This window comes from Actinospica acidithermotolerans, assembly GCF_018139625.1.
GTDB classification, from domain to species: domain Bacteria; phylum Actinomycetota; class Actinomycetes; order Streptomycetales; family Catenulisporaceae; genus Actinospica; species Actinospica acidithermotolerans.
Genome location: NZ_JAGSOH010000044.1, coordinates 1 through 51,763 on the forward strand (window position 1 = coordinate 1; position 51,763 = coordinate 51,763).

29 protein-coding genes and 2 pseudogenes are annotated in these 51,763 nt (G+C 68.7%); 23 read left to right on the forward strand and 8 right to left on the reverse strand.

The window, feature by feature from the left end; genetic code table 11:
• Together KDK95_RS16275 and KDK95_RS16280 are read left to right on the forward strand one after the other, a co-directional pair.
• On the forward strand, nt 1-268 hold a 268-nt coding region (locus KDK95_RS16275; RefSeq protein WP_212519022.1), incomplete at its 5' end, for a hypothetical protein.
• A 13-nt stretch (nt 269-281) separates the two neighbouring features.
• Nucleotides 282-5,042: an FtsK/SpoIIIE domain-containing protein gene (locus KDK95_RS16280; protein WP_212519023.1), complete on the forward strand. Its 4,761-nt coding sequence runs from the start codon at nt 282-284 to the stop codon at nt 5,040-5,042.
• A gap of 89 nt (nt 5,043-5,131) precedes the next feature.
• Here KDK95_RS16280 and KDK95_RS16285 read toward each other — a convergent pair whose 3' ends face one another.
• The 3 genes from KDK95_RS16285 to KDK95_RS16295 are packed head-to-tail and all read right to left on the reverse strand — an operon-like array spanning nt 5,132 to nt 6,902.
• Nucleotides 5,132-5,497 (reverse strand): hypothetical protein, encoded by a 366-nt coding sequence (locus KDK95_RS16285; RefSeq protein ID WP_212519024.1) that lies wholly within the window; start codon nt 5,495-5,497, stop codon nt 5,132-5,134.
• A 37-nt stretch (nt 5,498-5,534) separates the two neighbouring features.
• The gene (locus tag KDK95_RS16290; protein WP_212519025.1) at nt 5,535-5,852 is read right to left on the reverse strand and encodes a hypothetical protein; all 318 of its coding nucleotides are present in this window, start codon (nt 5,850-5,852) and stop codon (nt 5,535-5,537) included.
• 51 nt (nt 5,853-5,903) lie between these two features.
• A complete protein-coding gene (locus KDK95_RS16295; protein ID WP_212519026.1) occupies nt 5,904-6,902 on the reverse strand; it encodes a RodZ family helix-turn-helix domain-containing protein in 999 nt (332 codons plus the stop codon).
• 159 nt (nt 6,903-7,061) lie between these two features.
• Here KDK95_RS16295 and KDK95_RS16300 point away from each other — a divergent pair, with 159 nt between their 5' ends.
• Nucleotides 7,062-22,598, forward strand: coding sequence for an inositol polyphosphate kinase family protein (locus KDK95_RS16300; RefSeq protein ID WP_212519027.1), 15,537 nt, complete (start codon nt 7,062-7,064; stop codon nt 22,596-22,598).
• 51 nt (nt 22,599-22,649) lie between these two features.
• Here the strand turns inward: KDK95_RS16300 and KDK95_RS16305 are convergent, their stop codons facing one another.
• A complete protein-coding gene (locus tag KDK95_RS16305) occupies nt 22,650-22,805 on the reverse strand; it encodes a hypothetical protein (RefSeq protein ID WP_212519028.1) in 156 nt (51 codons plus the stop codon).
• 205 nt (nt 22,806-23,010) lie between these two features.
• A complete protein-coding gene (locus KDK95_RS16310) occupies nt 23,011-26,904 on the reverse strand; it encodes a fibronectin type III domain-containing protein (protein WP_212519029.1) in 3,894 nt (1,297 codons plus the stop codon).
• A 277-nt stretch (nt 26,905-27,181) separates the two neighbouring features.
• Between KDK95_RS16310 and KDK95_RS35870 the strand changes: the two genes are divergently transcribed.
• The 11 genes and pseudogenes from KDK95_RS35870 to KDK95_RS35875 form a co-directional block, all read left to right on the forward strand.
• A complete protein-coding gene (locus KDK95_RS35870; RefSeq protein WP_212519030.1) occupies nt 27,182-28,153 on the forward strand; it encodes a carbohydrate ABC transporter permease in 972 nt (323 codons plus the stop codon).
• 14 nt (nt 28,154-28,167) lie between these two features.
• Nucleotides 28,168-29,085 (forward strand): carbohydrate ABC transporter permease, encoded by a 918-nt coding sequence (locus KDK95_RS16320; RefSeq protein ID WP_212519031.1) that lies wholly within the window; start codon nt 28,168-28,170, stop codon nt 29,083-29,085.
• Between the two features lie 58 nt (nt 29,086-29,143).
• Nucleotides 29,144-30,496, forward strand: coding sequence for an ABC transporter substrate-binding protein (locus tag KDK95_RS16325; protein WP_212519032.1), 1,353 nt, complete (start codon nt 29,144-29,146; stop codon nt 30,494-30,496).
• Between the two features lie 106 nt (nt 30,497-30,602).
• A complete protein-coding gene (locus KDK95_RS16330) occupies nt 30,603-32,093 on the forward strand; it encodes a glycoside hydrolase family 36 protein (RefSeq protein ID WP_212519033.1) in 1,491 nt (496 codons plus the stop codon).
• A gap of 67 nt (nt 32,094-32,160) precedes the next feature.
• Entirely contained in the window at nt 32,161-33,504 is a 1,344-nt protein-coding gene (locus tag KDK95_RS16335; protein WP_212519034.1) for a family 4 glycosyl hydrolase, read from the forward strand.
• On the forward strand, nt 33,501-34,298 hold the full coding sequence (locus tag KDK95_RS16340) for a DeoR/GlpR family DNA-binding transcription regulator (RefSeq protein WP_212519035.1): 798 nt from the start codon (nt 33,501-33,503) through the stop codon (nt 34,296-34,298). Before KDK95_RS16335 ends, KDK95_RS16340 begins: the two co-directional genes overlap by 4 nt.
• 59 nt (nt 34,299-34,357) lie before the next feature.
• Complete coding sequence (locus tag KDK95_RS16345; RefSeq protein ID WP_212519036.1) at nt 34,358-34,777, forward strand: Gfo/Idh/MocA family protein; 420 nt, start codon at nt 34,358-34,360, stop codon at nt 34,775-34,777.
• A gap of 37 nt (nt 34,778-34,814) precedes the next feature.
• The gene (locus KDK95_RS38235; RefSeq protein WP_372463332.1) at nt 34,815-35,138 is read left to right on the forward strand and encodes a hypothetical protein; all 324 of its coding nucleotides are present in this window, start codon (nt 34,815-34,817) and stop codon (nt 35,136-35,138) included.
• A gap of 305 nt (nt 35,139-35,443) precedes the next feature.
• Nucleotides 35,444-35,980, forward strand: coding sequence for a DUF6000 family protein (locus tag KDK95_RS38240; protein ID WP_372463333.1), 537 nt, complete (start codon nt 35,444-35,446; stop codon nt 35,978-35,980).
• A 523-nt stretch (nt 35,981-36,503) separates the two neighbouring features.
• Entirely contained in the window at nt 36,504-36,974 is a 471-nt protein-coding gene (locus KDK95_RS16360; protein ID WP_212519038.1) for a hypothetical protein, read from the forward strand.
• Nucleotides 36,975-37,130: 156 nt separating this feature from the next.
• Nucleotides 37,131-37,271, forward strand: a pseudogene (locus KDK95_RS35875) (IS256 family transposase); the annotation flags it as partial.
• Nucleotides 37,272-37,726: 455 nt separating this feature from the next.
• On the opposite strand, the gene rpmG reads toward KDK95_RS35875, so the two are convergent.
• Nucleotides 37,727-37,891, reverse strand: coding sequence for a 50S ribosomal protein L33 (rpmG, locus tag KDK95_RS16365; RefSeq protein WP_212519039.1), 165 nt, complete (start codon nt 37,889-37,891; stop codon nt 37,727-37,729).
• A 128-nt stretch (nt 37,892-38,019) separates the two neighbouring features.
• On the opposite strand from rpmG, the gene KDK95_RS16370 reads away from it, so the two are divergent.
• Together KDK95_RS16370 and KDK95_RS16375 are read left to right on the forward strand one after the other, a co-directional pair.
• The gene (locus KDK95_RS16370; RefSeq protein WP_212519040.1) at nt 38,020-38,457 is read left to right on the forward strand and encodes a DUF3052 family protein; all 438 of its coding nucleotides are present in this window, start codon (nt 38,020-38,022) and stop codon (nt 38,455-38,457) included.
• Nucleotides 38,458-38,474: 17 nt separating this feature from the next.
• Nucleotides 38,475-39,032, forward strand: a complete 558-nt coding sequence (locus KDK95_RS16375) for a GNAT family N-acetyltransferase (protein ID WP_212519041.1) — start codon at nt 38,475-38,477, stop codon at nt 39,030-39,032.
• A 56-nt stretch (nt 39,033-39,088) separates the two neighbouring features.
• Here KDK95_RS16375 and KDK95_RS16380 read toward each other — a convergent pair whose 3' ends face one another.
• Both KDK95_RS16380 and KDK95_RS16385 read right to left on the reverse strand, forming a co-directional pair.
• Entirely contained in the window at nt 39,089-39,757 is a 669-nt protein-coding gene (locus tag KDK95_RS16380) for a hypothetical protein (protein WP_212519042.1), read from the reverse strand.
• 157 nt (nt 39,758-39,914) lie between these two features.
• Nucleotides 39,915-40,601, reverse strand: a complete 687-nt coding sequence (locus KDK95_RS16385; RefSeq protein WP_212519043.1) for a histidine phosphatase family protein — start codon at nt 40,599-40,601, stop codon at nt 39,915-39,917.
• A 185-nt stretch (nt 40,602-40,786) separates the two neighbouring features.
• Between KDK95_RS16385 and KDK95_RS16390 the strand changes: the two genes are divergently transcribed.
• The 7 genes and pseudogenes from KDK95_RS16390 (at nt 40,787) to KDK95_RS16420 (ending at nt 51,312) form a co-directional block, all read left to right on the forward strand.
• A complete protein-coding gene (locus tag KDK95_RS16390) occupies nt 40,787-44,086 on the forward strand; it encodes a lectin (protein ID WP_212519044.1) in 3,300 nt (1,099 codons plus the stop codon).
• 150 nt (nt 44,087-44,236) lie between these two features.
• The gene (locus KDK95_RS16395; RefSeq protein WP_212519049.1) at nt 44,237-45,229 is read left to right on the forward strand and encodes a LacI family DNA-binding transcriptional regulator; all 993 of its coding nucleotides are present in this window, start codon (nt 44,237-44,239) and stop codon (nt 45,227-45,229) included.
• 3 nt (nt 45,230-45,232) lie between these two features.
• The gene (locus KDK95_RS16400) at nt 45,233-45,748 is read left to right on the forward strand and encodes a DinB family protein (protein WP_212519045.1); all 516 of its coding nucleotides are present in this window, start codon (nt 45,233-45,235) and stop codon (nt 45,746-45,748) included.
• Nucleotides 45,749-45,875: 127 nt separating this feature from the next.
• The gene (locus tag KDK95_RS16405) at nt 45,876-46,880 is read left to right on the forward strand and encodes a zinc-binding dehydrogenase (protein WP_212519046.1); all 1,005 of its coding nucleotides are present in this window, start codon (nt 45,876-45,878) and stop codon (nt 46,878-46,880) included.
• Nucleotides 46,881-47,028: 148 nt separating this feature from the next.
• Nucleotides 47,029-48,713, forward strand: a pseudogene (argS, locus tag KDK95_RS16410) (arginine--tRNA ligase).
• Between the two features lie 24 nt (nt 48,714-48,737).
• On the forward strand, nt 48,738-49,523 hold the full coding sequence (locus KDK95_RS16415; protein WP_212519047.1) for a tyrosine-protein phosphatase: 786 nt from the start codon (nt 48,738-48,740) through the stop codon (nt 49,521-49,523).
• 577 nt (nt 49,524-50,100) lie between these two features.
• Nucleotides 50,101-51,312: an HNH endonuclease signature motif containing protein gene (locus tag KDK95_RS16420; protein WP_212519048.1), complete on the forward strand. Its 1,212-nt coding sequence runs from the start codon at nt 50,101-50,103 to the stop codon at nt 51,310-51,312.
• Nucleotides 51,313-51,763 lie beyond the last annotated feature (451 nt).

Below are 51,763 nucleotides of genomic sequence, written 5' to 3' on the forward strand. Positions count from 1 at the left end.
GCGCTCGGCTTGGCCCCCCGCCGTGCCGTCACCGCCCTCACCGCACGACCGAACGGCCGAGAGCCACATCGAATCACCGCGGGCGACGACGTCGACGACCGTGCAGGCAGCGGGGGCCTCGCCGTCCCGGTCCGGCCAGGGGGGTGCCGCACAGACCGCGCCCCTGAACCGGGCGCGCCTACATCCCGCGCTGCAGGCGGTGCCGACCCGGGACAGCCGGCTGGACGCCGAATTCACCGACGACCCGGCCCCGGGCGACGAACTCTAGGAGTGAAGTGTCGATGAGGATCCCGCTGACCGCGGTTGACGCGTTCCGTGCGCAGCTTCGCCACCTCGTCGCGGACGTCGATCCGGGTACCCCGGTCGCCGAACTGGCCGCCCGACTGGCCGGCTTCGAAGAGCCGGCTCCCGCGGCCGTGCCCGACGTGTATGTCGGCTCGCGGCGGCTGGACTCGTCAATGCCGCTGCGGGAGACCGGGATATCGGCCGGGGCCGTGCTCGGCTTGGACAGCCCGGTCGGTTGCCCGGCCGACCCGGTGCTGATGAGTCCGCCGAATGAGGGGGCGCTGCTGGAGATCCGCGTGGTCGGCGGGCCCGACTCCGGCCGGATCTGGCCGCTGGGCATGGGTGTTCACGACATCGGCCCGGCCACCGGAAGCACGGTCGAGATCAGCGGCGACGGTGTGCCGGAGCGCGGGGTGCAGGTCACCGTGGGCGCGACCGGGCTGGCCTGGCTCACCGTGCCGGACGAGGCCGACGGAATCGCCCCGCCGACCCGGAACCCGGCGGTCGGGGACAGGCCGGCGCCGGACACCACCAACTTGGACGCGCTCGGCGCGCTGGTCGGCCTGAAATGGACGAGCGACTCCCCGCCAGGCAGCGTGCCGCTCGCCCCCGGCTACGACGGCGTGCGGCTCGCCGTGATCCAGCCGCCCGAAGGTCAGGCGGTGACGCGCTGCGCGACCGGCGAGGTGCCCTGGCCGGTCGGCGGCGACCTCGTTGTCGGCGACAACGTCCTGCGGCTGTGTCGGCCAGAGGAAGCCGATGCCGCGATAACGGTGTCGGAGGACGGCCTGGGCCGGGACGTCAACCGCCCGCCCCGGATCGTGCCGCCGCTGCACGTCGGCAAGTTCACCATGCCCAAGCCGCCGACCGTACCCGCTCGCCGAGCCTTTCCGCTCACGATGATGCTCGCGCCCGCGTTGATGGGCGTCGGCATGGTGTTCTTCCTGCATTCGTACTACTTCCTGATGTTCAGTGCGCTCAGTCCGCTCTTCTTCATCGCCAACATGGTCAGCGGACGTCGCAGCGCCCAACGCGCCTTCTGGACCGACCTGAAAACGTTCTGGGAGCGACGACTGGCCACCAGCGCCGCGGTTCGGCACGCGGTAGCGCACGAGCGCACAGTGCGCTGTGAGACGTCGATGGACCCGGCCTGCGCCGCCCGAACGGCTATCGGTCCGGGCCGGCGACTGTGGGAGAGGCGGCGCAACGACGGCGACTACCTCCTGCTGCGCGTCGGCACGGTGGACCAGGCCTCGATGATCGAGATCGATGATCAGAACCCCGAAGACGGCGGGCGAAGGAAGGTGCACTGGAACCTGCCCGAGGTGCCGATCGCGGTGGACCTCGGCCGGCGCGGCGTGCTCGGGGTGACGGGGGATTCGGCCACCGTCCGCGGGCTGGCCCGCTGGCTCGTCACGCAGACCGCGGTCCTGCACAGCCCGCGCGACGTGCAGGTCTACCTGCTGACCGACGGCGTTTCCGAGCAGGCGTGGGACTGGGTGCGCTGGCTGCCGCACCTGCGGCCGGGGGAGGACGGGCCAGGCCCGGCTGCGCTGATCGGCAACGAGCCGGACAGCGTGGCGAACCGGATCAGTGAGCTGATCTCGCTGATCCACGCGCGGCAACGGGCCCGTAGCAGCACGATGAGCTCGGTGGTCTTCAACGAGCCCGACATCGTCGTCGTGGTGGACGGCGCGCGCCGGTTCCGGGACGTGGCCGGCGTGATCCAGATCCTGACTGACGGCCCGCGACTGCGGATCTTCGCGATCTGTCTGGACGAACAGGAGCAACTGCTGCCCGAAGAGTGTACCGCCGTGGTGCGCTGCACCTCGAAGGGGCTGGTGATCAGTCAGCGGGATCAACCCGTCGTCGAGGACATCCGGCCCGACCTGGTCTCGCCTGCCTGGTGCGAGCGGGTGGCCCGGGCCCTGGCACCGCTACGCGACGTGACCACGGACGACGACGCCGCCCTGCCGACCATGGTGCCGCTGCTCGAGTTGCTCGACCAGGACCCGCCGAGCAGCGAACGGATCATCGCCGAGTGGGAGCGGCGACCGGCGAGCACCGCCGTGGCGTTCGGCGTCGGGTACGACGGCCCGGTGGCCTTCGACCTGGTCCGCGATGGCCCGCACGCGCTGGTCGCGGGAACAACCGGTTCCGGCAAATCGGAACTGCTGCAGTCCATGCTGGCCTCGGCGGCACTGGTGAACAGGCCGGATGAGCTGGTGTTCGTGCTGGTGGACTACAAGGGCGGCAGCGCGTTCCAGGACTGTGTACGGCTCCCGCACGTGCTGGGCATGGTGACCGACCTGGACAGCCACCTGGTGGAGCGGGCGCTGGCCTCGCTCAATGCCGAGCTGCGCCGCCGCGAGCAGGTACTCAACCAGGCGGAAGCCAAGGACCACGCCGCCTACCGGGCGCTACGCTCGCGCGACCCGAACCTGCCCGCGCTGCCCCGCCTCATGCTGATCATCGATGAGTTCGCCACGATGATCCGCGCCCTGCCTGATTTCATCTCCGGCCTGGTCTCGATCGCCCAGCGGGGTCGTTCCCTCGGAATCCACCTGGTCCTGGCCACCCAACGCCCGGGAGGCGCCGTGACCGCCGATATCCGGGCGAACACCAGCCTACGGATCGCGCTCCGGGTGACCGACCCTCTGGAGAGCCAGGATGTGATCGACACCAGCGACGCGGTCGGCATCTCCGCCACGGTGCCCGGCCGCGCGATCGCCCGGCTGGCGCACAAGAAGATCCTGCCGTTCCAGACCGCCTACTCCGGTGCCGTGCGGCGGAGCGACGGCGCCGCGCAAGAGGAGGTCCCGATCCCGCCGATGTGGCTCACCGAGGTGCCTTGGTCCCGGCTGGGCCGGCGGCTCGAGGTTCCCGAGTCGTTCGCCGAGGCGGCCGAGCAGGACGCGCCCACTGACCTGACCGTGCTGGTCGATACCATCATCGAGGCCGCGGGGCGCATCGGGTACGCCGAGCAGCCCAGTCCATGGCTGCCGCCGCTGCCTGACCGGCTGTTGCTGGACCAAGTGCCCGACATGGTCCGGGCTCCCCGAATCAGCTTGGCGGGCCTGGCTCCCGAGGAGGGGGCGCGCGGCGGGTCCGGCGCCGGTGCGGAGCCGGCCTCCGAAGCAGGCGGCGCGATGGCGGATCCCGCCCGCATCGCCGCGGCGGCCGAGGTGATCAGGCGAATGCCCCGTGCGGCCGCCGCTGCCGGCAGTGCGCTGCCGCCGTTGGTCTACGGGCTGAGCGACATCCCCGCACTGCAGGCGAGGCTGCCGCTGATGATCGACCCTGCCACGTTCGGCCACCTGTACGTCCTAGGTGGCGCCCGCAGCGGCCGGACCCAGGTGCTCCGGACGATCGCGGCGGCAGCGGCGCAGACCTATTCGGTGGCTGACATGCACATCTACGGGGTCGACGCGGCAGGCGGCGCGCTCGCGGTGCTCCAGGACCTGCCGCACTGCGGAACGGTGGCCGCGCGCTCCGATCTGGACCGCGTGGATCGCGTGGTCACCCGGATCGCGTCCGAGCTGACCCGCCGTCAGGAACTGCTGACCGCTGGCACCTGCGCGAACCTGACCGAATTGCGGGCCAAACTGCATGCTCCTGACCGGCCCCCGCACATCCTGCTCCTGGTCGACGGCTGGGAGAGCCTGGCCGGGCTGATCGCCGAGTACGACGGCGGCCGGTTGACGGAGGAGTTCCTCCGCCTGGTGCGCGAGGGCGCCGCGAGCGGCGTGCACCTGATCGTGACCTCGGAGCGCTCCCTGCTCGGCGGGCGGATGGGCGCGCTCAACGACAATCGGCTGCTGCTGCGGATGGGGGACAAAGCCGACTTCACCTTGATCGGTTTGAAGCCGAGTGAGATCCCGGACAGCATCCCGCCCGGTCGCGGCTGGCTGTCCGAAGGTCTTGTCGAGGCGCAGATCGCCGTTCTCGACGCAGACACGGCCGGGCAACGGCAGGCGGACGGGCTGCGCAGGATCGCCTCCCGCGCCGCGTCCCGGGACGCGGATGTGCCGGCCGGCCGCCGACCGTTCGAGGTCGCCACGCTGCCGGCCATGGTTCCGTTCTCCGAGGCCTACGCGAAGGTGCCGGCCCGGCTGCGGCGGCCGATGTGGGCGCTGCTCGGCCTCGGCGGTGACGATCTGGAGGCGACCGGCGTCGACCTCTCGGCGGCGGCGACCTTCGTGGTGGCCGGCCCCGCCGGTTCGGGGCGGAGCAACGCGCTCACCGGCATGGCGGTCTCCCTGCTCGCCGGCGGTACCCGGCTGATCGTGATCACTCCGCGCGTCTCCCCGCTGAGCAAGTTGGCTGAGCACCCCGGCACCCAGGTCATCGACGGAGTCTCCGCGGTGACCGGGGCCGCGCTCGACCAGGCACTGGCCGCGGCGGGCAGCCCGTGCGCGGTCCTTGTCGATGACTGCGACCTGCTGGCGCTCACCCCCGCCGACGCCGTGTTCAAGCAGATCGTCGCCACCGGCCGCGACCGCGGTATCAGCTTGGTCTGCGCCGGCTCGGGGGAGATGTTCACCCAGACCCCGGCGGGCTGGATCGGCGAGTTCCGCAAGCGGCGGGAGGGGATGCTGCTCGCTCCCCGGTCCGTGATGGAGGGCGATCTGATCGGCGTTCGACTGCCCGTTTCGCTGATCCGCGGCCCCAAGCCTCGCAAGGGACTCGCTTTCCTGCCGAACCACGCAACCGGCGGGCTGGTGCCGGTCCAGGTCCCGCTGATCGAACTGGAGTGAGTCGGCGGCCCGCGCCGCGGAAGGGGCACAACGACGAACGCTCGGCCGGGATCTCTCCCAGCCGAGCGTTCGGTCCTCGTCGTCTTCGCCTAGGTCCGGGGTGAGCTCATTGCAGGGGTCCGCGCCGTGGTGGAGGCCGCAGCTGTCTGAGAGCTGATCTGCGAGGCCATGTTGGCGTCGGAGTTCATCAGGGAGCCGGCGATGTTCTGGAACGTGGTCGCGAAGGAGAGGATCTGGTTGAAGAGGTTCTGCATGTTCGCCGAGAAGTCGGTGAACTCTTGCTCGAGAGCTGCCGAGGTGTCCTGCATGTACAGGCCGCCCGCGGGCGACAGCAGGCTCTGTACGACTGCTTGAAGGGACGCCATGTCAGGTGCGAGCTCTGAGTTCACGGCGTTGACACAGGTGTTGTAAACGGAAGTGACGAGTTCCGGATCGATCTGGACTTCGTCCGCCATGGGATTCTCCGGTGGTCGACGGGCTGTGTGTAGGTGTTCAGCTGGAAGCGCTGCTCGTGATCTTCGAGGCGGTGTCGCTGTCGAACTGCAGCATGTTCTGCACGATGTTGTCGAACTGGGTCGTGAAGGTCGTGACCTGGTTGGCGCCGTTCTGCAGCGCCGTCTGGAATGATTCCCAGAGGGTCGTCATCGCCGGGGAGGTCATCAGCAGGTACAGGCCGCCGCCGGGCATGAACAGCCCGCTCACGGAGGTGTTCAGCGCGGCGATCTGACTCTGCATGGTCTCCAGCGTGCCGTTCATCGAGGAGGCGGCACTCGCGACCTGTTCCGAGGAGATCTGGATGCCGATTGCCATAACTGGTCTCTTTCGCTTGTCGGGGTAGGGCGGATCGATCAGTGGGTCGGATCATCCATCTGCGCCCAGCCCCCAACTCGGTTCGGAGTTGGGGTCCGGCTTCGGGGGCGGGGCCGCGAGGTCATCCATCTGCTGATTCGGCTTCCAGACGGGATCGTCGGCGCTCTTGGTGTAGAAGGACGTGCTGGTCGTGCCGTTGACAGTGCTGGTTACGGTCATCAAGCCCGTGTACTCGCCGGCGAGGCCCACGTTCGGCAGGGACTCGTTGATGGTGGTCGTGTTGTGAACCTGGCTCCCGTCGGCCAGTGTGACGGTCTGGGTGGAGTCGTATTCCGCGGGCTGCCCGGAGGCGTCGTGGTGCGTCACGGTGCCGATGTTCGTCGTTTCGGTGTAGGTCAGCCCGCTGTTCGCGTCGGTGACCGTGGTGGTCTCGCTGGTGATAACGCCGTTCGTGCCGGTCGCGTCCGTGGCCGGTGTCGTATTCAGTGTCGTGTTGACGGTTACGCCGTTGGCGGTGACCACGTTGCCGTTCGCCGGGACGTCGGTCGGCGGGGTCGGTTCCGCGAGCGCCGGAGTCGTGCCGGTCTGGGTGCCGTACGCGTTATAGACCGGCTGGGGTGTACCGAGCTGGTATGCCGCGGCCGGGTCGTCCATCTTGTCGTTGTACTGCTGCAGCTGTTTCTGGTAGTCCTTCCACTTCTGCTGGCTCTCCTCAGTGGCTGAGACCGAGAGCGAATAGTTCACCGATGCGGCGCAGCCGGCGTCCTGATTGAAAAACTGCTGGGCCACCTCGCTGATGATGCTTCCGAGCTGGTTCAGCCCCGTCGTCGATTCGGTCAGCAAGTTGTTCCACGCTCTGATGAACAGGACCGTGTCATCGGTGAGAGCGGCGCAGCCGGTGAAGTCCTGCGGGGAGTACTGGGTCCCCCCGCCCGACATCAGGTCGAGCCCTTTGGACATGGCGATGGCGTTGCCGTACGTGGCCTCCAGCGACTTGATGCTGGTGGCCATGTTCTGGAGCAGGTCGTAGTCGATGGCGAGATCGGCCATGACTGAGTGCCTCCGAATCCTCATACACGTATCGCTGGTGAGACGAGTCGACCAAGGAGGAAGGTTCATGAACGCTACGCCGGGCTTGACCCGTATCCGGTTCGGTCGTGGATCCGAGTTGCGGGTCCGGCAGCCTGTCCGATGAATCTGGAGGTCCCAGTGGCCGGTACCCGCCCGTTGTACTGGACCGTGTTCGGGGCCGGCACCATGGATCCGTGTTTCGGCGATCCGGACACGACTGCGCAGGTGGTCTCCTACTTCAACCAGGTCATGACGGGACTGGACGAACTCAAGGCCGGCCTGCAGTCGGTTCTGGCCACTGCGACCTCCAGCGGTTTCGTCGGCAAGACCGCTGATGTGCTGCGCAATCAGATCGACAGTCAGTCCCGGCTGGTGAACTTCCTCAACCAGGCGCAGACCGCTTACTCCGAGGCCGCCTCCGCGCTCAGCGCCTACTACGGCGTCATGGTCGAGCAGCAGCAGGTCAGCATCGACGCCTATCACCAGGCGGTGGCCCTCAATCTGCCGTCGACCGATCCGCAGGTCAAGCACTTGTGGTCCATTGCCAAGGGCGCGGGCGAGACGATGCAGGCGGCGGGGAACAAGGCGGCCGGCGTCATCGGCTCGCTATACCAGACAACAGCGTCGCCGATCTCGTTCGGCGAGAAACTGCTGCAGGACATGGGCTTTCTGCTGATCGCGCTCGGCATCGTGGCGGTGCTGTTCGGCGGCCCGATCGCGCTGCTCGACTACGCGGTCAACCTCGCCGTGTTCATCTACGGGGTGGTGCAGTTCGCCGAAGGGAAGATCAGCTTTGGTGAGCTTCTGCTCGACCTGCTGAACGTCCTGTTCCCGTCGACCCGCGGCATGATCGGCGACATCGTCGACGGTCTCGAGCTGGGCACGAACGCGATCAAGAACGCGGGCGAGACGGTCGTCAACCTCTTCAGGGGCGACGTGAGCCTGGACGCGTTGTTCACGAATTTCTCCTTCGCCACCTTGCTTTCCACCGACGTGTTGTCCATGGCCGCGAACGCGGTCAAGGTTGGCGGGCTATGGGTCGTCGACACCCTCAAGGCGGTGCCCGCGTTCCTGGGGGAGGAACTCGGCGGGATCAAGTCCCTGCGCCTGATCACGCCGATGAGCAAGGAGGATCTCTCCGATGGCCTGCTCTCGGCGATCAAGACCGGCATCCTTCAGCGGGGTCTGCTGATCTCGCCGGAGGCGCTCGCGAATCTCGGCGGCTTGTCCGAAAGGGCGTCAGCCGGTGTGTTGAATCTGGCCAAGGTGGGTGGCGAGGGCGTGGCCACGGTGTTCGATTCGCTGCGCTCGGCCGTCGCCGAACTGGTGCCGGGCTCGGCCGTGTCGGACGCGAAGCTCGCCGTAGATGCCGCGGGCGCGGTGACCAAGTTGGACGTGGCCGGTCAGAATGTGGCGGGAGTAGCCTTCCACGGCCTGTCCGCGATCGACGCGCTACAGGTGGTCAACCCCGAACTGCGCGGCGCGAGTGGCGCGGACCTGTTCCTGGCGAAGGTGGCCGGGCCGCAGGTCGAGGCCGTGCCGGTCTTCGACACCTCCACCGGGCTCCAGCACGGCACCATAGACCTTGCGACCGGGGAGCCGATCGGGGCCGACGGAGCCTCCTCCCTCGCCACGCACCTGCGCACCGTCCCGTCGAGCGGGTACGACGGCGGCTCCGCGACGGCTTTCCCGAGCATCGAGTCGCTGCGCACGGTCGTCGGCTCCGTCGGCATGCCGCAGTTCCGGGTGACCCTCGACGGCAGTGTGTCAGCCGCGCTCCACAGCACGGCGGCTCTGGCAGAGGACTCGATCTTCGGCATCGACCACTCGGCCAAGTTCCTTTCCGGAGTCCTTCCCGAGATCGGCGCGGCGATCCACACGGGGCCGCTTTCGGTGGTTTCGAACCGGGTCGAGCCGGTCGTCAACGTCCACGACGTCACGTCGTCCGCCGCCGTGTCCGGACACCTGGAGGCAACGGCGAACGCGTTCGATGTGGCCGGACAGGCAGGCATCGGGGGTCTCGCCGAAGTCTCGGCCACGGCGAGCCTGGGGCACGGCGTAGTGCTGCCGCCCGTGGGCGCTGACCACATCGTGAGTGTCACAGGGCTCGGTGATCTCGCGCAACCGGTCCGAGTGCCGTCCATCGATGCGCACCTGGCCGACCTATCGGCACTGCAAGCGCTCGACCATGCGTCCGGTTCCGCGTTCGCCGCGCCGGTCGTGTCGGCGCACGGGGATTTGTCGGGTGTCGGAGAGTTTGGTGTGGCGGCAGTGTCGCACCCGATCGAGGTGGCGGGCGTCGGTGATCTCGGGACTGTGGCATCTGTCCCCGGTCACGGGGATTTCGCGGCGCTCGGCGAGGCCGGCGACCTGGTCGCGAGTGCCGTCCGCCACGACGGGGACCTGCCCGGCCTCACCTCAGCCGGGATCGACCCGGCCGGGATCGATTCGCTCGGACTCGCTCCGGCACGGATAGACTCGGTCGGCAGCCGGGTCGGTGTCGAGTTCGTCGACCACGGCGCCGCCGGCACCGGCTACGTCACCGAACACGGCACCATCGAGGCCCGACCCGTTCCCGGGCACGACGTCGGGGACTCCGTCGGTATCTCGGATCTGAACATGCCGAGTCAGGGCGTCGCGGACTCCGCGAGTCTTTCGAGCCGTGGGCTGTCGGAGGTCACCGGCCTCGTCGACGTCGGCGCCCGCGCCGATTCGGGAGTCAAGGGTCTGATTGACCCCGACGCCGCCAGGGTTCCGGTGCCGCTCGCCGAACACGCCGCGCCCGTCGCCGACCACCCGTTCGCCAGCGATCCCGACCCTGCCGTGAAGGCCAAGAGCCCGGCGAGCGGCTCCGACCCCGTGGCGATCGGGCACGAATCCGCGACGGCCGGTCCGGGAACGACGACATTCGGTCATAGCGGCGAACTGGCCAAGGAGTTGCACGAGGCTGCTCCGAAGCTTTCCAGAGCCGATTACCAGATTCAGTTGACCGGCGAACTGCGGGCGGCCAAGGCCCGCTTCGATACGGCGTGGCAGCGGCTGCGGGCCGAGGCAGGGCCGGGACCCGGCAAGCTGTTTTCGAATAAGGAGAAGGCCAAGGCCTGGAGTGTGCTCAAGGCGGACCTCAAGCAGTCCTTCGCCGAGCGCTACACGGATCCGGCGGACGGCTGGGCGCGCCCGGTGACCGTGGCGGGCCTGTCCGGACCGGACGACCTGCGGCCGTACTACCGCTTCTCGGAGCAGTGGACGCTCTCGGCCGACGCCCGCGCCGCCAAGTTCACCGGGAAGTTCGACTACGAGGCCGAGTTGGCGCTCGTGCACGCAAAGGCCGAGCCCCAGTTCAGGCAAGCCGTTGCGCTGTGGGGTGGGACCCGGGCCGGCCGGCCGGGTCCCGACGGCAACGTCGTGAACGAGGCGCTGAGCACGTTCAAGAAGGATGTCGAGAAGTCCTTCGCGGAGATCAACGGCAGGCCGGGCGAGGGCTGGCGGCCGAACGGAGGCCAGGCGGTCGCGTTCGAGCCGACGCTGAGCGGGCTGACCGACGGGCTGCCTGGGTGGCTCGACCGCTACTTCCTGGCCCAGGCCAAGCTGGAGAGCGCGGAACACCGGTTCTGGTCCGCCTTCGAGCTGGCGATCACGAAGAACCATGAGGCCGCCGCGAGTCCGCTGTTCGCCGACGCACGCGAAGGCGCCCAGTTCGCAGCGCTGAAGGAACTGGCCGACCCGAACGGGATCTGGAAGGACCTCGGCGCGAAGCTGCGGGAGGAGGTTGAGCAGCAGCGCATGCTGCACGACGATCCGGCCCAGCTCAGGCGGGCGATCGATACCAGGGTCCAGGATCTGCTGGGTTCGGTGGAGGAGCGGGTGAACCGGGCGATCGATCTCGGGAAGGATCTGCGGAGTCTGCGCACGGCCGTAGACGACCTGGCGGGCGGTGACAAGGGAACCGGCATCAGATTGACCGGCAAGGTGGTCGATCAGCTTTTCTGGAAGATCTCCGACGAGGAGTTCCGCGACGCGTTCGGCACTATGCGCGGTCGGACCGCCGTGGGAATTCCCACCTTCCGGCTGCTGCGCGAGGCGGCCGGCGAGTTCAACAGCAAACTGAGCCTGCGGATCGAGCACCTGGCCCAGGAGGCGCACTACTCAGACGTCCCGGCGATGGACCGGCTGCCGATGCGGGAGTTGCTGACCGATCTGGACAAGTCCTTCCAGAAGATCAAGGATCTGCATCCCGACTTAGGCGAGCACACCGCCGTGATACACCAGGCTTTCAGCGACCTGGGCCAGGCGATCGCCGCCCGGCTCCAGCAGGCGCCGGTGCTGGCCAAGGCGCTCGAAGGCGGGCGCGTGGGTGCCCCGTCCGGCACGCTGGCCGATGCCTTGTCCGGTGGCGGGCGGCCGATCCTGGCCAAAGAGGTGAAGCAGATGGTCGCGGCGGACTTCGAGAAGATCCTCGAAAGCGATTCCGGCGCATCGCAGGACCCGGCCGCAAGCGGGAAGGGTCTGCCCGGCGCGCAGTCCACGGCGGCCATGCCGCCCGCGCAGGCGCGCGCGCTGGTCAAGGGCGAATTGCTGAAGGTGGTCGATGAGCACTTGGCCTCGGCAGCCCCCTCCTGGAACGCTCTGCATGACGACCTGGTCCAGGCGCTCGGGCAGGCGCGCGAGACACATCCCGGCAGCGGGATCAGCGACCTGGCGCTCAAGCGGTTCGACGACGCGGCCGGCCGCCTCCAGGACCGCTTCCACGACGCGGTCAGCCTGGCCGACGGGCTGGCTGCGGCGCGAGTGGACGCGCTCCGCCTGGACCCCGGCGGGCACGGCCTCGGCCTTGGTTCGGTCACTCGTGTGGTGGCCGAGCGGGTCGACGCGCTGGCGCGCGGAGATTTCCGGGCGATCAACGGCTCCGGACAGGGCTTTGACATGCTACACCTCGACAACGCGTTGACCCGGAAGGCAGACGTCGCCGCCGATGATCCCGGGGCGGCGGCCTTGGACCCCAAGGCGGCGGAACATGGCCGTGCGGGTGCGGCCACTGACACGACCTACGCCGAAGAGCCGGTCGCCCACCTCGCGACGCCCCTGATGCGGGACGCCGTCGAGCATTTCGAGATCTCCATGTCGCGGCGGGTCACCGACTACTCCCTGCTGCTGCACGACGGCGGCGCACTGGGGGAGCGATTCTGGGCCGAGTTCGGCCGCACGGTGCGTTCTGATCTGACGAGAGCCGTCGACCACGCGGTCCAGGCGCATCCCGAGGCGGGCACGGACCTGGTTGAACTGGTGAAGGACCGGTTGGCCGACGCTTTCGACCAGGTGCACATCCAGGAGAGCCGGTTTGCGACGCCTACCTCCGAACAGGATGGCCTCCAGAGCCTCGGCGAGGTCTTCGCCGCGCAACCGGACCAGGTGGCCGCCAGCCTGCGGGCGATGATCTCGGGCGACTTCGAGTCGGTGGCGCGCGGGATCGGGCACGCCTCCGGATCCGCGCCGGAGGGCTTCGGCACGCTCTCTCGTGAGATCGTCGGAAAGCTCGAAGGCGCCGTCGGGAAGCATCTGGAACAGCATCCTGAGTTGTTCGGAGACGTGGTGCACGACCAGGCTGCCGTGAAGCAGGCCTGGACGGAACTCAAAGCAGTCGCGCAGAAGATCGTGGACGACGCGCAGCACGCCGACCTCGGCGCCCTGGATCCGAAGATCGGGGTGGAGTTCGGCAAGACGCTCGACTCGGTCAGGTTCCGGCTCGAGGATCAGTTCGTGCCGGAACTGCCGGAGACTGCCGCGTTCACGCACCGCGACGCCGCCCTGAACCCCGGCGGGCGGCCGACCGCCGAGCAGTTCGGTCGGTTGTTGCGGGACAAGATCGCTGAGGTCCAGACGGAACTGGCGAACACCGAGTGGGCCATTCGCGCACAGGTGCACGCGGAGACCGTCCCGCTGTTGCACGAGGTTCTGGCCACGAAGTTCAACGGTGCGGTAAACCAGCGCTTCGCGGACCGCGCCGCGTTGGGCCTGAGGTCCGAGGCGTCCAGTCTCGACGGTGCGGGACCACACGCGAACGACCCGGATTCCTTCATCGTGCACACGGACGACACAGGCGCTGCGTTCACCCCGAAACCCGGCGCGGACATCTCGCGCACCACTCTCGCCGAGGTGCGCGGCTGGTTCGCGGACGAGGCCCTGGGCATCTACGCAGATCACCTCACCGCCCTCCACGGCCTGCGCGCGGCTGACCGGCTCGGTGATGCGAGTTTGGGCGAGCTCGACAGAGGGTTGACTCGCGCTTTGGACGGCCTGGGCAGCGAACTAGACGCCAAGCTGGAGCACGCCGCCGCGCTCGACCGCGGCCTCCTCGACCTGCGCGCGGCTTTCGAGGATGCGCACGCGAATTGGAACGCGCTCTTCCGCGGTGACAAGGCACTGTCACCGGAGGCGGTCAAGCGCGTCTGGAAACAGGTGGACAAGGACGCCCGCGAGGTCTTCCAGTTCATCCACGAGCCGGCGCCCGACAGCGGCTGGGAGGGCCTGTGGCACAAGCTCGGTGGAGTCGACGCCGTCTGGGATCGTGCCCTGCGGCGCTTGGAGGACGGGTTCCCCAGCCGGTTGCAGGTCGAGGAGGAACTCCTCGACGCGCTGCACGACGGCGCGGGGCAACTGCACGCCATCGGTTCGCGCCATAAGGTGCCGGCCGCGCCAGCTGACGCACTAGCCACCGACTTCCGCACCGAACTGGTCACCGACTACCACCAGATCTTCAACCCGAAGTCCCAGTACGACATCGCCGCGTGGCTCAAGCACGAGGCCGCGAACGAGAACACCTTCGCCGACAAGCTTCGGGATTTGCGCAACCCACATCCCGTCACCAGCCGGGAGCAACTCGCCGCGCTGTGGGGGAAGGCATTCGGCGACGCACCCCATACGGCTGAGTTACCGCACGACGGTGCCACGGCGTCCGTCGGCAGCTCCGGCGACCAGCACGTCCGGCTGCCCCAGGCCCAGCAGGAGGTCCAGGCGATCGGGTCCGCCGAGAGCCGGTCCGGGCCCGACCGTCCGCCGCTGCCAGTCCGGGATTCCCTCCTCGATCCTGCCGACGCCGGTTTCGCCGGCGCCGAGCCGTCGCGGGCGCACGTCGCCGAGGCGTTCGCGGACCAGCACTCAGGCCCGGCCCGGAGCGACATCGGCGCCGGCGCGCCCTTGCCCGAACTCTCCGCCCTCGCGCAGTCGACCATTTCGCTCGAGCATGCCACGGACAGTTTCGAACCCGGCTTGCCGTCGCGTACCACCGTGCCGCACCCGATCGACGCGTCCTCCGGATTCGACTTCGAGACCGACTTCGCCGCGCGAATGGCCACAGTGCCGCTGTTGCAGACGTTGAGTCCCGATCAGGTCACCGCGCTGAGGACGTCCGCGGCAGACGCATGGCGGGCGCACCTCGGCCGGCTCGAAACGTCGATTCCGCATGCGCCGGGCGAGGCGTCCTCCGGTGAAACTCTGCCGCAGAACACGGCTTCGTTCTACACGGACCTGATGAACACACTGCCGAGCCGGGCGATGTTCCTGAAGCACCACACGCTCCTGACGCCCCGCCCCGACTTCGAGGCCGACTTCGCAGCCAAGGTGGCGCAGACTCCTGCACTGCAGGAGTTGCCGACCCAGAAGCTCGAGGCGCTGAAGGCATCCGCGATCAGGGACTGGGCAAAGCGTTTCGACAATGCCGAAAGTTCCGCTTACGTCGGGAGCCCGAAACCGACCGACCCGCTCCAGAGCCCGGCGATACACAGCTACCGAGACTCGTTGAATCTGCTGCCGGCGCGGGCAGACTACCTGGAGCGGCAGAGCACTTTCGAGACCCGCTTGCTCAAGGACGTCGCGACCGCGACGGCGAAATGGCTCGAATCCGGCCTGTCGCCGGAGAGCACACACGCCGCGAGCATCAAATTCCAGGCTGCGCTCCGCCGCGAATTCGCGAGCGCGCACGCGTCCCTGCTCGAGCACGGTGCGGCTCCGGGCGACTGGCTCGAGTCCAAGTACCCGCTGCTGGAGAACAACATCGACGGCTGGGTGGGACTTGAGGCGCTCGCCCACACAGCCGTGCAGCGGATCGACGAAACCGCGCAATGGCTGCGGCTGTCGCTATCTGAGCAGCAGTACTCGGCCGCGCACACCACGCCGACGGGCCCGGAACCGCTCGAAGCCCTGGTGTTCCAGCTGTCCGGGGAGGTTGCCCAGGCCACGGTAAGCGCGCAGAAGTCGCTGTTGATAGCCTCCGGGTCGCCGGTCGATGCCGCCACGCGAGTGCGGTGGTTCCACGAGGACATGGCCGAGCGGTTCGACCTGGTAGCCGAGCAGTGGCTGACGGACGCCGGTGATGGCGCGGTCGTGCGCGCCATTCTGCCCGAGTTGCGCGCCGCGGCACTTGGAGAGCCAGGCTGGGCGGCTGAGACAGACCTCGCCGAGACTGCCCCCTCACCGGCATCGCCGTTGGACGCCCTGGGCGACGATTGGCCGCGTGCGCGCTTCGTCCGGCTGGAAGACCTCGCGCCGGACGAATACGGCGTCACGCCGTATCTGCCGACCTCCGAAGGCGCGGTGTTCGTCGCGGGCCCGTACGACGCGGCGGCTGACCGGATGCTCGTGGATGGTGTGTGGCGCACGTCACGCGAGGTGGCGCGGTGGATCACCGCCGACGGCAGGCGGTGGCGCCCGGTGCGTCCGCAGCCTGTGGTGTTGATCGGCGGAGAACTCGGCGAATCGTCGTTCCCTGCGTCTGTGGCCGGTTTCCTCGAGGAGTCGGTCGGCGACGGCGAGCATCCGCTGGTGATCGCCACGAGCGGGCATCCGGTGTTGACGCTCGCCGGTGACTTCGTGGTGCCGCCGGTGACAAGGTCCTCGGGCCATGCCTTGGCGTGGCCGCAGGAGGTGGGCCAGGGCTGGGACATTCACGGCGCGAACGGCGAGCGGATAGCGCTGGGCTGGTATCTCGACGACTCGCTCGGCCTGCTCGGCGTCGAGGTGCGGCGGGGATCAGTGCTTCCGGGCACGCCGATCGTGTGGAGTCACGGCCCGCAGACGCCGACCGCGATGCTGCACACCGCCACACTTCTTCCCGCGCTGACCAGGCCTGTCGCGAACAGCGCGGCGGAGGTCGCGGCCCTCCCGGAGGTCTGGCTCGCGGCACAGCGGGCGGTAGTGGAGCGCAGTCGGCCGCCCATGGTGCTCGGGCACGTGCCCAACATCGTGCGCCGGGCGCGGCTGCACGCGGCGATCCGGGCGGTGCTGGTCGAGAGCGCCGCGTTCGGCAAGGACGCCGGCGACGCGCTGGCCAAGGAGCTCGGACCGACCGGCGGCGCGCCCGACCTGGGCTGGCTGGGCGGCGGCGGATCGCGCTGGACCCGGCAGGAGCGGGGGCTGCTGCCCGGCGGCGTCGTAGGCTGGTCCGCCGCCTCCCCGCCGCAACGGACGATCGTCGACGAATACGAGATGCTTGATTTGTCCCAGCCCGGGCCGTCAGGCGTCACGAGTTCCTCCTCCGCCCGCGATCCTGCCGCCGACGAGGCCGCCGACTACTTCGCTCCCTGGCGCGCGCCCGACAGCTCGCACCTGGGCAAGGGCAAGGCGCCGGAGACCGCATCGGCGCGCATCGAGCCGGCGACCGAGCCGAGCCGGGTCGCGCCCTGGTATGTCGAGGCCGACGCGCTCGGTGAGTTCACTGTCGAGGAGGTGAACCCCGAGAAGAACTCCGTGGGCGATGCGAACGCGGAGGCGCGGGCGATCATGGAGGCGCTCGGGCAGAGGGAGGCGATCGGGAAACTGTCGAACGGCGTTCGGCACGCGATCGAGCGGGAGATCGCGGGCCTGTTGGCGGAGCGGGACGGCAAGAAATGGGCGGCGCACCTGCGCAACGGCGTCCATGTCGAGGTCCCTGGGCACACCGTGTGGCTGCGGCCGGTGCTGCGCGGCGCGAGGCACGTGCCGACCGAACAGCGCGCGCGGCGGGTCTATCAGGTCAACTTCGCCGGGATCAAGACCCAGCACACGCAACAGTGGGCGAGCCGCAACTGGCTCATCGGAGCGGCGCAGGCCACGCTCAACATCGCGAGTTCGGCGCTCACCGCCGTCGCCCCGGTCGCCCCGCGGGTGTCCCTGTCCTCCTCACGGCGGCACACGGCCAGCGCGGCCCTCGAGGTGGTCTCCGGACTCAAGGCGATGTCCGGGGGGGCCGAGAACTTCGCGGCGGCGGCCCTGGTGAAGGTCTACCTGGACGGGATCGAGCTGGACCACGGCAGGGAACCGGTCGGCGAGCTGACCGTGACCTTCCCCCAATTCCTGACCCCGAGGCTGGCCAACCCGGTGGACTCCACCCGTCCGCCCGCGCACCGGGCGCTGCCGGGCCGGCTCAAACTGCGTGCACAGTTCCTGCCCACCGCGCTCGACTCCGGCCCGGTGCTCGCGGACCTGCAAGCGAAGCTGCTGGCAGCCGGGGTGAAGGCCGGGCTGGTCGCCGAGATCTCTCGGGAGATCGCCGAGCAGATGCTCAGCGAGACCTCGGTGCGCAACCGCAGCCGGTGGCTGTTCACCAGTGGTGACGTGTCCGACCCGATCCGGGTCAAATCCGGGCCGGCCAGGTTCGAGGGCGGGCTCACCATCGCGGCCGAGATCGAGTCCCTCGAGCCGCTGGACCCCGCGCCGCTCGCCGACGTCGCCGGTGAACCCGCACCGCCACCCCGAGTCCCGTTCCGCAGCGACATGGGTCTGGCCAGCACCATGAAGCATGCCGGCGGCCATGGCAGCGCCGCCAAGCTCGACCTGGCGTCCGACGTCGGCGGACTCGGCGGTGCCGGCCATCGGGCCGTCGGCTTCCTACTCGGGGCATTGAGCCTGGGTTCGGAACGCGGCTACTCCTCGTCGATCACCGCGCTCGCCATGAACAAGACGACGCTGATCCGCAAGGCGCCATTCAAGCGGTACCGTGCCGTGGTGCGGGTCACGATCAAGACGGACTCGACCACGCACCAGGTCGCCGATGCCGCGGCCAGCGTGCACTCGGAACTGCTCGTGCCGCTGCTGGAAGCCGCCGAGTTCGAGACGAAGGTGCTCGGCGCGGTGGTCTCGCCGGATCTGTCCGGGGCCGATGCGTGGGCCAGGGTCCGTTCCTCGGCCACTGTTCGGGCGCTGCTGGCCGGGGCCGCGGACGAAGGGGTCGAACCGCTGCGGGAGATGGAGCGGCCGGCGGTGCTGGATAACGCAGGCTCGCTGCGGGATCCCGAGCGGCCTGCGGTTCTGGACGCCCGCGGCCCGCACTCCACGCCCGATGACGACCCGATGCCCATCGCGACCGGGCGCGGCCAGGGATTCGGCATGCTGCTGTCGCTGACCGGCTCAGAGCGCGTCTACACCGACCTGCGCGACGTGCTGCACGTGCGGGTCGCCCAGATGCGCGCGAAGAAGAGCAGGATCAGCGTCGGGAACCAGGCCATGGGCGGTGGCTCGGCGCGGCCGATCTACCGGGATGACAAGGCCGTCAAGAAGACCGACTGGTCACAGATCCACCGCGATCTGAGCGCCAAGTTCGGCAGCCCGGCGCTCGAGGCGGACCTCGCGGTCCTGCTCGCCGGCATCGAACATACAGCGCGGATCGGTGGCGTCACTTACGACATGGCCGTGATCGGGCACCTGCTCGACCGGCACGAGGACGGGGCGACCTCCGCCTTTGAGATGGCTGTCAACGCCCGCTCCACTGGAGGAATCACCACGTCCGTGGAGAAGAACCGCTCGGTGACCCAGGAGTTGACCATCGCGGGTGCCGCCCGGGTGAAGCTCAGTTCCCGAGTGCGCCTGGAGGCGGGAGATTTCGCAGTGACTCCGGGCCACACGCGGATTCGGGGCAAGGGGCACGTGACCGGGACGAAGGGCTATCGCCGTACCGAGACCGACGGCGTGGTCGACGCCAGTGTGCGCACCATCGTCTACGAAGTCTCCATGCGGGTCGACGGCGGGCAGAAGGAGACCTGGTACATCCACAGCGGCGACCTGGTCGGCGAGGACGTGGTGGCCCGGATAGTGGTGGCCCCGCAACATCTGGCGAGCCAGACCGAGGCGGTCCCGCCGGCTCCGACGGTGACCGAAGGCCAGAGCCCTGCCGAGCAGGCCGCTGTTCGGGCCGAACGGATCGGTCTGGTCGGCCGGATGTTGGACTTCTCCACCGGCGCCGAGGGTGTCTACCCGGCCTTCCTTATCGTCCCGGAGCTCGCCAGAGCCGTGAGCGATGCGCACGCCGATCTCAACTCCCTGCCGCACCGGCCGGAACGCTGGGACTGGCCGGAGCAGATCCGCCGGATGTCCACCCCGACCGCGCTCCAGGCCCATTTCGACGCCCTCGTCAGCGAACGCGGCTGGGTGCAGCCGCTGCCGGAGGTGAAGGGATGGAAGCAGGCCGTGGCCTACCGGCTGCGCTTCGTCAACGGCCGCCTGCTCAAGTCCAGCGCCGGCGACGTGGAGATCGAGCACTACGGCCAGGCCATGGACCATCTCGACGGGACGGCCGGCCGGGAGTGGGGCGTGGAGCTCAGCGCCGCCGGCGGGCTGGTGGTCGAGTTCGGCGGCGGTGAAGGGTCCGGCGGGCACGAGCCGACCTCGACCCGGCGGGCCGGCAACCAGTTGAGCATCCGCGGGGCCGTGAACATCGACAGCCGGTGGGGCCGGGAACGCAGTGCCGGGCGCGGCCAGATCCGCATCACTCGTACCACCATGGCCGGCGTCGTGCACACCGTGCGCGGGGACGCGGTGCTCGAGGTCGACGTCATGCGGTGGAAGGGCGACAAGGAGCAGGTGCTCTCCGTCAACGTCAAGGTGCCCGACGGCCTCGACCTCTTGGTGCCGCACCGTCGGGCCGAGGATCTGGGTCTGCAGGTGCCGCCCGAGGCCGCGCCGGACGTCCCGCGGCCGCAGCCGGGCCTGCGGCGGGTGCCGGTCGATCAGGAACTCGCCTTCGGCGCCGCGCACGTCGAGGCTCTCGACGCCGACCAGGTGGGGCGGGAGATCCTCGGTGTGCTGCGCAGGCGCGGCGTACTATCCCCGCTCGGCACGATCCCCGGCGGCCGGCCGAACGGTCTTCAGCGCTGGGTCGAGGATCAGTTCTCCTCGCGGGAGTTGAAAAAGGAGATCCTCCGGCTGCGCCAGGGCATGATCCGCTGGCGCCCGCTGCCCGCGGTGTTCGGAGGCACCCGGCACCTCTGGATCAAGGTCACCGCGGACGTCGGGAGGATCACCGGCCAGCGGGCTCGGCTCGAGACCAAGCTGACACTGCGCCACGAGGACTACGCCCTAAGCGGCGAAGGCCGATCGCAGGGCCTCGACTCCGACATCGCGATACGGCTGCAGGGACACGGTGCCATCGCCGACACCGGGCTGGCGGGCGGGGATGTGGAAGTCGGCTACAAGCAGGAATCCGAGGTGAGCCACGGCACGGACACCAGCTCCAAGGACATCTTCCGGCTCGGCGCCTCGGACGGATCCGAGGAGTTCGAGCATGAGGTGACCTACAAGATCGAGATCGGCGTCACCCCGGAACCGCCGGAGTTTCTGCGCTGGCCGCAGGTCGGCTACAAGAAGTCCGTGCTGGGCGTGGGCAACCTCGGCGCGGCCATGCTGGGCTGGCGAGACGCGATGGAGCGCTTCTGGTACGGGCATCGCCCGTGGGCCTGGTTCGAGACGGTGACCACCCGACCGGCCGGAGGTGGAGCCGAGGCGCTCGGCGGCGAGGCCGCAGAGCCCCGGCCGATCACCGGATCCGTCCGGCTCGTCGTGCCCGGCCACCTGACCGAACTGGTGCCCGACGGTCCGGCGGCGGCGCGGACGGTTGCGCCGAGCGCCTTCGGCATCAATCCGCGCTGGGCCGAGCCGGGGCGCAGGGGCGCTATCCCGGACGAGGCGCTGGAGCGATTCGCCAAGGTGGTCTACCCGGTCATCACCCCGGCCGGCCTTGCGGCCGAGCGTTGGGCACCGCTGACCACCGTCGCCATCCGGCACCGGCCCGCGGATCTCGAGGCGCCAGGCGCCTGGCAGGTGCCCTCGTTCGGCTTCGGCCGACCTTCAGCCTTAAATGTCAACCACTTTAGTATGCTCAACAGTGGAATCGAGCGTCTGCTGCTGCACACCTACCACATGCCGCTGCGAGACATCCCGGTGCGGGAGGCCGGCGCGCCCGGCCTGCCGGGCGACAAGCACGACATCGTGCTCGGCCTCGACATCGTCGATGTCCGACCGGTGACGAGGGGCGAGGTGCCGATCAGCGCGTCGTTCAAGACCCGGCGATACGCACAGCAGGGCACTGAGCCGAAGAAGAGCATCAAGCGCGGCAGCGGTTGGTTCGCCAGCGCCGCGATGACCGGGGGCGCCAGCGCGGGTGACACCCTGGCCGAGGGCGACCTCGGCGTCGGCCGCGGCGCGATGCACTTCGAGATAGAAGGCACCGAACCGGGCGAGGTGGCCGAGCGGGACGAGGAGGAGCGCACCGACTTCCGGTACTACCGGGCCGACGTCGTCCTGGTCATTCGCGGATCCCGCGGTACGCTGCGGGTCGGGGTGCCCGACGGCCTGTACTTCGCGTTGCGGGCGGAGGACGGGGATTGGGCCGAGGGGCAGCTGCCGGATGTGTTCCGCAGCCTCGGCGGCCAAGCCCCGCTGGACGAGCGCGTCGAGGCACTGCGCCCAGCCGACGACCGGCTGGTATCGGAGCAGCAGGTCGCAGCCCCGGTTGGGGCTAGCGGCAGGCGGTACGAGCCGAAGCTCTCCTCGATTCCGGAGGAGGATGAGACCGTCGGGGAGTCCCCCAACGCGCGGTTCGACCTCGCCCCCGGTGCGCCGCCACGTGCTCCTCTGCCTGGCCGGCACGCGGCCGATTCGGGTGGGCACGGTGGTATCCAGAAGCGTGTCGACGGTCAGGTGCTGGAGAAGGAGACGAACGCGGTAGAGGTCGGGTTCTACACCATGGTCCGGCAGTTGCCTGAGGGCCATCCGCTGAAGCTGGTGGTGCCGCATTCGTATGAGGCGGACGATGTGGCGCGGATGGAAGGTCGAGAGCCGGAGCCGCCGACGAGTGGTTCGCGGATCTTCATTGACGATTTGACGTATGGCATGCGGGAGCCGACGCTTCTGGACGTGAAAATCGGATCGCGGACGGCGAGCCGGCACGAGTTGCTGCGGCATCTGAGTGCGTCGACGGCGTGGCTGAAGAAGAACAAGCTGAAGCTTGCGGATCAGGTGACGGGTTCGTCCTCGCGCGGGTACCGGGTGGTCGGTGGGACGGGGCTGGAGGGGAGCAGACGGGAGATCGGCCGGGATTCCGTCGCGCATATGCGGACATACGTGGAGGAGGGGTCGGTCGAGGCTCTGGCGGGATTGCTGCGGGACAGGATCCTGGCAATCGGGGCCGCTGCCGAGAAGTCGGGGTATGCGTTCGTCGCTGCGAGTGTGCTGATGGCGGTAGACCGTCAGCCGACGGATGCGAGCCGCGCGGTGGACGTGAAGCTGATCGATTTCGCGCACACATTCAGGCCTGGCGATCCCGGGACGGACCTGGACCAGTACGCGAAGTACGCGGCGAACTTCCGCGACGGTATCAACGCCCTGGTTGATGACCTCAGTGAGATCGCCGCCGGGCGGGCGGGAGCCTAGCTGCGAGTTCCGTTGGTGTCTTCCGGTGGTTTCGGCGTCTGCTGCGACGAATCAATGATCTGCTGCGGCAAGGGCGTCGTCCTCGTTGGCGGCCTGCAGCTTGCCCTGGGCACGCAGGTGGGCGAGCGCGGCGTCCGCTGCGATGCGAAGTTGCTGTGGATCGCGGCGGACCTGGGTGAGTAGGAGCCCACCCTGGATGGAAGCCATCGTCGAGACCGCCAGGCGCTCCGGCCGGGCGTCGGACCGCAGTTCGCGTGGCCCGGCGCCACCGGAGCGCCGGCCCACCCGGGGCGGGGTTGGGGCTCAGCTTGAGCGGTGGCTATTCCTGTCGAATTGGACGCCAGAACTGCCGCCCGCCGGCGAGCCGAATGACGGCTCAGCGGCGGGCGACGGCGTGGTGTTCGGCGGGGTGTCAGACGGTGATGTGGTCGATGTCGGCCGCCCAGCCGCCGGGGTCGGAGAACTCGATGGTGTTGCCGCTGCCGGCGTTCAGGTTCACCGTGACGGTCATGGACTGGACGGAGTTCCAGTTGCCGTCGTTGGTGCCGTGGAACGAGACATTCGTGCTCGTACCATTGACGGTGAGCACGCCGGTCCGGCCGGCGTCGCCGTCCACGTAGTAGATCGTGAGCGGGTAGCTGCCGGTCTTCGGCTCCGTGACCTGGTTGACCGTCAGGGTGCCGCCGTTGCCGATGTAGCCTACGTCCCTGCCGTCCAGGCACGCAGTGCAGGTCTGCGTTACCGCCCCGCCGGCCAGCGTGTTCGCGGACGCGTCCGCCTCGTAGACGGTTTCTCCGGTGCCGCCGCCGCTTTCTGCTGTGAGCGTGACCTGATCGATGTCGGGTGCGTAGGCGCTGGAATTCGAGAATTCAACTGTGTTCGTTCCAGCATTGAGATTGACGGTGGCGTTCTTCACCTGGACGTTGTTCCAGTTGCTGTCGTTGGTGCCCGTGAACGAGACCGTGGTGGGCGTTCCGTTGACAGTGATGACGGCGGACCGTCCAGCGTCGCCGTCGACGTAGTGCACGGCCATGGTGTAGCTGCCGGCGCTCGGCGCGGTGACGTCGGTGAAGGTGAGTGTGCCGCCTTCGCCGATGTAGCCGACGTCCTGGCCGCCGGAGCAGGCCGAGCACGAGGCGGTTTTCGCGCCGCCACCAAGGGTGTTCGCCGTGGACTCGGCCTCATACCCGGCGACGCCGCTCGCGGTCGTCGCCGCGCCGATGCCTCCCGATTGGGCGGAGGTGTCGCCTCCGGTGTCGTAGGCGTCGACGGTGTAGGTGTAGGAGGTCGATGCGTTCAGGCCGGAGTCGGTGTACGTGGTCGAGGTCGAGGTGCCGACTTTCGTGCCGTTGCGGTAGACGTCGTACCCTGCGACGCTGCCGCCGCTTCCGGCGGTCGAGGCGCTCCAAGAGATCTGGACGCTGCCCGAGGTCTCCTGGTCGGCGGTCACACCGCCAGGTGTGCTCGGCGGCGTGCAGCTGTTGCAGGTCACCGCGGTCGTGGAGGCGGTGATAGAGCTGGATTGGGCGGAGGTGTCGCCTGCGGTGTCGTAGGCGTCGACGGTGTAGGTGTAGGAGGTCGATGCGTTCAGGCCGGAGTCGGTGTACGTGGTGGAGGTGGAGGTGCCGACTTTCGTGCCGTTGCGGTAGATGTCGTACCCCGCGACGCTGCCGCCGCTTCCGGCGGTCGAGGAGCTCCAGCTCAAACCGATCGAACTGTCGGTCTGCGAGGTCGAGGTCAGTCCCGTCGGCACGCTCGGGGACGAACTGCCTCCTCCGCCGCTGACCGCCACGGTGGTTGCGCTGACCGAGCCGGACTGCGCGGAGGTGTCGCCGGCGGCATCGAACGCGGCGACGGTGTAGGTGTAGGAGGTTCCGGGGTTCAGACCGGTGTCGGTGTAGATGGTGGGGCTGGGGGAGCCGGCCGTACCCTGCTCGGTTTCGGTGGTGGTGCCCACCAGGGTGCCGTTGCGGTAGATGTCGTACCCTGCGATACCGGCACCGGTGTTTGTCGGCGCGGTCCAGGACAGGTCGATCGCGCTCCCGGTCTGGCTCGGTGAGGCCAGCGCGGTCGGTGCGCCCGGTGCGGCGGTGGTCTCCGAGGCGCCGGTGGTGACGTTGGCCGGGCTGGAGGGCGCGGAGAGGTTTCCGGCCGGGTCATACGCCTTGATCGTGTACTGGTAGGAGGTGTTCCCGGCCAGTTCGAGATCGGTGTAGGTGGTGAAGGTGGTCGAGCCGATGAGGCTGCCGTTGCGGTAGATGTCGTATCCGGCGACGCCGGTGTCGTCCGAGGACTGCTTCCACGTGAGGGTGGCCGAGTCGCCGGTGACCTTCGAGCTCGTGACGTTCGTCGGGACCGTCGGCGCGGTGGTGTCCGTGCCGTTGGTGGTCGAGGCCGCCGCGGCTGCGGAAGCCGGGGAGGTGTCGCCGGCCGCGTCGTAGGCCTTGACGGTGTAGCTGTGCGCGGAGCTGACCGGGAGGAACTGGTCGGTGTACGAGGTCGACTGAGTGGTGGCGATCACCGTGCCGTCGCGCAGGATCTCATAGCCCGCCGGGGTACCCGAGGAAGGCGCGGACCAGGACAAGTTGATCGTGCTCGCCGTCCCGGTCGCGGCGAGGTTCACCGGCGCGCTCGGCGCGGATCCGGCGGCCGCGGTGTTGACGGTCACCGAGCCAAGGCCGAGCCAGCCGTTCGCGTTCTGGGTGGTGTTGGAGAACAGCAGCGGTTTGGCCGCCGAACTGTCCGCGGACAACGGGTTGTCCGCCTTCATGACCCATTGGTAGGAGCCCGCGGGTACGCCGGAGAGGTTCACGTCGGTCTGGAAGTATTGGGGGTAGCCGTACGGGATCGAGCTCGGGTTGCCCGAGACGTTCCAGTCCGGGAAGGGCTCGATGTTCGCGGGCATGACGGTGCGGATGTCCCAAGGGGTGTTCCAGGTCTGGACGATCTGGCCGGAGGAGTTCTCCAGACCCAGGCTCATCGTCCACGGGTAGTAGAACGGGGCGACGCCGGTGTTCGTGATCTGCACGCCGACCTCGGCGCTGCCCGAGGCGGACGGGGTGTAGTAGGCGTTGTTCGCGGTGAAGTTGTAGCCCATCGCCTCGACTGCGGCATCGGTGCCCGAGTCGGTCGAGGGAGTGCTCTGGCTGCCCTGGTCGATCATCCAGGTGGCGTGGGTGAGGTTGATGCACCCGCCCATGTTGTCCACGTCGTTCGCCGTGGATCCGTTCGGGTAGTTCGTGAACGCGTTGGCCTGGATGGGCGGATAGACCTCCCCGCCCATCGAGTCGGTGATCCACTTGTTCTCGGTGCCCTGGTTCAGATCCAGCTGCAGCTGGGCCCAGGAGGCGCCGTTAAGGGATTCCGGCAGCGTCTGGCCTTGTAGCGGCGATCCTTCGAGCGCGCAGAACGAGTCGTCGTGGTAGCCGATGTTCAGTCCGCTGGCCGCGCCCCCCGCCGAGTACGGGTAGCGCACCTCGATCTGGGTGCGGTGGAAGTCGTTGGCGAAGTCGTCGACGATCTTCGCGAAGTCGGCGTTGGTGGGCATGTAGTTCGGGTAGCCGCCGCTGCCCGGGTCGCCGTTGTAGGGCCACGTGTGGTTCTCGCCCCAGTTCCCGACGAGACCGACCTGGATGAAGCCGATGCGCGGGTCCCCGTCGTAGCGGGCGGCGAGGGCCGAGACGAACTTGCCGATCGCGTTGATCAGGTACGGGCTGTCGTAGTCCGGGTCGGTGACGCCGTTGTAGGTGTCGGTGCGGGTGGAGACGTGCCCGTCGAAGCAGGCCGGGATTCCGTCGGCGGGGGAGCCGCTGGGGTAGACGAGGTAGAACCGGATCGCGGCGGTGTTGCCGTAGGAGGCGACCTCGTTCAGCATCGAGTCCACGGCCGACCAGTCGTACGACTGGCAGTTGCTCGCGTCGGTCATCACCTGGGACAGGGCGAAGTAGCTCCACTGTATGGAGTGCGGGTAGACGCTGGCGGAGTTCTCATCGGTGCCGGCGGTGTAGTAGGTGGCCAGGCCCTTGTCGGGGTTGTTCAGCGCACCGGTAGCCGACGTGAGCGGGTGGCCGGTCAGCGCGGGATCCGGGCTGACCGGCGCCGCCGGGCGCGCCGGGACGCCCGCGGCGACCGGCGAGAACGCGGGCCCCATAGTGGCGGGGGCGGCGGCGCTGGCTACCCCGGTGCCGAGGCACGCGACGGCCAGGGCGAATGCGGTGAGTGCGGCGGCGCCTCGCCGACGCCGGGCGCGGATCGGCCGCGAGCAGGCGTGGTCTCCTCGGGGCGGGCGGGATGATCGGAACAACATGCGGCCTCCGGGACCGTGATGGTGGGAGCGCAGCGACCCGACCTCGCCGACGCCAATCGTCGTCCGCCATCATGGGGTCCTGCGAGAATTTGTCAAGACCTTCGAAGCCTTTCATGAACAACGATCAAGCGAAGCATCAGAAAGCCAGCGGATCGCCTGGCTTCGCGCATGATGCGCTTGCAGCCCTTGACAAAGGTTCACGGCGCACCCATCATCGCTTCCTAACCGACCTTAAATCGAAGGTTTTGGAAAGCTTCGGAAACGAGGGGTGGCGCCTGTGGCCGGGATTACCGGGTCGAGTCTCGCCGTGGCGACCGCGGCGCACGAAGGTCCGCCGGAGGCCGTCGGCGCCGCGCGTCCTGGCAGGAGACGCGCGGCACGTCGCGGGGACGGGCGGATCGCCTCGCTCTTCCTGGCCCCGGCGCTGGTCGGGTTCGCGCTGTTCTACCTGTATCCGACCATCCGCGGCGTCTACTTCTCGTTCACCGACTACGACCTGCTCTCACCGCCGCACTCGGTGGGAGCGGCCAACTATCGGTACCTGTGGCGCGATCCGCTGTTCTGGAACGCGCTGCGCGTGACCCTCCAGTACGTGGTGATCAATATCGTCTCGCAGACGGTGCTAGCGCTCGGACTGGCCTGGCTGATGTTCCGGCTGACCCGCTCGGTGCTTGTCAGGGTGCTGTTTCTGGTGCCCTGGCTGGTGCCGAACGTCGCCGTGGGCCTGCTCTGGCTGTGGCTGCTGGACGCGAACCTGGGTTTCGTCAACCATCTGATCACTGATCTGGGCGGTTCGAGTCAGGGCTTCTTCACCACGCCGAGTCTCGCGATGCCCACCATCGCGGTGATCAACACGTGGCAGTACACCGGCTACACGGCGCTGCTGTTCTACGCCGGCATGCTGCAGATCCCCGGCACTCTCTTCGAGTCGGCGCGCCTCGACGGGGCGGGCGAGGTGCGCACCTTCACCCGGATCACCCTGCCGTTGCTGCGCCCGATCATGGCGCTGGTGCTGGTGGTCTCGTTGATCGGCTCGTTCCAGATCTTCGACACGGTCTCGATCGACCCGGCGCAGGGCGGCCCGGTCAACGCCACCCGCGTCATCTACTACTACATCTACCAGCTCGCCTTCACCCAGTTCCGGATGGGCTACGCGAGCGCGGTGGCGGTGACCCTGGTGCTCATCCTCGGGGTGCTCACCTTCCTCCAGTTGCGCCTGCTGCGCGCCTCCCGCTCCGACCTGGCCTAGAAAGGGCGCCCGAATTGTCCTCGCAGAACGAACCCGCCGCCCGCCCGCGGCGCAGCGCGGCCTTCCGGCCCGGACGCAGCGCCGCGTGGATCGTGCTGATCATCGCGCTGGTGGTGACGCTCTTCCCCTTCTACTGGATGGTCCGTACCGCGTTCACCCCGGCGGCGGACCTTCCCTCGGACACCACCTCGCTCTGGCCGCATCACGCCACGTTGATCAATTTCGAACGCGTGCTCGGCCTGACCAGCACCCAGCAGGACCTGGCCGCCGGCGGCTCCGGTGCAACGCTCGACCTCCTGGTCTCGTTGCGCAACTCGGTCATCTACGCGGGGCTGATCGCCGTCGCCCAGACCTTCTTCTGCGCCATGGCCGGATACGCCTTCGCCCGGCTGCGCTTCCGCGGGCGCGATCTGCTGTTCGGTGTGTTCGTCATGGCCCTGATGGTGCCGCCGATCTTCACCATGCTGCCCAACTTCGCGCTGGTCAAAAGCCTCGGCTGGATCGGCAGCTTCCAGGGTCTGATCGCCCCGAGCCTGCTGATGACCCCGTTCGCGGTCTTCTTCCTGCGGCAGTTCTTCCTGTCCGTGCCCACCGAGGTCGAGGAGGCCGCCGCGCTCGACGGCGCCGGGCGGTGGCTCCAGTTCTGGCGGGTGGTGCTGCCGATGAACCGCGGGCCGCTGATCACGATCGGACTGATCACCGCCGTGTGGGCGTGGAAGGACTACCTCTGGCCGCTGCTGGTCGGCCCCGACCAGAGCACCAGGGTATTGACGGCGGCGCTCGGAATCTTCCTGCAGCAGTCGCCGAACACCGCCCCGGACTGGACCGGCCTGATGGCCGCCGCGGTCCTCGCCGTGATCCCGGTGGCGCTGCTGCTGGTCTTCTTCGGCCGCCGTCTGGTGGAGTCCCTCAACTTCACCGGGATCAAGTAACGCCGCACCTGAGCACAGCCCGCCCAGACAACGACGTACCGAAAGGCTGATCCGAAGCATGAGAAGAACACGCACTCGCCTGGCCGTGGCGCTGATCGCCGCCGCGACACCGATCGCGGCCGCCGGCTGCTCCTCCGGCGGCTCCGCCTCCGCTGGCCCGGTCACCCTCAGCTACGCCCTGTGGGACCAAACCCAGCAGGCCGGCTACCAGGCCTGCGCCGACGCCTTCACGGCCCAGGACCCTAATATCAAGATTAAGATAACCCAGGCGGCCTGGAGCAACTACTGGCAGAATCTGACCACCGAGATGACCGCCGGCGACGCCCCGGACGTGTTCACCGACCACGTCGCCTACTACCCGCAGTTCGTCGCGGACAACCAGATCATGGACCTCACCGCCGACGTCACCTCCGCCCAGGTGAACCTCGGCCAGTACCAGCCCGGACTTGCGGACATGTGGGTGGACGGCGGCAAGCGCTACGGCCTGCCGAAGGACTGGGACACCGAGGGCCTGGTCTACAACACCAAGATGCTTACCGCCGCCGGGGTGAGCCCGTCCTCGCTCGACAGCCTCACCTGGAACCCGACCGACGGAGGCACCTTCGAGCAACTGATCGCCAAGCTGACGATCGACGAGAACGGAAACAACGGCCTGAGCCCGAAGTTCGACAAGAGCCACGTCAAGGTCTACGGCTACGTGCCGACCTATGACGACGGCAACACCGGGCAGAGCAGCTGGGGCGATCTGGCGGTGGAGAACGGATTCAGCTTCCTGCCCAAGCCGTTCAGCACCGCGTACAACTACGCCTCGCCCGCACTCGAGCAGACGGTCACCTGGTACGCGAGCCTCGCGCAGAAGGGTTACGCGCCGCCCTACCAGAAGAACTCCACCCTCGGCGTGAACGCCGTGCTCGACGCAGGGCAGGGCGCGATGACGCAGATCGGATCCTACAACGTCTCCTCCTACGCCGGTCCCACCGCGAAGCAGAGCTACGGCTTCGCCGAGCTGCCGATCGGCCCGGACGGTCGCAAGACACTGATCAATGACCTGTCGGACGCGATCTGGTCCGGCACGAAGTACCCGACGCAGGCGTGGAAGTGGATCTCGTTCCTCGCCTCCCCGGCGTGCCAGGACATCGTCGCCACCAAGGGCGTGATCTTCCCGGCCATCACCGAGGCGACGAAGAAGGCCGAGACCGCCCGGATCGCAGCGGGCCAGAACATCACCCCGTTCGTGCAGGAGGCGCAGGCGCCCGGCGGCACCTTCATCTACCCGATCAGCCAGCACGAGAGCCAGATCAGCACGGAGGTGCAGTCCCAGCTCGACGCCGTCTGGCTCGGCCAGGCCTCGGCCGCCTCGGCCCTGGAGACCGCGCAGAGCGCGGTGAGCGGATACATGTCCCAGCCCTGACCCGGCGGACCCGCAGTCCGGGGCGGGGTGTCGTCCCGACCACGGCGCCCCGTCCCGCCGCACCGTAGATCCCCAACCCCGGCTTCGGCTCTTGCGAGAGGAACCCATGCCCGACGACGTCCACCTGCTCCACTTCGGCGCGCGCACGATCGCGGCGCGCCTGGAATCGGCGCCGAATCCGGTCGAGGGCGGCCTGATCCTTCCCGCGGGCCGCATCGCCCTGCTGCACGGCATGCCCGAAGCCCAGGTCTACCGGCACGGCTGGAACTCCTGGTCCCCCTGCGGATGGCGGGCGATGGATGCGGCGCCGCTGCGTATCGCCGCCCCCGAGCGGCGCCTGACCGCCGACGACACCGACTGGGACGACCCGCGCCACCACCACAGCGCCGCGGTCACCGCGCTCGCCGACACCGAAGGAAACGTACTGCTGGTCGGCGCGCTCGGCCTGGACGTGCCGCGACTGACCATCACCGGCGACACGATCGTCGGCTGGTACGAGCGCGATGGCGCCGAGTGGTTCGCTGCCTACGGTCCCGAACTCGAGGTCTTCACCCGCTACGCCCGCCTGCTCGGCCGGCGCCTGGGCGGCGAACGCCACCGTAACCGGGCCGGCAACGTCTGGTGCAGCTGGTACGCCTACCACGAGGGCATCGACCAGGAGACCCTCCGGGCCGACCTGAAGAGCCTCAAGGGCCTTCCCTTCGACGTCTTCCAGATCGACGACGGCTGGGAGCGGATGGTCGGGGACTGGCAGCCGAACGAGAAGTTCCCCGACGGCATGGCCGACCTCGCCACGCGCGCCCGCGACCTGGGGCTGCGCCCGGGCCTGTGGCTGGCGCCGTTCATCGCCCGCCCGCAATCCGCACTCGCCCGCGAGCGGCCGCATCTGCTGGTGACCGACAAAACCGGGGCCCCGGCAGCGGCAGGCTACAACTGGGGAGGGCCCTACTACGCGCTCGATCTCACGCTGCCCGAGGCTCAGGACCATGTCAGGGACCTCATCTCGACCGTCGTCGGGTGGGGCTACCAGTACCTCAAGCTTGACTTCGTCAACGCCGCAGCCGTCCCAGGCGCCCGAAACGATCCGGACCGCGGCCGCGAAGCGGTCTACCGCGCGGCGATGGAGCTGGTCCGGGAAGCTGCCGGACCGCAGGTGTACCTGCTCGGTTCGGGCGCGCCGGCGCTCGCCTCGCTCGGAGTGTGCGACGGCATCCGGATCGGCCCGGACGTCGCGCCGTTCTGGACGAACTACGCCACCGACGACCCCTCCGACGCGCTTGCCGAGAACGCCCTGGTCACCAGCATTCACCGGCTCTGGCTGCGCGACCTGGTCGACCTCGACCCGGACGTGGTCTACTTCCGGGCCCGGCACAGCCTGCTCACCCCGCACCAACGCGAGCTGCTAGCCGACCTGGCCCGGGTGTGCGCGTTCAAGGCCACCTCGGACCCGGTCGGCTGGCTCGATCCCGAGGAGCGCATTGCGCTCGCCGAGTTCCTGGCCCGCGACGAGCCCGTGCGCCAGCTCTCCCGCTACCGGTTCGACATCGGCGGACGCGAGGTCGACTTCACCGCGGCCGCCGAGCGGCTCGCCGGGTGAACGGCACTTACCGGTGTACTCTGACCAGCATGTTGTGTCGGTGGAGCCCACACGGAGCGGGAGCGGAATGACCGGCCTCGTACTGATCGGCGCCGGCAATGTCGAGCTGACCCGGCGCATCCTCTCGGACCTGCTGGTGTTGCCCGGCCTCGCGGGCTCGTTGCGCGTCGTGCTGCACGACATCGACGCAGAGCGCCTGGCCACCGCCGAGGCGCTCGCCCTCAGCCTGAACACCGAGGCCGGCGCCGGCGCGCGCATCGAGGCGTTCCTCGACCGCCGCCGGGCGCTCGCCGACGCCGACTACGTCGTGTGCCAGCTCTCGGTCGGCGACTACGACACCAGCCTGCGCGACTTCGAGATCCCGCACCGCTATGGGGTGCGCCAGACCATCGGCGACACCATCGGGATCGGCGGGATCTTCCGCGGCCTGCGTACCATCCCGGCGTTGGTCGACCTCGCTCGGGACATGACCGAGCTGTGCCCGCACGCGTGGCTGCTGTCCTACACGGACCCGCTGGTGATGACTTTGTGGGCGGTACGCGAGTCCACCGGGGTGCGCAACGTCGCGGGCCTGTGCCACGCTGTGCGCGACACTCACGCGACCCTGGCCGATCTCGTCGGACGGGAGGCCGAGGATATCGACTTCCTGACTGCCGGGATCACCCACCAGGCGTTCGTGCTGCGCTTCGAGGCCGACGGGCGCTCGCTCTACCCGGAGCTGGCCGAGGCAGTCGCGGCCGACCCCCGGCTCGACCGGCACGTGCGCACCGAGCTGTGGCGCCACCTCGGGTACTACCCGACCGAGTCCAGCGAGCATGCCGCCGAATACGTCCCCTGGTTCCTCCGGCACGACGCGGAAATAGCCCGGCTGCGTCTGCCGATCGGCGAATACCTCACCCGTGCCGGACAGAACCTGCACGTCTACGAGGAGATCCGGCGCGGTCTTGCGGCGAACCGGCCGATGCTCACCCGATGGCAGGAGCCGGAGATCGCCTCCGAGGTGCTCACCGCGCTGATCACCGGCGAGGCCGCGCGCACCAACCTGACCGTCGCCAACGAGGGGCTGATCCCGCAACTGCCCGCCGACTGCTTCGTCGAGGTGCCCGCCGTCATCGGCGCACACGGCATCACCCCGAGCCCGATCGCCGACTACCCGCCGCAATTGGCCGCGCTCAACCGTACGTACCTGTCCGTCGCGGAGCTCACGGTGCGCGCCACGCTCGAACACCGCGTCGAGCACATCCACCACGCGGCGATCCTCGACCCGAACACCGCGTCCACGCTGACGCTGCCCGAGATCACCGAGCTGTGCCGGGAGATGATCGAGGCGCACCGCGACCTACTGCCCTGGACCGCATCCGAGACCGCCGGCTCCGGCCATAGAACTACCAGCACGAAGGACGGGAAGTGACCACCACCAGCGAGCCGATCCCGGCCGAGGTACGCCGCGAACGCATGCTCGAGCTCGTCCAGGAACAGGACTTCGTGCGCATCGCCGCCCTGGCCGAGGCCTTCGCCGTCTCCGTGGTCACCGTCCGCGGCGACCTCGACACCCTCGAAGCCCAGGGTCTGATCCGCCGGGTGCGCGGCGGCGCGCGCGCGGTGCCCCAGGGATCGGCGGCAGAACCCTCCTACGAGCAGTCGCTCGGTGCCGCGGCCCTCGAGAAGGCCGCCATCGCCAAGGCCGCGGCGCTGCTGGTGGGCAGCGGCGACTCGATCGTCATCGACGCCGGGACCACCACCACATTTCTGGCCCGCGCCCTGGTCGCGCGCCGCGATCTGACCGACCTGGTGGTGTTCACCAACTCCACCAGCGCGGCGCACGAACTCGAACCGGCCATCCCGCGCTTCTCGGTCGTCCTGTCCGGAGGCACCCTGCGCCCGCTGCAGCACTCCCTGGTCGATCCGATGGGCGGGCGCATCATCGAGTCCATCCACGCCGACACCGCGTTCCTCTCCTGCAGCGGCATCCACCCCGACACCGGCGTGACCAACATAAACATCCCCGAAGCCGAGATGAAGATCAGGATGCTGAAAGCGACCGGCCGCCACATCCTGCTGGCCGACCCCGGCAAATTCGGGCGCACCGACCTCGCCCCGGTCTGCGCCCTGAACGAGATCGACCTGTTGATCACCACCGGCCCGGAAACCGCCGAACTGGCCCACCTGCGCGAACGCGGCCTCCGGATCGAACTGGCCCGCTGAACGCGACGCGTGGCCTGCTTCCGCCGTCGACGCCGCCGCCGGAACGAAAGGACGGAGCGATGGACGAACTCAGAGTCGGCGTCGTCGGCGTCGGACAACGCGCCGTGCTCGCCGGGCACGCCAGCCGGCCGGGTCTCGCCCGCGTGGTTTCGGACGCCGACCCGGCCGAACGCGGGCGCTGCGACGCCGTGTTCGTCCTCACACCCGACTACCTGCACACCGAGCCGGTGCTGCACTTCCTGAACACCGGCGTCGCAGTGTTCGTCGAGAAGCCGATGGCAATCAGCCTCGAGGACTGCGACGCGATGCTGGCCGCTGCGAAAACCACCGGTACCCGGCTCTACGTGGGCCACAACCTGCGCCACCTCCCCGTCCTCAGGAAGATGCGCGAACTGATCGACTCCGGCGCCATCGGCCGCGTCCGCTCGATCTGGTGCCGCCACTTCATCGGCCACGGCGGCGACTTACTACTTCAATGACTGGCACGCCGAACGCGCGAAGACCACCGGCCTGCTGCTGCGGAAGGGCTCGCACGACATCGACGTCATCCACTGGCTCGCCGGAAGGTATTCGCGCGAGGTCACCGGATTCGGCGCACTGACCGTCTACGGCGCCAACCCGCACCGACGCGCCCCCGACGCCGCCAAGGGTGCGGAGCGGATGCCCGACTGGTTCGACCCGACGGCCTGGCCGCCCTTGAAGCTGCGCGGACTTAACCCCACGATCACGGTGGCACGGGGATCGGCGCGGAGCGCGAGCAGGATCCGGGCGTCGGTGGCGTCGGCGATTCGACCGCTTTTTGCCAATTGGACGAGTCGACAGTCTACTTGCGCCCAATAGTGCTACATCCCGGAGCGGTCAAGTAGGCAGTGGAGGCGTGTCGTGGTGTTCTCGAAGGCCGAACCGGTCGGCAGCGGTAGCCGTGTCCTGGACCGACAGGAGCTCGCAACGCTGGAGTCGGTCGAATAGAGAGTGCTCTGGCTTTCCACTGCGATCATCGATCACGCCAACCGGGTACGGTCCAACCCGTCGGGCCTGAAGGTCGGCGGTCATCAGGCGTCGAGCGCCTTGATCCGCCCCGGGTTTCCGGGGGTCACGTCACCCCGGACCGGCGCTACCTCACCCTCGGCGGCAACCTGCTTCGGCTGGCCGAACCGAACGCGGGCAGTTCATGCAGAACCTCGCGACCGCGACAGCCACCATCACACCCGAGGGGCTCCATCCTTTTCGGAGGCGGCTGGCGCGAACGCAAGACCGCCTGGCTGATCACCATCGCGGGCCAGGCTGAATTCCGCGACCAGCTCGGCGAGCTGCTGCTCGCCAGCGAGGTCGTCTATGCCGGCCGCGGCTGCCGCGTCACCCTGGCCCGCTTCCAGCCAGAACAAGACGCCCAACTGCTGACGACGTACCTGGACAAGTACCTTCCCCGGCTTGACCTGCGGTACGACCAGGGCATGGCCCTCGACGCACTGATGCGCATCGACGTCACGCTCAGAACCGAGCATGCGGGCCGGTTCCTCAGCCCCGGCGGACCCTGGCAGAACTGGATCGGTGTGCCTCCGAGCCCATCGAACGAGGAAGCACAGCGAAGTCGCGAGTTCATCAGCCAACTGTGCGCGTTTGCCGACGAAGCCGCCGTCCTCGTGAGACTCGACGCGACTGACCCGGGTGAGCGGCGGTAGCGCCAAGCGCATTGCTCGACGCTTGTCCCGTCTCCTTGAGTCCGGTGTAGCCAACCGGGGGTGATCCAGTTTCAGCAAGACGGTTGTGGTGCTCGTGTCTCGCTGGGATCGGCTTGGATTCCGTGATCTCGATGTCTCGTCTTCTTGGATCTGGCGCTCTTGCGCAATCCTCTGGTGGCGGAATGTTCGGAGCTCTTCGGGCCATCCCTGCGGCCAGCCGCTGGCTCTTGACCCACGCGCCCGCGGCCCGTGCCTCGTCCACCCGATCCCTGAGCATTGAATCAGGACTCTGGCCAGCGATTCCGCCCAGCAGCCGGAACGTACAAGGCCCCTTGCAGTCCGATTGTGCCGCTTACTTTTCCGGTCAAACGGCATGTTCACAGGCTGGTCAGCGGTGCAAGCTGACGGCGACGGTACACCGCACCCGATGGAATGCCGAACGGGCGGTACACATACCGCCCGGGGGCGGAAGCGACGTCCCGTTAGCGCGACCCGGAAAAACCTGACCACCTAAGGAGCACACATGCGTGTGAAATCTTCCCTTCTCCGTCTTGCAGCCGCGGGCGCCGTCGTCCTGAGCGCGGCTGCGACCGCCGTTCCCTCAAGCGCAGCGGCTGTGGCGCCGCTCAAGGCTTCTTCGGGCACGCTGAGTACGCACGTTTCCAGCACCGTCGCCCGCGCTGTTTCCCCCGATTCCGCCGGCTCGATCATCTGCCACGGTGACCTCTGCATCCAGCGCGTCACTTCCGTCGTCAACGGTGTGGCGACCGTCGAAGCGTGGGCAGACGGCTACACCTTCACGGGGCACTTCGAGCTCTCCGGTCCGGACGGTTTTATCGCCAACTACCCCTCGAGCGGTTACCGGACGTGGGTGGCGGGCGGAACCGGCGCCTACTTCAGTGGCCTCGCGCAAGACGTCACATACACCATCACGGCGTGGTCGGGCACCGGAGCTCCCTATGGCGACATAGGCCAGGTGAGCTTCGGCATCTGACGCTGTCTGTCCAACGAGCGTTCTGCGGCATCATCGGATGACGTCCCGCTGAGTGGTGTAGGTCTGTATCGGTTCGGTGAAGCCCCTGACGTGGGATGAGCCATTGTGTGAGGGTCCTGCGGAACCCGCCAAGGAACCGCACGAAGGACTCACACAATGGCCTTGGACCAGTCTGCCCTACTGTCCCTGCTCGACGCGCTGCGTTCGGCGGAGAACGGCGATCTGGTGCGCTCTCCCGCCGAGCGGATGCTGCAGGAGTTGATCGAGGCAGAGGCCACCGCGCACATCGGCGCGGGCCGCGGTCAAGCATTTGTAGTAGTCGGCTTACAGACCGCCTCCCCTCGTGTGATGTCACCTGACCTGCGACTTCTCTCGTCGCGTCGGCATTTGAGTCCTCACGCGAGCCCCTGTGGTCATTGACGCGGCCGTGACCTTCACGCTTCACTACGGCTCAGTACGCAGAGACACGCACTTCTCGTAGTGCTTTGTCCCCATTTGCTATGACAAAACGGACCAATTAAAGCCCGGCTTACAGACCGACTCGCCGCTTCCGCAGGACCCCGGGCTGGGACCGGCCCAGGTCACGTGCCTGGTCCAGGGCTGGTCCTTGGTCTCGCGGGCCCATGCTTGGTCCGGTCCTCGCTCGGTCCCGAACCGTGCTCGGCCCCGGGCCCGCACTTGACCCGGGTCCGTGCTCAGTTCCGGGCCCTTGCCATGTGCTCGGTCCAGGACCGGAGATCCGATCGGCCGGATCAGCGCTCCTCGCGGAACTCCACGTGCTGCCGGGCGACGGGGTCGTACTTGCGCAGGACCAGCCGGTCCGGGTCGTTGCGCCGGTTCTTGCGGGTGACGTAGGTGTAGCCGGTTCCGGCGGTCGACCGGACCTTGACGACGGGGCGCAGTTCGCTGCGGGCCATGAGTGTCGGTTTCCCTTCCTGCCAGCCAGCTAAGTGGCGATGAAAATCGTTTGCGGATGTCTATACGCTCCCGGCCGCCGTTCTATTCCGGGTGTCGGCCAAGCGCCGCTGTTTGTAGGCTGACCTGCATGGCTGCGAACTCCACAGGCACCAGCGCCGGAACCGGCACCACGCCCCTGCCGAAGAAACTCGGCATCAAGCCCGGCCACCGGGTGGCTCTCCTCAACGCCCCCGGCGGCTTCGCCGCCACCCTCGCCCCGCTGCCCGAAGCGGTAGAGGTCGTCGAGGCGCTGGACAGCGACTCCTTCGACGTCATCCTCTGGTTCGGCACCGAACGCGCCGGCCTCGAGCGCATCGTCAAGGACGTGCGCGCCGTGTTGGAGCCCGCCGGCGGCCTCTGGATCGGCTGGCCGAAGCGCGCTTCCGGCATCCCGACCGAGGTGACGGACGACATTGTGCGAGAAGTCGCCCTGCCCACCGGCCTCGTGGATAACAAAATCTGCGCGATCGACGCGGCGTGGTCCGGCATCCGCCTCGTCGTCCGGCGCGAATTGCGTGGGCTCTGACGATGAGCCCCTCGCGGATGACGCTGCCCGTGGAGCCGACCTCGGATGCTCCGGCGCTGACTCTCCGTCCCTGGCAGCAGTCTGACGTACCAGCCTTGGTCGCCGCGCATCGGGACGAAGTGATGCGGCGTTGGCTGATGACCTTGATCGGCAACGAGGACGAGGCGCGTGCGTGGATCGCCGAGCAGGACGCCAAGTGGTCACGCGGTAGGCACATGAGCTGGGCGATCGAGGAGGCGGGATCGGTCGTCGGCCATTTCGTCGTCAGGTCGGCCGAGCCGCCGGAGACCTTCGCGACGGGCGTCGGATACTGGACGCTGGCGGAGGCTCGTGGCAGGGGCATTGCCTCACGGTGCGTCGAGGCCGTGACGGAGTGGCTGTTCGGGGAGCAGGATCAATTCCCCGCTGACGAGATCGAACTACTGCATACCGTTGGCAACGAAGGCTCGTGCCGTGTCGCGCAGAAGTGCGGGTACGTGTTCGACTCGCTGCTCGCGCCGCGGCCGCCGAGGTATCCGGAGGCCGGCCACCGACACCTGCGCTGGCGCCCGAAAGTGGCGAGTCGTCAGCCGTAGCCGTAGCCAGGGCTGTGGACGTCAGCCGTCAGCCGTCATCCATGAGCCGTCACCCGTCACCCGTGAGCCGCCGCGGCTCCTGCGGCGGCCAGCGGGCTCGGTGCCTCGGCGTCCCGCCACAGGGTCTCGCCCTTGACCCACCAGGCGAAGCCGAACGCAAAGGTGGCGAGGGCTTCGCACCAGAAGAGCGGATGGACCTTGTCGACGAAGGACTGCGAGGCGAGGGAGGACAATCCGCCGAGGGCGGTGAAAGCGAGCATCAGGGTGCCGCAGAGCTGGTAGATGACGTTGCGGGCCTTCTTCGCGGAGGTGCGCTCGGCCGGGGGGAGGTCGGACCTGGTGAACAGCAGCAGGCTCATCAGGGCCATCGAGACGAGGAAGCACGCGGCGAAGACGATGTGCAGCGTGCCGGTGACGCGGGCCAGTTCGGAGGGGTTCGGGGGCAGCGGCGGGCAGAAGGCCACGCCGATGGCGAAGGCGCCGGCGAGCGTTGCGAAGACGTCGTCCCAGTACTGGTATCGGTAGCAGATCAGGAATACGCCGATCGCGCAGAGGGCGCCGACGAAGACGTTGCGCATGTCGGTGTTGTAGTAGCTGCTCACCGACGAAAGCAGCACCCACCTTCCGGTTGTGATCGAGTAGCCGATCGGCAGGGCGATCGGCAGCAGGGCGCCGATCAGGCCGATGGCGCGGCGTAGGAAGAGATACGAAACGGCCAGTTCCATCCCGGGCGCCCCTTCGCGATCCGCCAGCGATCCGCCGGTGGTCCACCGGCGGTCCACCACACTGCACTCGCCGCCGGCGCGTGCGTGCGCCGGTCGCGGGTGTGATGCCCCGTAGCATGGCATTTAGGCCAGATTCAGGCCGATGTCGGCATGATTCTCATGAGATGTTCTCGAGGTGCGCGGTGTCGTTGAGCCGCATCAGCCGCCAGCGCACCGGGAGCCCCAGTCCCCGGTCCAGATCCCTGGGCGCCGCGGGGTCGTCGTCGGTGACCCACTCGGTGATCGAGGCGCGGCCGATCTCGACGTCGAAGTCGCGGTAGAGCGGCAGCGCGCCGAACGCGATGAGCGAGGCCTCGAGGGATTCCTTGTGCATCACGGCGAGCACTGTGCCGCCGGCATGCCGGGTGGCGAGGGTCGTCAGGGTGCGGCCGACGCGGGCGACGAGCTCGGCCCAGGACTCGTTGCCCTCTTCGAAGGGCACGAACACGCCGCCGTCGGGCCGGCCGGACTCGTCCCGGTGCCGGAACTCCTCGCGGATGCGGTCCCAGCTGAGGCCGTCGAGGGAGTCGTCGAGATGGAAACCGCACAGTCCGCACTCGCGCGCCGGGGTGAGCGGGCTGTAGGCGTCGGCGAGGATGCCGGCGGTCTGGGCCGCGCGGTGGATCGTCGAGCTGTACACGGCGTCGGGCTTGAAGCCGGTGGCGGTGAGCCGTTCGCGCAGGCGCAGCACCTGCCTCCGGCCCAGGTCGGTCAGGCCGCGGCAGGCGCGCGGCCCGGCGTACACGCCGTCGGACTTGCTGTGCGAATCGCCGTGGCGGACCAGGAGCATGCGCGTCGTTGACACGGACAGATCATGCCACTTTTTACCGGAGGTCACGCCCGATTTGCCGTGTCGTTCCTTGACAGCCCGTCAGGTCGGCGACAACGTTGTCATCACGCAATGCCAGCGCAGCCAGTTCGCCTTCCCCGCTTCGCACCCACTCGGACCGGGCCGCCCACCCCCGCCCGGCCAGGAAGGAACCGCGCACCATGGCACAGCTCCAGGCACAACGGCGTGCCCTCGCCCTGCTCGCGACGACGGGGCTCGCCTTCGCCGCCGCGTCCGCGCTCCCGGCGGCCGCCGCCACCCGCGCCGCGCTCGTCTCGGACCCGGCCTCGCTCGTCAACCCCTTCATCGGCACCACCAACTCGGCCGACGACTTCCCCGGCGCCGACGACCCCTTCGGCATGGTCCAGTGGAGCCCGGACACCCCGAGCCGCCCGGACGGCGGCGGCTACGAGTACAACGACTCCTCGATCACCGGCTTCAGTCTCACCCACCTGTCCGGCCCGGGCTGCTCGGGCGAGGGAGACGTGCCGATCCTGCCGACCGTCGGAGCCGTGAACACGTCCGCCACGGACTCCTTCTCGCACAGCAACGAGTCGGCGTCGCCGGGCTACTACTCGGTCACGACGTCGAACGGTGTGACCACGCAGCTCACCGTCACCCCGCGCTCCGGCATGGCCTCGTTCACGTTCCCGTCCACCACCGAGGCCAACCTGATCTTCAAGCTCAACGGCAGTGCCAACTCGGACTCCAACGAGCAGTTCAACATCGTGAGCTCCTCTGAGGTCAGCGGCCAGGTCACCAGCGGCGGCTTCTGCGGCGCGAGCAACACGTACACGGTCTACTTCGACATGGTCTTCAACACGTCGTTCGCGACCAACGGCAGTGCGGCCGTCAAGGCGTCGACCGCGAAGGCGAGCGAGTCGAAGAACGAGCACACGCTGCATGGTGCGCTCCCGAAGGCCAAGTCCACCGCCAAGTCGAATGGCACGTCGAACGCAGTGACCCCCAACGCCTCCGCGAACGACGGCTACGTCACCTTCAACACGACGTCGAACCAGACCGTCCTCGCAAACGTCGGCGTCTCTTTCGTGTCGATCGCGAACGCCACGCAGAATCGGACGACGGAGAACCCGAACTGGGACTTCGCCTCGACGAAATCGGCGGCGCACACGGCGTGGAACAACGTGCTCGGCAAGGTCGCGGTCGCCGGCGGGACCTCGGCGCAGCAGACCGTGTTCTACACCGCGCTCTACCACGCCGCGCTGCACCCGAACCTGATCAGCGACGAGAACGGCCAGTACCCCGGCTTCAACGGCTCCACGCAAACCGTCGACTCCGGCCACTCAGCCGAATACGGCAACTTCTCGGGCTGGGACATCTACCGCTCGCAGGCGCAGCTGGAGGGGCTGATCGATCCGACGGTCGCCTCCGATACCGCGCAGTCGATGGTCGACGACTACGCCCAGACCGGCCTGTTCCCGAAGTGGTCTGAGGACAACGGCGAGACGTACGTCATGGTCGGCGACCCGGCCGACTCGATCCTCGCCGACTACTACGCCTTTGGAGCTCGGAACTTCGACACGTCGACGGCGCTGAAGGACATGCTCGCCGAGGCGACGACCTCCGGGAACGACCGGCCCGGGCTGACGTACCTCGAACAGCTCGGCTACCTGCCGACGAACGGCAGCTACGGCTGCTGCAACTTCTACGGAGCCGCCGCGACGACGCTGGAGTACGACTCGGCCGACTTCGCGATCTCCGCGCTCGCGGGCGAACTCGGCGACACCTCCGACCAGAGCGCGATGGCCAGCCGCGCGCAGGACTGGCAGAACGAGTTCGACCACAACAGCGGGTACATCCAGCCGCGCACCTACCAGGGCACCTGGACCTCCGGATTCAGCGCGAGCTCCGAGTCGAACTTCGTCGAGGCGGACTCGTACATCTACACCCCGATGGTCCCGTTCAACGTGCACGGCCTGGCCGCGGCGATGGGCGGCAACGCGGCGCTCAACTCGTACCTCGACACCGTGCTCTCCTCCTTCAGCGGGTCCAACGGGTACTCCGACTTCAGCAACGAGCCGTCGCTGGAGATCCCGTGGGAGTACGACTACACCGGTGAGCCGTACAAGACGCAGGACGTGATCCGCGAGATCCAGGACCAGATCTGGACGGACGCGCCCGGCGGCCTGGCGGGCAACGACGACCTCGGCGAGATGAGCGCCTGGTACGTCTGGTCCGCCCTCGGCATGTACCCGGAGACGCCGGGCACCGCTGACCTCGCGCTCGGCTCGCCCCTGTTCACGCAGGAGGTCATCACCCTGCCGAGCGGCAACACCCTCACAATCAACGGCAGCGGCGCCGCGGACAACGCGCCGTACGTGCAGTCCGCCACCTGGAACGGTTCCGCGTGGAACGACGCGTACGCGCCGAGCGGGGCCATCACCAGCGGCGGAACGCTCACCTTCACCCTCGGCACGTCGGCGAACACGAGTTGGGCCAGCGCATCCAGCGCCGCGCCGCCCTCGTACGCGGGCAGTCCGTCGTACACCGACATCGGCATCTCGGCGGACTCGTCATCGTCGAGTGCCGACTTCGATGGCGTCGGCTACAGCTACTCGGCCTCGGCACTCAGTTCCGCCGGAATCACGCCGGGTTCCACGGTGACCGCGAACGGCGTCTCGTTCACGTGGCCGAACGTCTCCGCCGGCCGGCCGGACAACTACGAGGCGAACGGCCAGACCGTCACCAGTTCGGGCTCGGGGGCGATCTCGTTCCTCGGCTCGGCGAGCAACGGGCCGTCCACCGGCACGGCCGTCGTCACCTACACCGACGGCAGCACCCAGAACGTGCCGATCTCGCTGAGCGACTGGACCCTGGGCGGCGGCAGTGCATCCGTCCTGGCCGGCGACACGACGGTCGCGACGATGAGCTATCGGAACCAGTCGGGCGCGTCATCTGACACCATCTCGACGTACCTGTTCGCGACGAAGCCGATGAACCTGGCGAGCGGCAAGACGGTAGCGAGCGTCACGCTGCCGTCGAACGTCGCCTCGGGCGGCCTGCACATCTTCGCGATCGGGTACACCTCGGCCGCGTCGCCGGCAGTCGGCTCCGTCTACTCGGGAGTCTCGTCCAGTGTGCTGAGCGGCCTGTGCCTGGACGACAACGGCGGTGGGACGACGAACGGCACACACGTGCAGATCTACACCTGCAACGGAACCGCCGCGCAGCAGTGGACCATCGCGTCCAACGGCACGATCCAGACCGAAGGCGGGTGCCTGGACGTGAGCGGCAGCGGCACCAGCAACGGAACCGTGGTCCAGTGGTGGGGTTGCGACAACACCGGTGCGCAACAATGGGAGGTGGGAGCGAACAACTCCCTGATAAATCCGGAGTCGGGCAAGTGCTTGGACGACCCCAACTCGACGACCACGACCGGCACCCAGTTGCAGATCTACACCTGCAACGGCACGGGTGCGCAGAATTGGACACTGCCCTAGCGGCGGCGGAAGCGCGCTCTCTCATGCCGCGGGAACGCGGATGACTTATGGTGACACGCAACAGTGGGCAGCGCCCCGGATGAATCCCTTTTTGGAGGGCCAGGAGTGAGCCGTTCGACCACCCCGACCATGCGCTCAGGGCGCGCGACGATGAACGACGTCGCGGCCCGGGCCGGCGTGAGCCTCAAGACGGTCTCCCGGGTGGTCAACGGCGAACCCGGGGTGCTGCCCGCCACCGCGGAGCGGGTCTCCCGCGCCATCGCCGACCTGGGCTTTCGCCGCAACGACTCGGCGCGTCAGCTGCGCACCGGCCGCGCTGCGGGCATCGGGCTGATCCTGGAGGACGTCTCCGACCCCTTCTACTCGGTGCTCACCCGCGCGGTCGAGCAGGTGGTGCGGGACAACGACTGCCTGCTGCTGACGGGTTCCTGCGACGACGACCCGGACCGTGAGCAGGAACTGGCCATGGCGCTGTGCGAGCGGCGGGTGGACGGCCTGGTCATGGTCCCGGCCGCGACCGACCACTCCTACCTGGCCCACGAGATCAGGGCCGGCGTCCCGGTCGTGTTCGTCGACCGGCCGCCGATCAACCTGGCGGCCGACGTCGTGCTCGCTGACAACGTCGGCGGCGCGCGCGACGGCGTGCGCCACCTGATCAACAACGGCCACCGCAGGATCGCCTACCTCGGCGACGACCTGGCGATCTTCACCGCGCGCGAGCGGCTCACCGGCTACCGCAGCGCCCTGGCCGGGGCCGGGATCCCGCAGGACGAGAGCCTGGTGGTGATGGGCCGGGCGGAGCCGGTCGCCGTGCGCGCGGCGCTGGACCGGCTACTCTCCCAGCCGAACGCTGCCACCGCGCTGTTCTGCGGCAACAACCGGCTGACCACCGTCGTGCTGCGGGAGCTCGCCGGCCGCGTCGACCGGCCCGCGCTGGTCGGCTTCGACGATTTCGAACTCGCCGATCTGATATCACCCGGGCTCACCGTCGTCGCCCAGGATCCCGCCGGCCTCGGCCGGGTCGCGGCGACGCTGCTGTTCGACCGGCTGGCCGGACTCTCCGACGCGCCGCGCCGCGTCGTGCTGCCCACCGTGCTCATCCCGCGCGGCTCCGGAGAGGCGCCCCCACCCGCTACGTTCTAGGGCATGGACACCTTCAAGTCGCCGCTGGAGTACGTGGACGCGCCGTCGGTCGCGCCGGAGCGAGAGGCGCTGGCCGGCTGGCTGGACGCCCAGCGCGCCGAACTGCTCGCGAAGCTCGACGGGCTCACCGACGAGCAGGCGGACCGCCGCGTCGTGCCGTCGCTCAACACCCTGCACGGCCTGGTCCGGCACCTGACCAAGGTCGAGTTCGTCTGGTTCGAAACGGTGATCGCGGGCAGCGACGCCCCCGCGCCCTTCGGCTTCCCGGACCGCAAGGACGGCGACTTCCTGCTCGACGACGGCGAGTCCGTCGAGGCGGACGCGGCGCGCTTCATCGCCGCATGCGAGCGCAGCCGGGAGATCTTCAGCTCGGTGGGCCTCGACGAGGTACGCACCCATCGCCGCATCGGCGAGGTCGACGTGCGCTGGATCATGGTCCACCTGATTCGCGAGTACGCGCAGCACAACGGCCACGCCGACATCCTGCGCGAGCTCGTCGACGGCACGACCCAGAGCTGAATCCAGCCCGCGAGCCCGGTCCTAGGTCCAAAGACCTACGGCCGCTAAGCCGCGCGCCCGAGGTGCGCCGCATCCCCGCTCCCTAATCTCGCAGACATACGAAGTCTGATGCGGATAGAGGGAAGTCATGCGAGCGATCGTGGTACGCGAGTTCGGTGGTCCGGAAGTTCTGCGGATCGAGGAGGTGCCGGACCCGGTCCCGGGCGCGGGCGAACTGCTCGTGCGCGTGGTGGCGGCCGGCATCCAGTTCGTCGAGACGCAGGCGCGGACCGGCGCGCTGCAGGGTGTCTCCCCGGTGGCGCCGAAGTCGCTGCCATGGATTCCTGGCCGGGAGGTCGCGGGCGACGTCATCGCCGTCGGCGCCGGCGTCGCCCCCGACTGGGTCGGCCGCCGCGTGCTCGGCCTTACCGTCCCCGTCAACGGCGGGCCTGGCGGCGGCTACGCGGAACTGGCCGTCGTCCAGGCCGAGAACTCGCATCAGCTCCCGGACACGCTCGACTACGCCGACGCGGTCTCGCTCCTCGGCACCGGCCGCACGGCGCTCGCGCTGATCGAGCAGTCCGAGGTCGGCAAGGGTGACACCGTGCTCGTCGAGGGCGCGACCGGAGCGGTCGGCGTGCTCAGCATGCAACTCGCCCACGCAGCCGGCGCCGAGCGCGTCATCGCCCTCGTACGCGGGGCGGAGAAGCTGAAGCTGGCCAAGGACTTCGGCGCAGACGTCGCCATCGACACCTCCGCCGACGACTGGCCCGCGCAGGTCCGCGCGGCAGCCCCCGAAGGCGTGACCGTTGTCCTCGACGGCGTAGGCGGTGAACTCGGCGCCACGACGTTCGACCTCGTGGCCCGAGGTGGCCGGTTCGTCATCTTCGGCTTCTCCAGCGGCGCAATGACCAAGGTCGACCCCGACCACGCCGCCGAGCGCGGCGTCAGTGTCCTGTCGTACTTCGGCCCGCCGACCGGCCCCCGCAGCCCCGAAGTCCTGCAACGCCAGTCCCGCGACGTCCTGGCCGCCGTGGCGGACGGCACCCTGCGCACCCTGGTCGGTGCCCGCTACCCACTCGACCAAGCGGCTCAGGCCCACGCCGCGATCGCTGCCCGCCGCACCAGCGGAAAGACGGTGCTGGAGCCGTGAAAACCGGGTGATCCGGGTGATCCGCCTCCGTTAGCATCGAGCGACGCGAGCCGCGTCGGGCGGGTCGCTCGATGCAGGCGGAGGTAGCACGCGGATGTCCGAGGTACTCGGAGCGAAGGCCCAGGTGGACGCGGCAGTGGCTGAGGCCATGGCACGCGCTCTGCCGCGTGAGCTCGCCGCCGGGGATCCGCTCGTGCGCCGCTCGGACCGGGCCGACTTCCAATCCAACGCCGCGCTCGCCCTCGCGAAGGCGACGGGTGTGCCGCCCCGGGAGCTGGGACAGTCGCTGCTGGCCGCGCTCAAGGCCGACGACGTCGTGCACGCGGAGCTCTCGGGCCCGGGCTTCCTCAACATCACCGTCAAAGACGAGGTGCTGTGGCAGGTCGTCGCCGCACGGCTCGCCGACGACCACCTGGGAGTCGGCACCCCGGCGCAGAACACGCGGATCCTCGTGGACTACTCGGGCCCGAACATCGCCAAGCAGTTGCACGTCGGGCACATCCGCAGCACCGTCATCGGCGACGCACTCGTCCGGGTACTGACTTACGTCGGCGCGGACCTGATCAAGGCGAACCATCTCGGCGATTGGGGAACATCGTTTGGCAAGCTCATCCAGTACCTCGACGAGCACGCCGAATTCTCCCTCGAGTCCAATGATGATCTCGACGTGCTGGACGAGCTCTACAAGGCCGCCCAACGGCAGTTCGTCGCAGATCCCGAATTCGCCCTCCGGTCTCGGGCCCGAGTCGTCGCACTGCAGAGCGGCGACCCGGCGACTCTCACCACGTGGCGCAAACTCGTGGAGGTCTCGACGAATGCGTTCCAGGCGATCTACCAGCGGCTCGGCATCCTGCTGACGCCCGAAGACGCTGCCGCGGAGTCCTTCTACAACCAATGCTGGACGTCATCGTGGCGGAGCTCGACGCCAAGGGCCTGCTGACCGAATCCGACGGCGCTCAGTGCGTGTTCCTGGACGGCTTCGAGGACGCCGAGGGCGAGCCGCTGCCGCTGCTCGTGCGCAAATCAGACGGCGGATACGGGTACGCCGCGACCGACCTCGCTGCGGTCCGGTACCGCGTCGACGACCTCAAGGCGACGCGCCTCCTGTACGTCGTCGACTCGCGGCAGGCGCTGCACCTGCGGATGGTCTTCGAGACCGCGCGGCAGGCCGGCTGGCTGCCCGAAGACGTCGAGGCCGTGCACGTTCCCTTCGGCACGATGCTCGGTACCGATGGCAGGCCGTTCAAGTCCAGGTCAGGCGACACGCCACGGCTCAAGGAACTGCTGGACGCCGCGATCGCCGGAGCCAGGACGGTTGTGGCGGAAAAGAGCCCTGACCTGCCGCCGGATGAGTTCGAGCACGTGGTCCAGGCGGCCGGGATCGGCGCGGTCAAGTACGCCGACCTCTCCAACGCGCGGGTCAAAGACTACGTCTTCGACCCCGATCGCATGGTCTCGCTGACCGGGAACACCAGCGTCTACCTGCAATATGCGCACGCGCGGACCTGCTCCGTGCAGCGGAAGCTCGAAGTCGAGGTAAGCGACGTCGACCCCACGGTCCCGATCCATCGGGCTGAGCGCGCGCTGATCCTCACGCTGGACGAGTTCGGTGCCGTGCTCGCCGACGTCGCCGAGACGCTGGAGCCACACCGGCTGTGCACGTACCTGTACGAGCTCGCCAAGGCCTTCAGCGACTTCTGGCAGCACTGCCCGGTCCTCAAGGCGGACGACGCGGCGCAGCTCGGCATCCGCGTCGCCCTGGTCCGCCTCACCGGCCGGACCCTGGCCCAGGGCCTCGAACTCCTCGGCATCGAAGCGCCGCAGCGTCTATGACGACGGGCGGTTATGATCGCACGCGTGATAGCGGGACGAGACCTGGGCCTGACCGGACTGCCCAACGCACGTGACCTCGGCGGCTACCCGGCCGCCGAGGGCCGGAGTGTGCGCGCGGGACTGCTACTGCGCGCGGAGGCGCTCACCAACGCGACGCCCGAGGACATCGGCGCCCTCGTGGAGATGGGCGTCGGCACGGTCGTCGACCTGCGCGGCGAGAGCGAGATCGCGATGTTCGGCGTGGGCCCGTGGACCGGCCCGCGAGCCCACGTGCCGACCACGGACCTCACGCAGGCCCTCTTCGCGCGCATGATGAGCGCAGGCCCGGACGGCGAGCCGCTCGCCGAGGACGAGGTCTCCAAGGTCATGATCGACATGTACCGCCACTTCGTCGCCGACGAGTCCAGCCGCGCGGCCTACGCCGAGGCGCTGGACCTGGTGACCGAGCAGGTGTCGCAGGGCACGCCGATCCTCTTCCACTGCACGGCAGGCAAGGACCGCACCGGCTGGCTCTCCGCAATCGTGCTCACCGCCCTAGGCGCCGACCGCGACACCGTGCTCGAGGACTACCTCCTAACGAATCAACGCGCCACCGAAGGCCGCGGCGCCCCCGCCCGCGCCAAGCTCCTAGCCCTACTGCGCCAACTGGTAGGCGACCGCCAGCCAATCGCCCCCCTCCTCGACGTCCGCCGCGAATACCTCCAAGCCGCATTCGAAGAGGCCGAGACAAAGTACGGCACGTTCGACGCATACCTCCGCAAAGCCCTCGGCGCCAACATCGACAGGCTCCGCGCAGCCGCCCTCCTCTAGCTCGTTCTCGCCAAGAGGCCGTCACCCGAAAGCCGAACTTCCGGCGAACGCTGCGTCACCGTCTTAGCAGTCCGTCCTAGCCGACGTCTTCAAGCCAGCGTCCTCAAGTCAACGTCAAATTCGCCTCCGGCGGGCCGGCTCAGAGAGCCCCGGGGTGTTGGTTCGGCTGCGGTTGGGTTGGTGGTGGGGTGGGGTCCGGTCGTGGTGTTCTCCTCGCCTGGCACCTGAGGCGACCAGGAACCCGGCGGGGGCACAAGCGGCGGTGGTTTTCGCTGGTGTGGTTTTCCGCTGCGCCGCTTGTGCCCCCGCCGGAACCCTGGTAGGGCTGCGCCTGCCAGGCGAGGAGAGCACCACGACCTCGGCGGAGCTGTGCGCGTGCCGCTCGACCGCCGACGCCTCGTTCGCCGCATATCAGGGTCCTCCTACGTGCGGCTGTTTCGCCGCACCCGACCGATGCGAAATTCTCCTCCGACCCCAAAAGGTTTTCTAAGCCTATGGCCGATTCCACACCTTTTGTCAGACCCGCCACATACACTGGAAGTAGTTGATCGGACACTCTTGGAAACCGGGGGATTGCATGGATGGGATCGCGGAGCTCTGGCGTGCGCGGCTCGAGGCGGTGGCGGAGTTGGATGCGCGTAGGGATGAGATCGTGGCCGAGTGCCTGCGTGATGCGCGGGAGCTGCGCGCGGGTGATCGTGAGGGTGCGGACGTGCTGCTGGAGCTGGCGCAGTTGCTGGGGCGGCGGGAGCAGGCCGGTCACGGGCAGCTGATCCGGGCGCTGGCGCAGGCCGATCGGGTCAGGGCGGCGCGCGGCGGGGTGAAGGCGTGGGCCGCGACGCATCTGGATGTCTCCGACGGCAGGGCCCGCTCGATCGCCGAGTGCGCCCGCCGGATCGGCGCGATCCCGCAGTTGGCCGAACCGCTGGCCTCCGGCCGTATCGGCGCGGACACGGTGCGGGTGCTCTCGCGCACCGCGAAGGCGGTGGCCGGAACCGGCGTGGACACCGTGGCCGCCCTGACCGCGACCCTGGTCACCGCCGAGGCCGAGGGCGTGACCGCGGCCGCGAAGCAGATCCGGGCCCTGGAGCACACCCTGGACCCGGACGCGGGCAAGGACGTGATCGCCCGTCAGCGCGCACGGTCGTTCTACCGGGTGGTCGAGCTCGAGGACGGGCTGTGCCGGTTCGAGGTCCTGCTGGACGCGGTCCGCGCCACCACCCTGCGCGCGGCGGTCGACGCGCAAACCGCCGACTGGATCCGCCAGACCCAATACGACCACGCCAGCGTGCTGCCCGAGGACGTGCGCTCCACCGAGCAGATCAACGCCCACGCCCTGACCCGCCTGGCCGAGGTCTTCCACACCGCACCGCCGGAGGTGCGCGAGGCCCGTTTCACTCCGCCGATGCTGTATTCCACATCGGCCGCGCACCCCGGCGGGTTGGCCGAGAGCGTCTACGGCGCCCCGGTTCCCGTCGAGGCGATCCCGGATCCGGAGGTCCACGTCCTCGAACTCGACGGGCACGGGCACCCGGCCCGGCTCGACGGAACCCCCGTCGACACCGACCCGCACGCGCGCCTGGCCTCGCCCGCGCAGCGCGTCGCACTCGCCTTCCGGGACCGGCACTGCACCCACCCCGGCTGCACCAGGCCCGCCACCTTCGCCCTACACGCCCACCACATCATCCGCTACAGCCGGGGAGGACCGACCACGGTACGGAACATGACCCTGATGTGCAGCGAACACCACGTCCTCGCCCACCAACACACCGACGAAACCCACAACTAAGGAGAAACACCACACCGCCACCCGCCAGCACCCGACCCGGAACGCACACGATGCGCTACGCCAGCCCACAGCGACGGAGTGCGAGGTGAAATCCCACACCGGCGCCGAGCGAGCCCCGAACCGAAGCACGAAACACTTCGCGCCGGCCGACGCAAGGACGGAAGACGAGGTGGATTTCCGCATCGGTGCCGACCAAGTGCGGGTCCGGAAGAAGAATTTCCCATCGCAAAAGCCGACCGCAAAAAGGCACACGGAGCGCCCCGGCGGTCGAGCGCGACGCGCACACTCCCGCCGAGGTCGTGGTGCTCTCCTCGCCTGGCAGGCGCAGCCCTACCAGGGTTCTGCCGGGGGTGCACGCGGCGCAGCGAAAAAACGCACCACCCAAGCCGCCGCCGCTTGCACCCCCGGCAGGTTCCTGGTCGCCTCAGGTGCCAGGCGAGGAGAGCACCAC

Excerpts from the sequence above, each read along its gene's own strand:
- KDK95_RS16280 (WP_212519023.1), top strand. The coding sequence starts at position 282 with ATGAGGATCCCGCTGACCGCGGTTGACGCGTTCCGTGCGCAGCTTCGC.
- KDK95_RS16285 (WP_212519024.1), bottom strand. The coding sequence starts at position 5,497 with ATGGCGGACGAAGTCCAGATCGATCCGGAACTCGTCACTTCCGTTTAC.
- KDK95_RS16290 (WP_212519025.1), bottom strand. The coding sequence starts at position 5,852 with ATGGCAATCGGCATCCAGATCTCCTCGGAACAGGTCGCGAGTGCCGCC.
- KDK95_RS16295 (WP_212519026.1), bottom strand. The coding sequence starts at position 6,902 with ATGGCCGATCTCGCCATCGACTACGACCTGCTCCAGAACATGGCCACC.
- KDK95_RS16305 (WP_212519028.1), bottom strand. The coding sequence starts at position 22,805 with ATGGCTTCCATCCAGGGTGGGCTCCTACTCACCCAGGTCCGCCGCGAT.
- KDK95_RS16310 (WP_212519029.1), bottom strand. The coding sequence starts at position 26,904 with ATGTTGTTCCGATCATCCCGCCCGCCCCGAGGAGACCACGCCTGCTCG.
- KDK95_RS16325 (WP_212519032.1), top strand. The coding sequence starts at position 29,144 with ATGAGAAGAACACGCACTCGCCTGGCCGTGGCGCTGATCGCCGCCGCG.
- KDK95_RS16330 (WP_212519033.1), top strand. The coding sequence starts at position 30,603 with ATGCCCGACGACGTCCACCTGCTCCACTTCGGCGCGCGCACGATCGCG.
- KDK95_RS16335 (WP_212519034.1), top strand. The coding sequence starts at position 32,161 with ATGACCGGCCTCGTACTGATCGGCGCCGGCAATGTCGAGCTGACCCGG.
- KDK95_RS16345 (WP_212519036.1), top strand. The coding sequence starts at position 34,358 with ATGGACGAACTCAGAGTCGGCGTCGTCGGCGTCGGACAACGCGCCGTG.
- KDK95_RS16360 (WP_212519038.1), top strand. The coding sequence starts at position 36,504 with ATGCGTGTGAAATCTTCCCTTCTCCGTCTTGCAGCCGCGGGCGCCGTC.
- rpmG (WP_212519039.1), bottom strand. The coding sequence starts at position 37,891 with ATGGCCCGCAGCGAACTGCGCCCCGTCGTCAAGGTCCGGTCGACCGCC.
- KDK95_RS16370 (WP_212519040.1), top strand. The coding sequence starts at position 38,020 with ATGGCTGCGAACTCCACAGGCACCAGCGCCGGAACCGGCACCACGCCC.
- KDK95_RS16375 (WP_212519041.1), top strand. The coding sequence starts at position 38,475 with ATGACGCTGCCCGTGGAGCCGACCTCGGATGCTCCGGCGCTGACTCTC.
- KDK95_RS16380 (WP_212519042.1), bottom strand. The coding sequence starts at position 39,757 with ATGGAACTGGCCGTTTCGTATCTCTTCCTACGCCGCGCCATCGGCCTG.
- KDK95_RS16390 (WP_212519044.1), top strand. The coding sequence starts at position 40,787 with ATGGCACAGCTCCAGGCACAACGGCGTGCCCTCGCCCTGCTCGCGACG.
- KDK95_RS16395 (WP_212519049.1), top strand. The coding sequence starts at position 44,237 with ATGAACGACGTCGCGGCCCGGGCCGGCGTGAGCCTCAAGACGGTCTCC.
- KDK95_RS16400 (WP_212519045.1), top strand. The coding sequence starts at position 45,233 with ATGGACACCTTCAAGTCGCCGCTGGAGTACGTGGACGCGCCGTCGGTC.
- KDK95_RS16405 (WP_212519046.1), top strand. The coding sequence starts at position 45,876 with ATGCGAGCGATCGTGGTACGCGAGTTCGGTGGTCCGGAAGTTCTGCGG.
- KDK95_RS16420 (WP_212519048.1), top strand. The coding sequence starts at position 50,101 with ATGGATGGGATCGCGGAGCTCTGGCGTGCGCGGCTCGAGGCGGTGGCG.